General features: G+C 70.7%; 44 protein-coding genes (2 of these 44 cut by a window edge). 21 read left to right on the plus strand and 23 right to left on the minus strand.

The features are described from left to right. A protein-coding gene (locus OG753_RS34445; protein ID WP_327265567.1) for a GNAT family N-acetyltransferase crosses the window boundary here: on the minus strand, positions 1-449 show its 5' portion. It extends 1 nt beyond the left edge of the window; 449 of the gene's 450 nt are visible here — the first part of the coding sequence; it begins with the start codon at positions 447-449; only part of the stop codon is in view: it crosses the left edge, with 2 bases visible at positions 1-2. Positions 450-1,061: 612 nt separating this feature from the next. Here OG753_RS34445 and OG753_RS34450 point away from each other — a divergent pair. Then, positions 1,062-3,128, plus strand: a complete 2,067-nt coding sequence (locus OG753_RS34450) for a SpoIIE family protein phosphatase (protein WP_405791330.1) — start codon at positions 1,062-1,064, stop codon at positions 3,126-3,128. A 7-nt stretch (positions 3,129-3,135) separates the two neighbouring features. On the opposite strand, the gene OG753_RS34455 is transcribed toward OG753_RS34450, so the two are convergent. From OG753_RS34455 to OG753_RS34475, 5 genes are all read right to left on the minus strand, one after another. Then, positions 3,136-3,891 (minus strand): DUF4118 domain-containing protein, encoded by a 756-nt coding sequence (locus OG753_RS34455; RefSeq protein ID WP_327265569.1) that lies wholly within the window; start codon positions 3,889-3,891, stop codon positions 3,136-3,138. Between the two features lie 169 nt (positions 3,892-4,060). Further along, positions 4,061-5,209: a mechanosensitive ion channel family protein gene (locus tag OG753_RS34460; protein WP_327265570.1), complete on the minus strand. Its 1,149-nt coding sequence runs from the start codon at positions 5,207-5,209 to the stop codon at positions 4,061-4,063. Positions 5,210-5,402: 193 nt separating this feature from the next. Continuing rightward, positions 5,403-6,680 carry a pyroglutamyl peptidase gene (locus OG753_RS34465; protein WP_405791331.1) on the minus strand — a complete coding sequence of 426 codons (1,278 nt, stop codon included), beginning with the start codon at positions 6,678-6,680 and terminating at the stop codon, positions 5,403-5,405. Positions 6,681-6,826: 146 nt separating this feature from the next. Then, positions 6,827-8,224, minus strand: a complete 1,398-nt coding sequence (locus OG753_RS34470; protein ID WP_327265572.1) for an amidase — start codon at positions 8,222-8,224, stop codon at positions 6,827-6,829. Continuing rightward, complete coding sequence (locus tag OG753_RS34475) at positions 8,211-8,420, minus strand: hypothetical protein (RefSeq protein ID WP_405791332.1); 210 nt, start codon at positions 8,418-8,420, stop codon at positions 8,211-8,213. Before OG753_RS34475 ends, OG753_RS34470 begins: the two co-directional genes overlap by 14 nt. Before the next feature lie 158 nt (positions 8,421-8,578). On the opposite strand from OG753_RS34475, the gene OG753_RS34480 reads away from it, so the two are divergent. Beyond that, the gene (locus OG753_RS34480; RefSeq protein WP_405791333.1) at positions 8,579-9,493 is read left to right on the plus strand and encodes an MBL fold metallo-hydrolase; all 915 of its coding nucleotides are present in this window, start codon (positions 8,579-8,581) and stop codon (positions 9,491-9,493) included. Between the two features lie 54 nt (positions 9,494-9,547). On the opposite strand, the gene OG753_RS34485 is transcribed toward OG753_RS34480, so the two are convergent. Together OG753_RS34485 and OG753_RS34490 are read right to left on the minus strand one after the other, a co-directional pair. After that, positions 9,548-10,120, minus strand: a complete 573-nt coding sequence (locus OG753_RS34485) for a TetR/AcrR family transcriptional regulator (protein WP_327265575.1) — start codon at positions 10,118-10,120, stop codon at positions 9,548-9,550. Positions 10,121-10,194: 74 nt separating this feature from the next. After that, complete coding sequence (locus tag OG753_RS34490) at positions 10,195-11,028, minus strand: alpha/beta fold hydrolase (RefSeq protein WP_405791334.1); 834 nt, start codon at positions 11,026-11,028, stop codon at positions 10,195-10,197. Between the two features lie 157 nt (positions 11,029-11,185). Between OG753_RS34490 and OG753_RS34495 the strand changes: the two genes are divergently transcribed. Next, on the plus strand, positions 11,186-11,794 hold the full coding sequence (locus tag OG753_RS34495; protein WP_327265577.1) for a response regulator transcription factor: 609 nt from the start codon (positions 11,186-11,188) through the stop codon (positions 11,792-11,794). A gap of 17 nt (positions 11,795-11,811) precedes the next feature. Here the strand turns inward: OG753_RS34495 and OG753_RS34500 are convergent, their stop codons facing one another. Then, positions 11,812-13,620, minus strand: a complete 1,809-nt coding sequence (locus tag OG753_RS34500) for a sensor histidine kinase (protein ID WP_405791335.1) — start codon at positions 13,618-13,620, stop codon at positions 11,812-11,814. Between the two features lie 201 nt (positions 13,621-13,821). Between OG753_RS34500 and OG753_RS34505 the strand changes: the two genes are divergently transcribed. Both OG753_RS34505 and OG753_RS34510 read left to right on the plus strand, forming a co-directional pair. Further along, complete coding sequence (locus OG753_RS34505; RefSeq protein ID WP_405791336.1) at positions 13,822-15,771, plus strand: serine hydrolase domain-containing protein; 1,950 nt, start codon at positions 13,822-13,824, stop codon at positions 15,769-15,771. Positions 15,772-15,834: 63 nt separating this feature from the next. After that, complete coding sequence (locus tag OG753_RS34510) at positions 15,835-16,734, plus strand: twin-arginine translocation signal domain-containing protein (protein WP_405791337.1); 900 nt, start codon at positions 15,835-15,837, stop codon at positions 16,732-16,734. Positions 16,735-16,791: 57 nt separating this feature from the next. Here the strand turns inward: OG753_RS34510 and OG753_RS34515 are convergent, their stop codons facing one another. The 3 genes from OG753_RS34515 to OG753_RS34525 form a co-directional block, all read right to left on the minus strand. Next, positions 16,792-17,340: a hypothetical protein gene (locus OG753_RS34515; RefSeq protein ID WP_327265581.1), complete on the minus strand. Its 549-nt coding sequence runs from the start codon at positions 17,338-17,340 to the stop codon at positions 16,792-16,794. Positions 17,341-17,460: 120 nt separating this feature from the next. Then, positions 17,461-18,606, minus strand: a complete 1,146-nt coding sequence (locus tag OG753_RS34520) for an ABC transporter substrate-binding protein (protein WP_405791338.1) — start codon at positions 18,604-18,606, stop codon at positions 17,461-17,463. A gap of 122 nt (positions 18,607-18,728) precedes the next feature. Continuing rightward, on the minus strand, positions 18,729-21,386 hold the full coding sequence (locus OG753_RS34525) for a SpoIIE family protein phosphatase (RefSeq protein ID WP_405791339.1): 2,658 nt from the start codon (positions 21,384-21,386) through the stop codon (positions 18,729-18,731). 910 nt (positions 21,387-22,296) lie between these two features. On the opposite strand from OG753_RS34525, the gene OG753_RS34530 reads away from it, so the two are divergent. The 13 genes from OG753_RS34530 (at position 22,297) to OG753_RS34590 (ending at position 36,557) form a co-directional block, all read left to right on the plus strand. After that, complete coding sequence (locus OG753_RS34530) at positions 22,297-23,847, plus strand: AMP-binding protein (RefSeq protein WP_327267000.1); 1,551 nt, start codon at positions 22,297-22,299, stop codon at positions 23,845-23,847. 9 nt (positions 23,848-23,856) lie between these two features. Then, a complete protein-coding gene (locus OG753_RS34535; RefSeq protein ID WP_327265583.1) occupies positions 23,857-24,657 on the plus strand; it encodes a class I SAM-dependent methyltransferase in 801 nt (266 codons plus the stop codon). A 530-nt stretch (positions 24,658-25,187) separates the two neighbouring features. Beyond that, on the plus strand, positions 25,188-26,417 hold the full coding sequence (gene metK, locus OG753_RS34540; protein WP_405791340.1) for a methionine adenosyltransferase: 1,230 nt from the start codon (positions 25,188-25,190) through the stop codon (positions 26,415-26,417). Positions 26,418-26,660: 243 nt separating this feature from the next. After that, positions 26,661-27,872: a pyridoxal phosphate-dependent aminotransferase gene (locus OG753_RS34545; RefSeq protein WP_327267001.1), complete on the plus strand. Its 1,212-nt coding sequence runs from the start codon at positions 26,661-26,663 to the stop codon at positions 27,870-27,872. A 184-nt stretch (positions 27,873-28,056) separates the two neighbouring features. Further along, entirely contained in the window at positions 28,057-28,806 is a 750-nt protein-coding gene (locus OG753_RS34550) for a YqcI/YcgG family protein (RefSeq protein WP_327265585.1), read from the plus strand. Positions 28,807-28,901: 95 nt separating this feature from the next. Then, positions 28,902-29,753: an arginase family protein gene (locus tag OG753_RS34555; RefSeq protein ID WP_327265586.1), complete on the plus strand. Its 852-nt coding sequence runs from the start codon at positions 28,902-28,904 to the stop codon at positions 29,751-29,753. A 5-nt stretch (positions 29,754-29,758) separates the two neighbouring features. Beyond that, positions 29,759-30,613 (plus strand): diaminopimelate epimerase, encoded by an 855-nt coding sequence (gene dapF, locus OG753_RS34560; protein ID WP_327265587.1) that lies wholly within the window; start codon positions 29,759-29,761, stop codon positions 30,611-30,613. Continuing rightward, complete coding sequence (cysK, locus tag OG753_RS34565; RefSeq protein WP_327265588.1) at positions 30,600-31,574, plus strand: cysteine synthase A; 975 nt, start codon at positions 30,600-30,602, stop codon at positions 31,572-31,574. Before dapF ends, cysK begins: the two co-directional genes overlap by 14 nt. Positions 31,575-31,592: 18 nt before the next feature. After that, a complete protein-coding gene (locus OG753_RS34570) occupies positions 31,593-32,711 on the plus strand; it encodes a homoserine O-acetyltransferase (RefSeq protein WP_327265589.1) in 1,119 nt (372 codons plus the stop codon). A gap of 57 nt (positions 32,712-32,768) precedes the next feature. Further along, positions 32,769-33,515: an SDR family oxidoreductase gene (locus OG753_RS34575; protein WP_405791341.1), complete on the plus strand. Its 747-nt coding sequence runs from the start codon at positions 32,769-32,771 to the stop codon at positions 33,513-33,515. A gap of 64 nt (positions 33,516-33,579) precedes the next feature. Further along, a complete protein-coding gene (locus tag OG753_RS34580) occupies positions 33,580-34,476 on the plus strand; it encodes a hypothetical protein (RefSeq protein WP_327265591.1) in 897 nt (298 codons plus the stop codon). 80 nt (positions 34,477-34,556) lie between these two features. Next, positions 34,557-35,612 (plus strand): D-alanine--D-alanine ligase, encoded by a 1,056-nt coding sequence (locus OG753_RS34585; protein WP_327265592.1) that lies wholly within the window; start codon positions 34,557-34,559, stop codon positions 35,610-35,612. Positions 35,613-35,654: 42 nt separating this feature from the next. Further along, complete coding sequence (locus OG753_RS34590) at positions 35,655-36,557, plus strand: DMT family transporter (protein WP_405791342.1); 903 nt, start codon at positions 35,655-35,657, stop codon at positions 36,555-36,557. 65 nt (positions 36,558-36,622) lie between these two features. Here OG753_RS34590 and OG753_RS34595 read toward each other — a convergent pair whose 3' ends face one another. From OG753_RS34595 to OG753_RS34620, 6 genes are all read right to left on the minus strand, one after another. After that, the gene (locus OG753_RS34595; RefSeq protein WP_327267002.1) at positions 36,623-37,756 is read right to left on the minus strand and encodes a M4 family metallopeptidase; all 1,134 of its coding nucleotides are present in this window, start codon (positions 37,754-37,756) and stop codon (positions 36,623-36,625) included. 240 nt (positions 37,757-37,996) lie between these two features. Then, positions 37,997-39,070, minus strand: a complete 1,074-nt coding sequence (locus tag OG753_RS34600) for a serine protease (protein ID WP_327265594.1) — start codon at positions 39,068-39,070, stop codon at positions 37,997-37,999. A gap of 30 nt (positions 39,071-39,100) precedes the next feature. After that, the gene (locus OG753_RS34605) at positions 39,101-40,231 is read right to left on the minus strand and encodes a trypsin-like peptidase domain-containing protein (RefSeq protein ID WP_327265595.1); all 1,131 of its coding nucleotides are present in this window, start codon (positions 40,229-40,231) and stop codon (positions 39,101-39,103) included. A 6-nt stretch (positions 40,232-40,237) separates the two neighbouring features. Beyond that, positions 40,238-44,215: an AAA family ATPase gene (locus OG753_RS34610; protein ID WP_405791343.1), complete on the minus strand. Its 3,978-nt coding sequence runs from the start codon at positions 44,213-44,215 to the stop codon at positions 40,238-40,240. 201 nt (positions 44,216-44,416) lie between these two features. Beyond that, positions 44,417-45,364, minus strand: coding sequence for a hypothetical protein (locus OG753_RS34615; RefSeq protein ID WP_405791344.1), 948 nt, complete (start codon positions 45,362-45,364; stop codon positions 44,417-44,419). A 1-nt stretch (position 45,365) separates the two neighbouring features. Then, positions 45,366-46,256 carry a DNA/RNA non-specific endonuclease gene (locus OG753_RS34620; protein ID WP_405791345.1) on the minus strand — a complete coding sequence of 297 codons (891 nt, stop codon included), beginning with the start codon at positions 46,254-46,256 and terminating at the stop codon, positions 45,366-45,368. A 178-nt stretch (positions 46,257-46,434) separates the two neighbouring features. On the opposite strand from OG753_RS34620, the gene OG753_RS34625 reads away from it, so the two are divergent. Beyond that, complete coding sequence (locus OG753_RS34625; protein ID WP_405791346.1) at positions 46,435-47,286, plus strand: caspase domain-containing protein; 852 nt, start codon at positions 46,435-46,437, stop codon at positions 47,284-47,286. Positions 47,287-47,404: 118 nt separating this feature from the next. Here the strand turns inward: OG753_RS34625 and OG753_RS34630 are convergent, their stop codons facing one another. Then, a complete protein-coding gene (locus OG753_RS34630) occupies positions 47,405-50,266 on the minus strand; it encodes a peroxidase family protein (RefSeq protein ID WP_405791347.1) in 2,862 nt (953 codons plus the stop codon). A gap of 521 nt (positions 50,267-50,787) precedes the next feature. On the opposite strand from OG753_RS34630, the gene OG753_RS34635 reads away from it, so the two are divergent. Both OG753_RS34635 and OG753_RS34640 read left to right on the plus strand, forming a co-directional pair. Further along, positions 50,788-52,494: a thiamine pyrophosphate-binding protein gene (locus tag OG753_RS34635; protein ID WP_405791348.1), complete on the plus strand. Its 1,707-nt coding sequence runs from the start codon at positions 50,788-50,790 to the stop codon at positions 52,492-52,494. Positions 52,495-52,630: 136 nt separating this feature from the next. Then, positions 52,631-54,019: a hypothetical protein gene (locus tag OG753_RS34640; protein WP_405791349.1), complete on the plus strand. Its 1,389-nt coding sequence runs from the start codon at positions 52,631-52,633 to the stop codon at positions 54,017-54,019. A gap of 132 nt (positions 54,020-54,151) precedes the next feature. On the opposite strand, the gene OG753_RS34645 is transcribed toward OG753_RS34640, so the two are convergent. From OG753_RS34645 to OG753_RS34660, 4 genes are all read right to left on the minus strand, one after another. Further along, entirely contained in the window at positions 54,152-54,628 is a 477-nt protein-coding gene (locus tag OG753_RS34645; RefSeq protein ID WP_405791350.1) for a hypothetical protein, read from the minus strand. Between the two features lie 391 nt (positions 54,629-55,019). After that, complete coding sequence (locus OG753_RS34650) at positions 55,020-55,901, minus strand: DUF5995 family protein (protein ID WP_405791351.1); 882 nt, start codon at positions 55,899-55,901, stop codon at positions 55,020-55,022. Continuing rightward, on the minus strand, positions 55,898-56,464 hold the full coding sequence (locus OG753_RS34655) for a hypothetical protein (RefSeq protein ID WP_327265605.1): 567 nt from the start codon (positions 56,462-56,464) through the stop codon (positions 55,898-55,900). Before OG753_RS34655 ends, OG753_RS34650 begins: the two co-directional genes overlap by 4 nt. Positions 56,465-56,607: 143 nt before the next feature. Continuing rightward, positions 56,608-57,671, minus strand: partial view of a hypothetical protein gene (locus OG753_RS34660; RefSeq protein WP_405791352.1) — the 3' end only. 1,978 nt of this gene lie beyond the right edge of the window; 1,064 of the gene's 3,042 nt are visible here — the last part of the coding sequence; the start codon falls outside the window, past its right edge; it ends in the stop codon at positions 56,608-56,610.

A 57,671-nucleotide genomic window follows, 5' to 3' on the forward strand; every position in this document is an offset into this window, starting at 1 on the left:
CAGGGGGCCATGTCGTAGGTGACCCACATGGTCCGGGTGGCCACCTGGTCGTACTTGGAACGCGCACGGTGGTTGTCGTCGGCCGTGATCCACCGGACCACGCTCCAGCCCCGCTCTGCCGCGAGCTCGCGCAGCGCACCGAGCAGCAGGTCGGCGGCGCCCGAGCCGCGGTGCTCCGGTGCCACGAACAGGTCGTCGAGGAAGCAGCCCACCGTCGCGGAGAGCGGGCGCGCGAACGGCCGGTAGTGCGCAAGGCCCAGGAGCCGGCCCCCGGCGTCCTCGGCCACCAGCGCGCCGACCTCGTGGGCGGGGTCGGTCACCCACGACCACACCGTGGCGGCGGCCTCCTCGGTCTGCTCCACCTTGTAGAAGTCGGCGTAGCCGCGGTACAGGGCGCGCCACTGGGCGAAGTCCCCGTCCCGAACGGAACGCACGCTGATGTCGGACATGGGTCGGACTCCCGTGATCGAAGGAAGTGCGGCGGGGGCCGCGGCGCGTGCGCCTGCGCCGGGGTGCGGTGCGGTGCACAGGATCGATCATGCTGGAGCCCGGCGGGCACGGCAGGTGCCGGTGTGTCGAAACGCGGGCCGTCCCGGCTCCACGATGTACGGGTGCGCCGGCGTACGGATGCCCCGACAGGCCGGACCGCCTTCTGTCGGCGGAGCCCCTGCGCGCCGAACACCGCGATCGGCACGCAGGGGCTTCCTGCACCAGGCCGTTCCGGACCGCGAGAGCCGCCAAGCGGTCCGGAGGGTGGTGGCCACGGCCAGTCAACAGGAGCCGGCCCGGGACGGCTCCTGGTTCCGGGCACGGAATCGCGCTGGTCCGGCCCGTCCTGGCACGGTGAATCGTCCGAGAGGAGAAAGAGTACTTCAGGCGCGAATTTGCAAGGAAGAACGTGTACTGCATCTTGCAGATGCCGGACCACTCGATGGTCAGGTCGTGGGGATGTCCCCGGCGGGCGGGCCGGGGCGCGGCGCCTGCCGCGCGACACCCGGCGCGTCCGCATACCGTGTCCGCATAATGATGTGCAAGGAACGGCGTGCGGAAGGGGACGTCTCGTGCCATCGGCCCAGCCGGGGGGCGAGGAGATCCACGGCCCGATCTGGTCCGAGCCGGGGGCGCTGCTGGAGCGCGTGCCCGTGGCCGTCCTCGGCATCGATGACAACGACCTCGTCTGCTACTGGGGGCCCGGCGCGGGCGCCCTCTTCGGGTACGACCCGCCCGCCGTCCTCGGGCGGCCCGGCGCCGTTCTCTTCGCCGACGGCTCCGGGGGCGAATCCGCGTCCTGCGCCCGGTTGACGGAACAGGGCCGTACCCGCGGCTACTGGCGGGGGAGGCTGACGGTCCGTCATCAGGACGGCACGGCCTTCGACTGCGGCTTCCGCTCCTTCTCCGTGACCGGAACCGGCGGCCCCTCGGTGGTGATGGTCCTGGCGAGCCGCAGCGACGCACTCGACCGGGTGAAGACCAATCTCGCCTTCCTCGACGCACTCTTCGAGACCTGCCCGATCGGCCTGGTCATGCTCGACCCGGACCTGCGCTACATCCACCTCAACCAGGCGCTCGCCGACATGGACGGCCTGCCGATCGAGGCCCACCTCGGGCGGCGCATGGACGAGGTCATGATCATGTCCGACGGTGGTGAGTACGAGCGCATGCTCCGCGCCGTCGCCCTCGGCGGAGCGCCCGTCGTCGGCACCCTGGTCGGCGTGCGCCCCCGGGGACACCCCGACCGCGACCAGGTCCGCTCCGTGAGCTTCTTCCCGCTGAGCCAGGCAGTCGGCTCGAACCCCGGCGTGGGCGGGCTGATGGTGGACGTGACCGACCGGGAACGAGCCCTCCTGGAAGCCACCGCCAGCCGTCGCCGGCTGGCGCTCCTCGACGGGGCCTCCACCCGGATCGGGACCACCCTGGACGTGAACCTCACCGCCCAGGAACTGGTCGACGCGTCGATGCCGGACTTCTGCGACGGCGCCGTGGTCGAGGTCGTCGAGTGGATGGACGAGACGGAGGACTTTGATCCGGAGCGACCCCTGTTCACCCGCCGGATCGCCTCCGGGACGCTCCTCGCCGAGCCGGCCGTGGAACTCGTGAGCGGGGTGGAGAAGGTCCGCTACCCGCCGGGCTCCGTCATCCACGACATGCTGCGCACCGGCCGCGCCGTCTCGGCCATGGTGGACGAGGAGTTCCTGGCCCGGACCGTCGTCACCGAGTCACGCACGAAGATCATGGGCGAGAGCGGCGTGGCCTGCATCCTCGTCGCCCCGCTGATCGCCCGGGGCACCGTGCAGGGCATCGCCATGTTCGGCCGGTCCGCCGCCCGTCCGCCCTTCTCCGAGGAGGACGTCAGCCTGGCCGGTGAACTCGCCTCGCGCGCCGCGATCTGCCTGGACAACGCCCGTCTCTACAGCCGCGTCCAGGACATCGCGCTCACCCTGCAGCGGGCCCTGCTCCCCACCACGCTCGCCGCCAGCCCGTACGTGGACGTGGCCCACCGGTACGTGCCGGGCAGCAGGATCACCGAGGTCGGCGGCGACTGGTACGACGTGATCAACCTGCCCGACGGCCGGGTCGCCCTCGTCGTGGGCGACGTGATGGGACACGGGGTGTCGGCGGCGGCCGCCATGGGTCACCTCCGCATCACCACCAAGGCGCTGGCCCGGCACGGCAGCGAGCCTGCCGACCTGCTCACCGAACTCGACGCGTGCGCCCAGGAGGCCGGCATCGAGCTCGCGACCTGCCTGTACATCGTCTACGACCCCCGGACCGGTCGAGCCCGCATCGCCAGCGCCGGCCACCCTCCGCCCCTGGTGCTCCGGCCGGACGGCACGGTGGAGACGGTCGATGCGGTCCTGGGCGTCCCGCTGGGCGTCGGCGGCTCCCCGTTCCGGATGACCGAGATCGAACTGCCCGAGCACTCGACCCTCGCCCTCTACACCGACGGCCTCATCGAGGCGCGGGACCGGGACATCGAAGTGGGCCTGGACGCGCTGCGCGCCGAACTGGGCAGGGACGGAGCGCCGTTGGAGGAGATGGCGGACCGCATGCTCGCGAGCCTGCTGCCCGACCCGCCGACCGACGACACGGTCCTCGTCCTGGCCCGCGTCCACCGCGGCAGGCCGTGAGCGGCGCTCAGCCCCGGTGGGACACACCGGCCGTGTCCAGGGCGGCGCCCGCCAGGGCGGCCAGCGCGAGCGCCACCGCGCGCGCGTCCTCGGCGGGCAGGGCGTGGCCGGGGAACGGGTCGAGGAGGAACCGGCCGTAGTAGTGCCCGCCCCCGACCACCCGCAGCTCGGTCTCGCCGTCCGGCCAGGCGGCGTACTCGGTGACCTCGCTGCCGCGGCGCAGCCACAGACCGCCGTCGTGCTCCAGCCGCGGCCGGCGCCCGATCAGGGTTCCGTACTCGAAGCGGCAGCCGCGCAGTCCCAGCAGGGCGACGAGCTCCCCGCGGACGAACTCGACCACGGCGTCCGGCGATCCGCCCCGCTCGGTCAGCAGGGCGGTGCCGCGGAGGCTGGACAGGTGCGCGGCCCCGGTCGCGACGTCCGCGTGCAGTCTGCGGGCACGGACGGCCGGCTGCGAGACGATCAGTGCGACGACGAGCAGGAGTGCGGCGGTCTGGAGCTCGTCCCGGTCGGCGAAGGTGAACCGCTCGTACGGCCTGGCCAGGAGGAGGAGGGCGAACCACGCCGCCGCGGAGAGCGCGGCCAGGGCCGCGGCCGCCCGGGTGCCCGAGGCGGCGATCGCGACGACGGCCACGACCAGGATCAGTGCCTCGTTGGTCGGGGAAAGACGCGTACGGAACGGAACGAGCGCGAGTGCCACGAGGAGGGGCACCACGAGGGCCCCGAACAGCGCGGCGCGGTCGTGCAGTCGGTACCCGGGCATGCGATGCCTTCCGTCCGGACGTGACGATCCCGGATCGGAACCTGCCCAACGGTGAGCGGAGAGCCACCCTCCATGGTGAGGTCTTGACGCACTGCGGACGGATTTTGTACCCGGACGCCGGGAACGTGTGCGGAGCGTGACGTTCCAGGCGTCCGGGCGTGGCGCAGACCTACCGGCCGCTGTCCGCGAGCATCGACGCCGACGCGGACGCCGACGCCGAGGGGGACGACTCGCGCTGGTGCGGGACGGGCGCGTGCGCCGAGGACGGCGGCGACGGCGACACCTGGACGTCCTCCTGGTGGAGCGCGACCGTACGCGTCGGGGCGGGGATCGAGATGCCCTCGGCCCGGAACCGCTGGTGCAGACGCTTGATGAACTCGTGCTTGATCCGGTACTGGTCGCTGAACTCGCCGACGCCCAGGATCACCGTGAAGTTGATCCGGGAGTCCGCGAACGTGTGGAAACGGACGGCCCCTTCGTGCTCCGGGTTTGCGCCGTTCACCTCCGTCATCACGGCGTCGACCACGTCGAGGGTGACGCGCTCGACGTGCTCCAGGTCGCTCTCGTACCCCACGCCCACCTGCACCAGGATCGAGAACTGCGCCTCCGGCTGGGTGAAGTTGGTCATGTTCGTCCGCGCGAGGCGGCCGTTGGGGATGATGACCAGGTTGTTCGACAGGTTGCGCACCACGGTGTTGCGCCAGTTGATGTCGACGACGTAGCCCTCCTCGCCGCTGGTGAGCCGGATGTAGTCACCGGGCTGCACGGTCTTCGATGCGAGGATGTGCACGCCGGCGAAGAGGTTGGCGAGGGTGTCCTGGAGCGCCAGGGCCACCGCCAGACCGCCCACGCCGAGGGCGGTGACCAGGGGCGCGATGGACACGCCCAGGGTCTCCAGGGCGACGAGCACGCCCATCACGAGGACCACGATCCGGGTGATGTTGACGAAGATGCTCGCCGACCCGGCCACTCCGGTGCGGGCCCCCGCCACGGACTGGACGAGCCCGGCGACGACCCGCGCCGCGCTGAGCGTGGCGATGAGGACGAGCAGTGCGGTCAGCGACTGGTTGACGAACCCCGAGAGCCGCGCGGTGAGCGGCAGGGTCGTCGCCGCCACCGCGGCGCCGGCGATGAGGGCGGCGCCGGGGGCGATGGTGCGCAGCGCGTCGACGATGATGTCGTCGCCCCGCCAGCGGGTCCGCTCGGCGTGCCGCCCCAGCCACCGCAGGAGGGCGCGCAGCAGCAGCCCGGCCGCGGCGCCCGCCGCCAGTGCGATGCCGGCGACCAGCCAGTCGTGCAGGACGAGATCCCGGTTCAACGGACGCCCTCCGTTCCGCGGCGCCGGCCCCGGGCCGTGGTGGCGGACGCTGCCGGCCGTCGTATGAGGTGTGTCGTCACCTTGTCACCTGTCAGTTTGTCGTGCATGAAGCCTCGTTCGGGCATGTGTACGCATCCGGAACGGGCTGCCATCCTGCCCCATGGCAGGTGCACGCACCGCAGGCGGGGCGCTGCTACGGACGCCGCACCGCGGCGTGTTCGAGGACCGCGCGGACCTCGGCGGTGATCGCGGTCTCGTTGCGTTCGAACTCGGCGCCGGTCAGCTGCTGGGGGTCGGCCGGCAGGCCGGTGAGGACCGGCGTGTGGAGATGGCCGCCGGGCAGGTGCGGGGCGAGTTCGGAGCGCAGCCGGTTGGAGCGGTAGGCCACCTCGTTGGACAGGTAGCCGCCCCCGCCGCCCGCCACGGCGCGCGAGCCCGGCGTCGGGCCGTCGGTCCGGTCGACGGGAGCCGCGGCGCCCGCCGGAATCTCGGTCACGTCGGTGTTGAGGAGGACCGGGTACGGGCTCTGCACGGCGCCGGTGACCGCGTCGGCGGGGAGCGTGGTGCGGATGAACTCCGGGCCCGGGCCGAGGCCGGGGGCGGTCACCGGACGTTCGCGGGTGCCGCCGGAGAGGGCGCGCACGTTGTCGGGGTACGGGTCGGCGGACCGGGCCCGGCCCGCCCAGGCCTCCAGCGTGAAGATGCCTGGGTAGCCCTGGCTGACGGTGGTGATGATGTCCGCCGAGGAGGGGCCGCCGGCCATGCGCGGGGCGAACGCCCGCTCCACCATGCCCGCGTCGAAGTCGGCGTAGCGCACGGGGAGGACGACGGCTCGGATCTCGGCGACGCTGCCGTCGGCGAGCGTCACGCGCCGGCCGTTGAGCTGGAGGGCTGCCGATCCGGACGGGTTGGCCCGGCGTATCTCGGCGTCGAGCCCGAAGGGGTCGAACCCGCTGATGAAGACGCGTCGCACGCCGGGCGCAGTCCGGAAGGCGTTGTTCGTCAGCCCGCGGGAGGTGTCCTCGAATCGCGCGCGCAGTGCGGCCCGGTCGACGGTGAACTCCGGCTGCCAGCGGGCGAGTACGGCGGTCATGCCGAGCCGCGCCCAGTACAGCGGCCGGTCGTCGCCGGGGGCGAGGTCGCCACCGGGCCGCTGTCCCTGGGCCCGCCGCACGGAGGCCTGCCAGAGCGCCTCGCCCCAGGAGTCGACCAGCCGGCCGGCCTCGGCGGGGCTGCGGGTCGCGCACAGCGCGGCGGGAAAGCGCCGTACGAAGTCCCCGAGGCCGCCGCGCTCGACGAGCGCCGTGGTGCGCGCGTCCGCGAGGCGCGCCTGCTCGGCGTCGAGCGGTACGGACGCGGAGGTGCGGCAGGAGGAGGCGCCGTCGGCGGCGTGCGCGGGGGAGGAGACTGCCAGGGGAAGGACGGTGGCGAGAAGGGCTGCGGCCGACGCCGCACGCCGTAAGAGCATCATGCGATGTGACATTACATAGCCATGGTCACCCTCACCAGACGCGCCGGCCCCGGCCGCCGTGACTGGCTCAACTACGCTGCCGGCACGGCTGGTTCGGCGCACGGGCGCGACCCGCACGCCGAATCCGGTGCGCCGCGCGCCGGTGTCTACGGGACCGGGACCGGAGCCAGGCCGAGGGCCGTGCCGGTCCGCTCGTAGGCGTGTCCCGCACGCAGCACCGCGGCTTCGCCGAACGGCCTCCCCATGAGCTGCATGCCGATGGGCAGCCCGGCCGGGTCCAGGCCCACGGGCAGGCTCAGTGCGGGAACGCCGGTGAGGTTGGCCGGGGCCGACAGTCGTACGTACGCGTCGGAGACGCTCTCCACGCTGCCGTCACCCCAGGTCACGCTGGTCCGGCCGGTCTCGACGGCGGTGAGCGGTACGGTCGGTGCGGCGATCACGTCGACCGCCTCCAGCATGTCCTGCCAGGCCTGCCGCATGAGGGTGCGGGCTCGCTGGGCCCGCAGGTAGTCCCCTGCGGTCATGAGCTCGCCGGCTTCCAGGAGGACCCGGACGTCGGCCCCGTACAGGTCGGGCACCGCCCGCAGCGTCCGCTCGTGGTACGCGGAGGCCTCGGGCACCATCAGGCCCCACTGGGTGGCCCGGACGTAGCGTGTCATCGGGATCTCCACGTCGACGAGCCGGGCGCCGAGCTCCTCCAGCCGCCCGATCGCCCGGCGGACCGCGGCCTCCACCTCGGGGTCCACCCGGTCGAAGTAGTAGTTGCCCGGCACCCCCACCCGAAGACCCGTGAGATCCGTGCCGGGGCCGGGCCGGTGGTCCACGGCCGGTGCCGCGACGGACGCGGGGTCGCGCGGGTCGTGCCCGACCAGGGCGGCCAGGACCAGCGCCGCGTCCTCCACGGTGCGGGTGAGCGGGCCGACGTGGTCGAGCGACCAGGCCAGCGAGGTCACGCCGTGGCGCGGCACCAGCCCGTACGTCGGCTTCAGCCCGACGACCCCGTTCAGGGCCGCGGGCACCCGGATCGACCCGCCGGTGTCGGTGCCCAGGGCGAAGGGGGCCGCCCCCGCGGCCACGGCGACGGCGGATCCGCCGCTGGAACCGCCCGCCACCCGGGCCGGGTTGCGGGCGTTGACCGTCTGAGGGGTGATCAGGCCGTAGGCGAACTCGTGCGTGTGCGTCTTGCCGACGAGCGCGGCCCCGGCCGAGGCGAGCCGCGCGGCGACGGTGCTGTCGCTCTCCGCGCGGTGCCCCGCCCGTACCCGGGAGCTGGCGCTGGTCGCCAGCCCGGCGACGTCGATGAGGTCCTTGAGGGCGGCCGGTATCCCGTGCAGGGGCCCGCGGTGCGCGTCACCGGCGACCTCGGTCTCCGCGCGGCGCGCCGCAGCGCGCGCACGGTCCGCCGTCACGATGGTGAAGGCCCGCAGGTGCGGTTCGACCTGCGCGATGCGCTCCAGCGTCGATTCGACCAGTTCGACCGGCGAGACCTGCCCGGTGCGTACGGCCTCGGCCGCTTCGGCCACGGTCAGCTCATACGGCTGCATCCTGCTGCTCCCCTCCCGCGCGGTACGCCGCGGCGGGCGGCGTCTCGCCGAAGTCCAGTTCCCGCAGGAGCGATACGACGGAATGGATGTGGCCGGCGGTGGCCTCCACTTCCGTGCGGCGGTCATGGGACGGCGTCGGGCCGGACCGTTCGGTCCGGCGGACGGCTTCGGGAGGGGTGGGGTCTGAGGCGGACATGCACGGCCTTCCTTCAGAGGGAGCGGCGGAACGCGGAACCATCACGCCGCCTTAAAGCTAACTTCTTGCGTTAGTCCACGGTAGGGCCTACGGTCACTTAAAGCGAATGAATCGCTTTTGCTGGTTGCCGGACCTCCGCAGACGAAGGAAGCACGCGCATGCGCACCGCACAGTTCACCGAGCCGTCCCCGCCGTCCGGAACCGCCGCCCACTGGTCCGTCGGGGAGATCACGGTCCACCGCGTCGACGAAGTGCCCCTGCCGCCCGCGACCGGACCGTGGCTGCTGCCGGCCGCCACCCCGGACGTGGTCGCCGGACACCCGTGGCTGCGGCCCGACTTCGCCGGCCCGGACGGCGTCCTGCGCCTCCACAGCCACAGCTTCGCGCTGGTCGTGGACGGCCTGCGCGTCCTCGTCGACACCGGGATCGGCAACGGCAAGACGAGGGCCAACCCGGCGTGGCACGACCTGCGCACCGACTACCTCGCCCGCCTCGCGGACATCGGCTTCACTCCCGGGAACGTCGACCTGGTGATCCTCACCCACCTGCACACCGACCACGTCGGATGGAACACCCGGAAGGTCGACGGCGCCTGGGCGCCGACCTTCCCCGCCGCCCGGTACCTCACGGCGCGGACGGAGTACGAGTTCTGGGCCGCCCACGACATGGACGAGGCGCGGCGCGCCATGTTCCGCGACTCCGTCCTGCCGGTCGGGGAGGCGGGGCTGCTCGACCTGGTCGACGTACCGGCCGGGGGGACCGACGTGGCCGACGGGTTGCGCCTGCTGCCCGCCCCGGGGCACACTCCCGGCCAGATCGCCGTACAGGTGAGCAGCGCGGGCGCCTCGGCCCTCATCACCGGGGACGCCGTCCACCACCCCGTGCAGCTGGCGCATCCGGAGATCGGCGCCTGTGTCGACATCGACCCCGCGCAGGCCGAGGCCACCCGCCGAGCGCTGCTCGCCCGGCTCGCCGACACCGGCGCCCTGGTCCTCGGTACGCACTTCCCCGCGCCGACCGCCGGGCGCGTGGTCGCGGAGGGGGACGGCTACCGCCTCGAACCGGCCACCTGATGCCCGGCGGGCCAGTGACGGGTGACGGCTGTTCGGTTCCCCGCGGACGGCAGGTCAGCCGCTGGTGGCGAAGCCCTCGACGGCCCCTCGCGCGAGGCGGTGTGCGTAGGTGCCGGTGAGGTCGCCGGGGCGGAACAGGATCCGGTACATCATCGGTGCCACGACCCGGTCGAGCACCGTCTCGACGTCCGGGGCGTCCTCGCCGCGCTCCACGGCCCGGGCGAGCACGATGCCGACCTGCTCCGCCGCGTAGGCCGAGCACCGCCCCGCGTTGTCACCGCCGGGATCCCCCAGCAGCGCGTCGCGGATGTACGCACGCCCCGTGGGCGAGGACATCTCCTCCATGAACTGCTCGGCCCAGCTGCTCAGGTCCTTCAGCAGGTCGCCGTGGTCCTCCGGCGGTTCCTCCGGGCGCAGATGCTCGACGGCGACGTCCGAGAGCAGCTCCTGCAGGTCGCCCCAGCGGCGGTAGATCGTCGAGGGAGTGACGCCGGCCCGCGCCGCGACCAGCGGAACGGTCAGGTCGGTACGCCCCACCTCGGTCTGGAGCTCCCGCACGGCGGCGTGGACCGCCTGCTGGACCCGCGCGCTGCGGCCTCCGGGGCGGACCATCGCTTTTCGGCTCATGCGGCCAGCTTAAAGCAAATTTCTTGCATCAGTCTGCCCGCAGGCGGGCACACCGCGCGCGGGAACGGCCGTTGTCACTTCTTCAGGAAGGCCAGGAGGGCGCTGTTGACCTCTTCGGCGTGCGTCCAGAGGAGACCGTGCGGAGCGCCCTCGACGACGACGTAGTCGGCGTGGGGGAGGGCCTTGTGGAAGGGCTCGGCGGTGGCCTCGATGGGGAGGATGCGGTCCGCGGTGCCGTGGAGGATCAGCGCGGGGACGTCGATCCCGGGGATGTCCGCCCGGAAATCGGTGGTCCAGGTGAGGACGGCCGCGCGGGAGGCGTACGGGGAGCCGCCGGCGGCCGTGGCCCAGCAGGCCCGGACGGCCTCTTCGCTGATGCGCGAGCCGAGGTTCTCGTCGAGGTTGTAGAAGGACTGGTAGAAGTCGGTGAAGTAGGCGTAGCGGTCGCTCGTGACGGCGGCCAGGATGCCCTCGAAGACGCTGCCGTCGACACCCGTGGGGTTGTCGTCGGTCTTGAGGAGAAAGGGCTCGAGGCCGGCGAGGAACACGGCCTTGGCGACGCGAGAGGATCCGTGGGTGCCGAGGTAGCGGCCCACTTCGCCGGTGCCCATGGAGAAGCCGACGAGGACGGTGTCGGTGAGGTCCAGGGTCTCCATCAGGGTGTGGAGGTCGGCGGTGAAGGTGTCGTAGTCGTAGCCGGTGGTGGGCCGGCTCGACCGGCCGAAGCCGCGCCGGTCGTAGGTGATGACGCGGTGGCCGGCGTCGAGGAGGACGGGGAGCTGCTTCTCCCAGGACTGTCCGTCCAGGGGGTAGCCGTGGATGAGGACGACGGGCTGACCGGCGCCGTGGTCCTCGTAGTAGAGGTCGATGTCGGTGGTGTTCTCCCGGCCGACGGTGATGAACGGCATGGTGGGGCTCCTCTGCATCATGGGAATCACTGCCTGGTGATGCCTTGGTACCGGTGACTCGTCGGCGAGGTCCGGTGACACGCCGCACCGCGCCCGCGGAGGCCGGTGAGCTCGCCCCGGCCTGCCGGCCGGCCCTTAGGATCCTCTGGGAGGGACCGTGATCCGCATTCTGCTGGCCGAGGACATGCACATGCTCCGTGGGGCGCTGGCCGCCCTGCTGAACCTGGAGGCCGACCTGGAGGTCGTCGCCGAAGTGGCCCGCGGGGACGCCGTCCTCCCCGCCGCGCTCGCCCACCAGCCCACCGTCGCCGTGCTCGACCTGGACATGCCCGGCGCCGACGGACTCTCCGCCGCCCGCGACCTCGCGGCCGCGCTGCCCGACTGCCGGGTCCTGATCCTCACCGCGCTCGGCCGCCCCGAGGCACTGCGGTCGGCACTCGCCGCCCGGGTGGGAGGGTTCATGCTCAAGGACGCCCAGCCGGATCAACTGGCCGCCGCGATCCGCAGCGTGGCCGCGGGGGAGCACGTCATCGACCCGAAACTGGCCGCAGCGGCTCTCACCGCCAGGACGAGCCCGCTCACTCCTCGCGAGAGCGACGTGCTGCGGCTCGCCGCCGGCGGCGCCGAGATCGAGGAGATGGCCGACGCGTTGCACCTCTCCCAGGGCACCGTGCGCAACTACCTCGGCGCGGCCGTGACCAAGCTCGATGCCCGCAACCGGCTCGACGCGGTGCGGATCGCCCGGGAGCAGGGCTGGTTGGCGTGACCTCGGCGTGAGGCGGGTCAACCGGTGAGGGGAACGGGAGCGGACTCCAGACGGACCGTCAGGACGTAGCCGCGGGCCCCGCCCGGGCCTGTGCCGTGCGGGGCCGGTCCCGCTTCCAGGACCCCGCCGAGGGCGGCCGCGCGCTCACGCAGGTTCCGCAGCCCGTTGCCGCCGGCCCCCGGTCCGGCTCCTTCCCGCCGCTGGGGTGCGGGGAGCGCCCGGCCGTCGTCCGCCACCCGCAGCAGCCCCGGGCCGAGATCCACCTCGCACCGCCCGGCTCCGGCCGCGTGCCGCAGTACGTTCGTCACCGCCTCCCGGAGCACCGTGGCGAACAGCGCCTGCGACACCCCGTCCACCGAGTGCGCGGCTCCCTGTACCCGCACGGCGATCCCCGCGGCGGCCAGCACCCTCCGGGCGGAGGCCAGTTCCTCCTCCAGTGTCAGCTCCGCGCCCTCCCCCGGGATCGCCCGGAGGTCCGCCAACGCCCGCTCCGCCAGCGCCGCGGCGTCGGCGAGATGCCGGCCGGCCCGCTCCCGGTCGGGGTCGCGGACCGCCAGCTCGCCCTTCAGGACGATCGCCGACAGCCCGTAGCCCAGCAGGTCGTGGACGTCCCGCGCGATGCGCCGGCGTTCTCGCGCCACGACCAGCGAGGCGAGCGCCTCGCGGGCCTCCCGCACCTGCTGGACGAGGCGGGTGAGCAGGGCGAGGCCGTAGAAGACCAGAGCGATCACCACGATGTCCAGCAGGAGGAGAGCGGTGCCGCGCGCCCCGGGCCCGTCCGTCCGCGCCAGCAGCGCGAGCGCCGCGACGGCCGTCAGCGCCCCGGCCGCCGGCCAGCCGGTGCGCGCGGGACGGACGATGAGCACCGAGGCGGCCGCGAACCCCACCAGCTGGGGGTACGGGCCGTCCGGTGCGGCCAGCACGACCAGGACCAGGGCGAGTTGGAGGCCCAGCGTCCATGCGGCGTACGGGGGACGCACGCCCGGCGGGCGGGGCAGGGAGTGGTAGGCCTGAAGCCCGACCACCGCCACCAGCACGGCCGCGTACCCGGCGATCCGCCCGCCGGGCACCCCGTCACCGAGCAGGAAGGCCATGCCCACGATCAGGTACTCCAGGTGGGTGGCGACCACGATGGGCCACGCCGGCCCGGGCGTCATGGCACGGGCGGTGACGTCCGCCCCGTCGTCCGCCTCCGCCTCCGACTCCGCCGACTGCACGGTCGGCGCGGCGCGCACGCGCTCCGAAGCCGCCCGCGCGACCACCACCATGTCCCGCGCCGCCCGCGTGCCCTGCCCGGCGAGCCGGGCGATCTCCGCCAGGGCCGCTCCCAGCACCGCGTCCAGGTCCCGCCCGGCGCGTTCCCGCTCGGCCGTGACCCGGGCCTGCCCCAACGCGCCGAGAGTGGCGCGCAGTTCGGCGTAGAGATCGGTGAGCCTGGTCAGCGCGTAGATGATCAGCCCGTGGGCAAGGGCGTTGCCCATGCCGTTCAGGACGGAATGGACACTGCCGTCACCGGGTGCGAGCGGCCCGGCGGCCAGCACGATGACGCCGAACAGGGCCCACCGCAGGCGCCGTTCGACGACCAGCAGCACGGAGGCGCCGAGGAAGCCGGGCAGGCCCGACCAGGGCGCGAGCAGGAACTGGGCCGCCAGGGTCCAGGCACCGCGCAGCCGCCGCGTCGACGGCAGGCAGGTGGCCAGCTGGAGCAGCACCATCGGTACCGCCGCGGGGCGCGGCAGGACGACAGCCGGCTCGAAGGAGAATCCGAGAACGACGACGAGGAGGATCACCGAGAGGACCGCCGGCGCGGGACCGGCATCGTCCACGCTGCTCGGACCGGCGTTCTCGGGCCCGGTGCCCCCGGGCCCGGATCCGATGACCCTCCTGCGCCGAAATGCCCTGCCCCACCCGTTCATGAGGTCACGTTAGACGCCCGTGCACGGCACCCGGCCCACCCATGTGAAATACACATCGGTCGGTGTACCTCGCACTGCCGCCGGCCCGGCCCGGGACGGGATCGTCGTCCCATGCGTACGACGTCGATACGGACCCTCACCACCCTGGCCGCCACGATCACGATCACCTCCGCCGCGCTGCTCGCCGTCGCGGCGCCCGCACCCGCGGCCACAGCCCCCCGTCCCGACGCCCTCAGCTCCTCCCACTCCCTCGGCTCCCTCGTCGACACCGCCGTCGCCGGGTACCTGGAGGACGACCGCATCCCCGGCGCGGCCGTCACGGTCGTGGCCGGCGGCCGCACCGTCCTGGCCAAGGGCTACGGAGTCGCCGACGTCCGCACCCGCACCCCGGTCGACCCGGAGCGCACCACCTTCTTCCTCGGCTCGCTCGCCAAACTGTTCACGGCGCAGGCCGCCTCCCGGCTCGTCGCCGGGGGTGAAGTCGACCCGAAGGCCGACGTCAACGACTACCTCCGCGCGGTCACCGTCCCGGACACCTACCCCGGCCGCCCCGTCACCCTGGACCGGCTCCTCACGCACACCGCGGGCTTCGACAGCGACCTCATCGGCCGCAACCGGGCCACCGCGAACGACGTCGAACCGCTCGCCGAAAGCCTCGTGACGCGCCGGCCACCCCGGGTCCGCGCACCGGGCACGATCGCCGCCTACGACAACTACGGCTACGCGCTCGCGGGCCAGCTCGTCGCCGACGTCTCCGGCCGTTCCTTTCCCGAGTACGTCGACGAGCACATCCTCCAGCCCCTGGGCATGACCCGTTCCACCTTCGCCCAGCCGCAGCCCGCCCCGATCGCAGCCGGCCTCGCCCGCGGCTACCGCCCCGGCGGCGCGTCCGGCTGGACCCAGGACAAGGGCCAGTACGGTGCCTGGAGCCCCGCCGGGCCCGGCGCCGTCAGCACCGCCGCCGACATGGGCCGCTGGATGAGCGCACAGCTCACCGACGACACCCCGGCGAACCGCCTCATGCAGCAGGTGCACCACCGGCAGGATCCCCGTATGCCCGGACTCGGCTACGGCTTCGAGGAGTGGCGGCGCGGCGGGCGGACCGGCTGGTTCAAGGACGGCGACCTCCCCGGATTCCACGCCGGGTTGCTGCTCGTCCCCGGCCACGACGTGGGCGTGTTCGTCGTCTTCAACGGCGACGGCACCGACGGCCGCGCCCCGTGGGACGGCAGGGACCTCATCGACCGGATCGTCGACGCCCTCCTCCCGGCGGGGGCAGCCGCGTCGGCCGCCCCGAGCCCCCCGAGCACCGTAGGCGCCCCCGCCCTCGACTCCTTCACCGGCAGCTACCGCGCCGCCCGGGTCAGCCGCAGCAGTCTCATGGCGATCGAAGGCCTGGTCGCGGGAGTCACGGTCGAGAAGGACGGCGAGAACGGACTGCGCACCACCGGCCTCTCCCTCGACCCCGGCCGGCCCGAACAGGTCTGGCTGGCCCTCGGTGACGGCCTGTTCCAGGAGCGCGGCGGAACCGGTGCGACGCTCGCCTTCCCCGGGGACGGGCTGCTCGTATCGTCCGCGGTGCCGTCCACGGCATACGAGAAGCTGCCGTGGCACCGGTCTCCGGCCCTGCACCTGGGGCTGCTCGCGAGCGGCATCGGGGTGCTGGTACTCGCCGCGCTCGTCCTTCCCGCGACCGCCCTGGTACGGCGGATGCGGGGGAGTGCCCCGCACCCGCCCGCGGCACGGGCCGCGCGGGCGGCGGCCGCTCTGACCGGGTTGATCGCCGCCGCGTTCACGGTCGTGCTCGCGGCGGTCGTCTCGGACGGCAACGCGATGATGGAAAGCGTGCCCCTGGGCTCGCCGCTGCTGTCCACCGCGACGACGCTGGCCACGGCGCTCGTGCCCTGCGCCCTGGTGGTGCTGGCGGGTGCGGTCGCGGCCTGGCTCCGCGGCTGGTGGAACGTCACCGGCCGCATCCTGTTCACCCTCACGGCGGCGGGCGCGACCGCCACGGCGAGCCTGCTGCTCCAGTACCACCTGGTGGCCGGCCCGTTCGCCTGAACCTTCTGAAACCCCCATGAGGCACACGGTCGTCCGCGGCCGCGGAAAGCAGAGGAGCAGATCATGAACAAGTGGACCAGGCGCGGTCTCATGACCGCCGGCGCGGCGGCCGGAGCCGCCGCGCTCATCGGCGCCGGACCGCCGTCCCGGCGGCCGGAGCCGCTCGACATCGTCACCGGCCTGGACGGGTTCGGCGCACCGTCGACCGCGGCCGCCGGAGCGGTGACCTTCCGGTTACGGACGACCAGCACGAAGACCGGCATCGTCGGCATCGCCCGGCTCCGTCCCGGCGTCGGCGAGGCCACCTTCCGCAGGCACTTGCGCGACGTATTCGAGAAGGAGACCCCGCGGGACGTCATCCGGGCGTCCAAGGACCTGATGGCCGCCGCCGAGCTGCTCGGCGGCGCCATGGCGGTGCCCGGCTCGCAGCCGGCCTTCACCGTCCGGCTGCGCCCCGGCCGCCACCTCGTCCTGGAGTACAAGGACTTCGAGGGGCCGCACGTCGGACGCGACCCGCTCCCCGGCGAGGAGTACGTCCGCCCGCTCCTCGTCCGGGCCACCGGCGACGCCGGAGCCGCGTGCACACCCCCGTCCGCCACCGTCACGGCCGTCGACACCGCGGAAGGCCCGCGCTTCGTCCTGGAGGGCGGCATCCGCCGCGGGCGGCCCGTGCGGTACGTCAACGCGATGCGGGGACAGGCCGACGAGCTCGCGGTGTACCCGCTCGAGGACGGCTCCGTCACCGAGGCGGACATCCAGGCGTTCTTCCTGGACACCGGAACGCCCGCGCCCTTCGACCTGCGCGCGCAGCTGGGTACGCCGCCGCTCTCCCCGGGGCGGAGCGCGGTCGTCGAGATGCCCCTCGACCGGGGCCGGTACGCCCTCACCAGCTGGGTCGCGGGGATGAAGGACGCGCAGCACCTGTCCGCCCACGGCCAGGTCCTCATCGTCACGGTCCCGTGACCCGGTCCGGGGTGAACGGGCGCCCGGCCCGACCGGGCGCGGGGCGACGCCGGACGGTCAGGTCCGCTTCAGCAGGCTGGCGTAGGCCCGCTCCATGCCCTGCGCATGTCCGGCGCCCAGCTCGACGTAGACGTGCCCACTGGCCGTGCACGCCTCGCGCAGGGCTGCGCTCCGGTCCCTGACCCACGCCGCGATCTCGCGGTAGGTGGCGTCATCGGCTCCTTCGAGCCAGTCCGGGGTGCCACGCAGCTGTTCGGGGGTCAGCTGCGTGTTACCGAGGAAGACGGAGGCCAGCGGTATTCCGAGACCGCCGGCCTCCGTTGCCGCCGCCGGTGTGACGATGTCGCCCTCGACCACATAGCCGTCCTCGGGATCGGTGGCGTCGAGGGCCTCGGCGGCCGCCCGGACGAACTCGACGAGGAACGGCTGGGCCAGCTCTGCCTTGTCCGCATGCGTACCGTGCCGCACGCCGTGCTCGGGGGCGGCGCGCTGGAGCATCGACACCAGGGCGTCGGTCGGGCATCCGGGGAGGCCCGCCCTCTCCAGCAGCATCCACGCGAGGGTGCTCTTGCCCACCCGGGGCGGCCCTCCGATCAGATAGATCACACGAAGAACGTACCCCGGGCGCCGGCTTGGGCGACCCGCCCTGGCCGGATCCCGGTCACCGCCTCCGGTCGGCACCCGGCCGCCGGGAGCGCCCGCGGCCCTCCGAAGTGCCCGGAGCCGTCAGCCCGAGACGGCCTTGGACCAGTTGCGGTTGACGGTCTCCCGCGCCTTCTCCCGCTCCGCCTCCGTCGGAAACGTCGGCGTGCCCTCGACCGTCGGCAGATTCTCCGCGGCGGCCTCGTCGAGGGTGCCGTCCTCCTTCATGGCCTCCATGAGGACAGGACGTGCGTAGGCGCCGAGCCGCAGGTTCTGGCCCTCCGGGCTGAAGACGTACTCCTGCCACAGGCGGGCCGCCGCGGGGTGCGGGGCGTCCTTGTTCACGCCGTTCGCGTAGTACTCGGCGAAGCTTCCGTCGAAGGGGATGGCGGTGCGCCAGTCGACGTCCAGGCCCTTCTCCCGGAACTGGTCGGCGTACCCGAGGTTGAGGAAGTCCCAGTCGATGCTGATCGGAGTCTGGCCCTTCGCGATCGTGTCCGGCGAGGATTCGACCGGGATGAAGTTGCCGCTCTTCTTCAGCTCGGCGAAGAAGTCGATACCGGGCTGGATGTTGTCGAAGGACCCCCCGTTCGCCAGGGCCGCCGCGTACACGCCGGCGAAGGCGGAGCCGGACTTGGTCGGGTCGCCGTTGAGCGAGACCTGGCCCTTGTACTCGGGCTTGCGCAGATCGGCGAAGGTCGAGGGGCAGGTCTTCACGCGCGTGGCGTCACAGCCGATCGAGACGTAGCCGCCGTAGTTGTTGTACCAGCGGGCGCGCCTGTCCTTCTGCTCCTCGGGGATCCGGTCGAAATCCGCGACCTCGTACGGAGCGAGCAGGCCCTGCCGGGCCGCCGACTGCGCGAACGAGCCGCCCACGTCGATCACGTCGGGGGCGCGGCCGTCGCGCCTGTGCTCCTTCAGGGCGTTGATCTCGTCCTGGCTGGTGCCGTCCGGGTTCTCCACCGAGACCTTGATCCCGTACTTCTTCTCGAAGCCGTCGATCAGTGCGCCGTAGTTCGCCCAGTCCCGCGGGAGCGCGATCGTGTTGAGCGCGCCCTCCTTCTTGGCCGCCGCGGTCAGCGCCGCCATACCGCCGGCGTCCGCGGCGGAGGTGGCCTCCGCGGGCGCCCTGGGCGGGGCGACGGGCTTCTCTCCGCACGCGCCGAGGGGCGCCGCCGCGAGGGCCAGGAAGGCGGCGACGAAGGCTGTCCGGAGACGGGGTGCGGGCACAAAGACTCCATAACGGGCGGTCGCGTACCGTTCGAGGCCAGGGTACGTTCGGCAGCCTCGGCGGCGCAGTCCCGCACGGTGGTGTCCGCCGTCTTCCCTGCGGCTGCCGTAGCGGCGCCCGCTCAGAGCCCCTCGTCGTCCCACCCGGCCAGGAGCGCCTCCCCGAGATCCATGGAGGCCGGCTCGTCCCCGGCGTGCAGTGCCTGCTCGCTCCAGATGATCTTGCCGCGGGCGGTGTAGCGGGTGCCCCAGCGCTCGGCGAACTGGGCGACGAGGAACAGGCCGCGGCCGCCCTCGTCGGTGTCCGCGGCCCGGCGCAGGTGCGGGGAGGTGCTGGATCCGTCGGAGACCTCGCAGACCAGGCAGCGGTCGTACAGCAGCCTCACCCGGATGGGCTCGGTGCCGTAGCGGATGGCGTTGGTCATCAGCTCGCTGAGGATGAGTTCCGTGGTGAACGAGATGTCCTCCAGGCCCCACTCCGCCAGCCGGCGGGCGCAGGCGTTGCGCACGGGGGACACCGCCGCGGGGTCGGGGGCCACGTCCCACTCGGCGATCCGGGCCGGGTCCAGCAGGCGGGTGCGGGCCACCAGCAGCGCGACGTCGTCGCTGGGCCTGGTGGGCAGCATCGCGTCGATCACCGCGGTGCAGGTCTCCTCCGGGGTGCGGGCGGGCCCGGACAGGGCGGCGCGCAGCGCTGCCATTCCGGCGTCCGGATCATGGTTGCGGCTCTCGATCAGCCCGTCGGTGAAGAGCGCCAGCCGGGAGCCCTCGGGAAGGGTGAGCGTCATGGTGTCCATCGGCAGGCCCGCGCCCAGGCCCAGCGGCGGGGAGACCGGCACGTCGGGGAAGGACACGGTCCCGTCGGGGTCGATCAGGGCGGGGCCCGGGTGGCCGGCGGTGGCGGCGGTCACCTGCCCCGAGACGGGATCGTAGATGGCGCACAGGCAGGTGGCTCCGGTGATCCCCTGCCACTCCTGCTCGTCGGCGTCGATGTGGGTGACCAGCTCGTCCAGGTGGCTCAGGAGCTCGTCCGGCGGCAGGTCGAGCGTGGAGAAGTTGTACACGGCGGTGCGCAGCCGGCCCATGGTGGCGGCCGCGTAGAGACCGTGGCCGACGACGTCGCCGACCACCAGGGCCACCCGGGTGCCGGGCAGCGGGATGACGTCGAACCAGTCACCGCCCACCCCGGCCCGGGCGGCCAGGTAGCGGTGCGCGACCTCGACGGCGGACTGTTCCGGTACCCCCCGGGGCAGCAGGCTGCGCTGCAGGGTCACGGCCATGTTGTGCTCGCGGGTGTAGCGGCGGGCGTTGTCGACGGACAGGGCCGCCCGGGCGGTCAGCTCCTCGACGAAGGACACGTCCTCCTCGTCGAACGGCGGGGAGTCCTGCCCCCGCCAGTAGCCGGCCATGCCCAGCACCACGCCCCGGGCCCGCAGGGGCACCACGATCAGGGAGTGGATGCCGCGGTCCAGGATCTGCAGGGCGTTGGCCTGGTGCTGGGCCCGCCAGCGGTGGGTGACGCGCAGGTCCGCCTCCAGGACCGCCCGGCCGCCGGCCAGCCCGGCGGCCATGGGGCCGCTGGGACCGAACCGGATCAGCTGGCCGACGGGGGAGAGCGGGTGGTCGCCGTCCAGGCCGACGACGGCGGTGCGGCGCATCTCGGTGATCGCTTCGGGCGGCTCCTCGCCGCGCAGCACCGGGTCCAGCAGGTCGACGGTGACCACGTCCGCGAACCGCGGGACGGCCACCTCCGCCAGTTCCTCCGCGGTGCGCTCCACGTGCAGCGTCGTGCCCACCTGCACCCCCGCGTCGTACAGCAGCTTCAGCCGCTCGCGGGCCACCTCGGCCCGTCCGGCGAGTGCCCGCAGCTCGGTGGTGTCCCGCAGCGTGACGACGGTCCCGGCCTTCCCGTAGGGGGCGGTGGGCCGGATGTTCACCGCCAGCAGCCGGTCGGCCGCCATGTGCAGCTCGTCGCTCGCGGAACGGCCCGACGTGATCGGATCGGCGATCCCCTCCTCCAGGCCCAGGTCGGCCACGGGCAGCCCTTCCGCGTCCGCCGGCAGGTCCAGCAGCCGCCGGGCCTCGTCATTGGCCAGCAGCAGCCGTCCGCCGCCGCCGACGATCAGTACGCCCTCCCGTACGGCGTGCAGCACCGCGTCGTGGTGCTCGTACATGCTCGTCATCTCGGCCGGTCCCAGTCCATGGGTCCGGCGCAGCAGCCGGCGGCTCACCAGAGCCGTCCCGCCCGCGGACAGGGCGAGCACCGCGGCCGCGGTGCCGAGCACGACCGGCAGCTGTCCGTTCACCATGCTCTGGACGTTCTGGACCGTGACGGGGGAGGAGACCACGGCGATGACCTTGCCGGCGTCGTCCTTGACGGGGACCACCGAGACCACGGACTGACCCAGGGACCCGGCGAACGTCTCGGTGAAGGACGTGCCGGCCGCCGCCTTGGAGAAGGGGCCGACGACGCGTTTGCCGATCTGCCGCAGGTCGCTGTGGGCGAGGGTGACCCCGTCGAGCGTGTACACGTTGATGCCGTCGACCCCGGCGATCTTCGCGGCCGCCTGGGCGCTCGGCTGGAGCACCGCGCTGGGGTGGGCACTGCGCACGGCGGCGACGATCCCCGGAGACTCCGCGAACGTTCCGGCGGCGGCGAGGGTACGGTGCCGGGCGTCCAGCATGGCGGAGCTCCGGGCCTGCACCACCAGCGCCACGACGGCGGCGGCGACGAGAAGGACCACGACGGCCAGCTGGAGGAGGAACACCTCGCCGGCCACGCTCCGCGCGCTCAGGAGCGAGGTCAGACGCTGCGGCGGCCGTGCCTTTCCCCCGGAGCGCCTGGAGGACCCGGCGGGCCCGCCCGGCTCGGCGGGCTTGGGGGTGCCCGGGGGCCGGGCGCCCTCCTGCTGCTCCTGGGGGTGTCCTGAGCGGGGGCGTCGGGGGGGAGGGGAAGAGCTCGTGGTCGAGCCGAGCAGCCGACGCCGGAAATGTCCAAGGACATTGCTCATACTTCAGTTTCCAACCTCTGCGGGCGGTCGGCAGCGGGGAGCGACGCCCGCCGGGCGAACGGCGATCCGGCGCCGTCGCTGACCTGGGAAGTGCGGGCGGAGCGGTCCCGGACGGCGGGGGGTTCCCGGCGGTGTCCCGCCGCAGCTGCGCGGGCGCGTCGCGCAGTGCGGTGGGGATCCGGGCCGGCGTGGCGGACGCGGCCCGAGTGGCTTGCGGATGCACCCCGTTTTCGGCCAGCCATGTGACCGAAAAAGGGGCCTCATTCTCGCGGCGCAGGAAGGTGTCTTCTGAATCCAAGGAGCCCGTGCCTGCGGGCTTGGTGTTCGAAGGGGTGCGGTCCGGCGCGCCATTGAATCGAGACCTGGATGGGAGGCGTCTCACGCCTCGGCATTCCAAGTTGAGTCCTGCCGTCTTGAATAATGCTGTGTTAACGTCGGAATTGTTGATCACCGCGGGCCGAAAAGCCCAGGGATCACATCAAGGGATGTCGCCGTCATCAACCCTGACCGCTTCCCGGTTTCCCACTCGGTCCGCCATCTCCGGAATCGAGTGTTCCGCCTATACCGCCCCTCTGTGCTCATGCATGGGGGGTGAAGAGTTGTGCGATGAGCTGCGTCACCACCTTTCTGTGTGGAGAGCGGCGTTCGGGGGAATTTAGTTGAACATTGGATGGGTAGGATGCTGAATCCGTTGGTCCAGGCTCTTCTGAGCCGATGCGACGATCCGGAGGACCGGGGGGTTCTCACGGATTGCGCTTCCGGTCGTACGGTATCGGCGCAGCAGTTCTGGAATGATTCTCAGCAGGTGGCCCGGCTGCTTGCGCAGCACGGTGTGGTCCGGGGGGACCACGTGGCCGTCACCATGCCGGCGGGCGAGGTCTTCGCGCACATCATCTACGCATGTTTCGTCATCGGGGCCGTTCCTGCATTTGTCGATGCGGGAACGAGCAAGGAGATCCTCACCAAGTGCATCGAGGAACTGGAGCCGAAACTCTGGGTGAGTGCGAGTCCGGTTCCCGGTCAGGAAACGCGGTATCCGGAACACTTCGACGTCCGTCAGCAGCCGCCCTCTGCGGCCGAGGCCGTCCAGCCCGTTGAGGTATCCGGTGATGACGCCGCGCTCCTGCTCTACACGAGCGGCACCACGGGCCTCCCCAAGGGCGTGCCGTGGACCTGCGCGCACCTCGCCTCGTACGTACGGATTCAGCGCGACTCGTACGAACCGTTCGGCGTGAAGTCGGAGTTCGCCTTCTTCGCGCACCTCGGGATCAAGGCGATCGCCATGGGCCGCCGCGCTGTTATACCCGCGCTGGACGAGACGCAGCCGGCCCTGTTGTCCCTTCCGGATGCCGTCCGGCAGATGGCCGCCCACGGATGCGACTACGTCTTCGCGTCGCCGGTCTTCTGGCAGCGCCTTTCGGACGCGTGCCTGGGCGGGACGGTCGAGGCGCCGCCGGTGAAGGTGGCCGCCACTGCGGGGGCGGCGGTCAATCCCGGGATGCTGGCCACGCTCGCCGAGGTCATGCCGGGCACCCGCATCTACGTGCCCTACGCCAGCACCGAAGCGCTCATGCCCATCACGCTGATCGAGGCGGGGACGATGGCTGCGCTGAGCGAGACGGGCACGCGGCTGGGCCACGGCGTCCCGCTGGGGCGGGCGGCGGAGGACACCCGCGTCGCGGTCATCGACCCCCGTGCCTCCGAGCTGCGCGAGATCACCGACGCCGATCTCCTGGGGCCGGGACAGATCGGTGAGCTGATCGTCAGCGGTCCCAGGGTCACCACCGAGTACTTCAAGCGCCCCGAGCTGACCGACTACGCCAAGTTGCGGCACACCGGTGACGGGTCCCTCTGGCACCGCATGGGCGATGTGGGGTACCTCGACGCGGAGGCCATGGTGTGGTTCATGTGCCGCAAGAAGCACGTCGTCGACACCGCGGTCGGGCGCGTCTATCCCGATCAGCAGGAACAGGTCTACAACCACCACCTGGGCATATACGACTCCGCGGTGGTGGCGGCTCCGGGCGCGGACCGGGTCCGGCTGGTCCTCTCGGACGTGTTCCGGGGGCGGGTTTCACCCCAGGACGTTCAGGCCGTGGCCGAGCAATTCAATCTCCCCGTGCCCCGACTCGTCTTCTACCCGGGCCGGCTTCCTTCGGACAGGCGTCACAACAGCAAGATCGACCGCGAGGCGATCCTGGACTGGTGTCTGCATCGGAAAACTAACTGAGAGGCGCACGTGAGATTCGCCGAGTTGATGGATTTTTACCTTGAGGCATGTTCGGACCGGAAGCAGGTGACCGATCACCTCGAAGACCTGCTCTCCAGCTTCCCGGAAAAGTCGATCATCGACTGCTCCGTAGGTACGGGGTTCATCACGCTGGACCTGATCAGCCAGGGATACGGCATCGTATGCACCGACGGCAGTGCGGGAATGCTGGAACAGTTCGAGCGGAACGCGGCGGAACTGGGGCTCGAAGCCAACCCCGTTCTCCTCGACTGGGCCGATCTGTCGGGCACCTTCCCCGACATGTTCGACCTGCTGATCTGCCGCGGCAATTCGCTGGTGTACGCGAACGTGTGGGACGACAACACCGCGGCGGCCGGCGCGAGCTCGATCGCCGGCCATCTCAAGAGCATGTACGGAGCCCTCAAGCCGGGTGGATTCATCTACGTCGACATCCCCGCCGCGCCGAGCGAGGAGCGTTCCTCCGGACGCATCTCCCACGTTCCCTGCGAGATACGGGGCAGGCAGGTGACGGTGACCGAATCGATCGCGGACATTCCTGAATCAGAAATCCGGCGGTGGGACGTGCGCATGGAGATCGATGACGAGGTCTTCGAGTTCACGCGGCACTCCCACATGTACGGCGAGAGCCGCCTTCGGGAGGCCCTGGAGCAGGCCGGATTCGTCGAGATAATGCCCCTGGAGGGCAACACGCTCCGTGAGCACTACCAGGTGTTCACCGCCAGGAAGCCGCTCGGCAACGTGATGCAGAGGTTTGCCCAGCCCGCAGGCGCTTCGTCGGCCCGTTTCTGACAACGGCGGGTCCGGGCCCGGCCGCTCGGGGGTGTGGCGAATCCCGTCACGCTGTCGAGAAGGCGCGACGCGGCAGGAACGAGCCGGCCCGGGCGGCCGGTCCGCGGACCTCACGTTCTCCGGCGCTCGTCGCGGCGGTCCGGGCGGTCCCGGCCCGAGGGCGAGAGGGCCGGTGCTCCGGGAGCCGAAGCCCTGTCCGTACTCGCCGTCCCCGGCGGCCGTACCCGCGTGATGCGACCGGGCGGCGAGGTGCCGTCCCGGGCCGCGCGGGCCCCACGGGCGAGCCGGGCCGCGGCCCCTGGGCGCCGGGTGGCGGCAGCAGCGGCCCGAGAGCCACGGCGGCGCCGGCCCGCCCGGGCCGCACCCGCCCTCCGAGCACCGGGCCCGCCCGGACCGGCCGCCCGCATCCCCGCCCTCACGTGCCCGGACGGCACCGCGCTTCCCGGGGCCTGCACCGAGGACGCCCCGGTCCTGGCGGAAGCCCTGCGCGTGCCTTCCCCGGCCTCACCATCCACAGCATCAGGAGTGTCATGTCCCGTCGTCTGTTCACCTCGGAGTCCGTCACCGAGGGCCATCCCGACAAGATCGCTGACCAGATCAGCGACACGGTCCTCGACGCGCTCCTCAGCGAGGACCCGACCTCGCGCGTCGCCGTCGAGACCCTCATCACCACGGGTCTCGTGCACATCGCGGGAGAGGTGACGACGAAGGCCTACGCGCCGATCGCGCAGCTCGTCCGGGAGAAGATCCTCGAAATCGGCTACGACTCCTCCAGGAAGGGCTTCGACGGCGCCTCGTGCGGCGTGTCGGTGTCCATCGGTGCGCAGTCCCCGGACATCGCGCAGGGCGTCGACACCGCCTACGAGAAGCGGGTCGTGGGTGCCGCCACAGGTGAGGAGGGAGACGAGCTCGACAAGCAGGGTGCCGGCGACCAGGGCCTGATGTTCGGCTACGCCTGCGACGAGACTCCCGAGCTCATGCCGCTGCCGATCCACATCGCGCACAAGCTCTCGCGCCGTCTGTCCGAGGTCCGCAAGAACGGGACCATCCCGTACCTGCGCCCCGACGGCAAGACCCAGGTCACCATCGAGTACGACGGCGACGAGGCCGTCCGTCTCGACACGGTCGTGGTCTCCTCGCAGCACGCCTCGGACATCGACCTGGACTCGCTGCTCGCCCCGGACATCCGTGAGTTCGTCGTCGAGCACGTGCTCGCGCAGCTCGTCGAGGACGGCATCAAGCTCGACACCGAGGGCTACCGTCTGCTGGTCAACCCGACCGGCCGCTTCGAGATCGGCGGCCCGATGGGCGACGCCGGCCTCACCGGCCGCAAGATCATCATCGACACCTACGGCGGCATGGCCCGTCACGGTGGCGGCGCCTTCTCGGGCAAGGACCCCTCCAAGGTCGACCGCTCCGCCGCGTACACCATGCGCTGGGTCGCCAAGAACGTGGTCGCCGCCGGCCTCGCCTCGCGCTGCGAGGTCCAGGTCGCCTACGCCATCGGCAAGGCCGAGCCCGTCGGCCTCTTCGTCGAGACCTTCGGCACCGCCAAGGTCGAGACGCAGAAGATCGAGGACGCCATCGCCGAGGTCTTCGACCTCCGCCCGGCCGCCATCATCCGCGACCTCGACCTGCTGCGCCCGATCTACGCCCAGACCGCCGCCTACGGCCACTTCGGCCGCGAACTCCCCGACTTCACCTGGGAGCGCACCGACCGCGTCGACGCCCTGCGCGCCGCCGCCGGCCTCCAGGACTAGGCGGTCTCTCCCGGACCTTGCCGGGCCCTGCGAGGCACCGCACCGGACGGCCCCGGCCCACCCGACAAGATCTGAAAGAGAAGGCCAGGCCGCGTGTTTTCCAGAATGGCCCTTGGCTCGCAGTTCACTGCCCACGGCGCCCTGCTGCGCTCGGCCGGATCGGACTCGCCGCACCAAGGAACGCATCAGAACCACCCACTCGATCCGCCCGCCGAGGCGGACCCCCGGCCGGAGGCGAACCCGTTGGAGTTTCGGCAGTCGAGCAAACTCGACGATGTCCTGTACGAGATCCGCGGCCCGGTGGTGGCGCAAGCCAACGCCCTGGAGGAATCCGGGCACAGCGTGCTGCGGCTCAACACCGGAAATCCCGCACTGTTCGGCTTCGAAGCGCCGGAAGAAGTCGTGCAGGACATGATCCGGACGCTGCCGATCGCCCACGGATACAGCGATGCCCGTGGCATCCTGCCCGCACGGCGAGCCGTGGCCCAGCACTACCAGAGCAAGGGGTTCACGGACGTCGACGTGGACGACGTCTTTCTGGGGAACGGTGTTTCCGAACTCGTCTCACTGGCCGTTCAGGCTCTTCTGGACGATGGCGACGAGGTGCTCATTCCCGCACCGGACTTCCCTCTCTGGACGGCGGTCACCACCCTTGCCGGCGGACGGGCCGTGCACTACACCTGCGACGAGTCCGCCGACTGGTTCCCCGACCTCGACGACATGGCTGCGAAAATCACCGCACGCACCAAAGCAGTGGTGATCATCAACCCGAACAACCCCACGGGTGCGGTCTATCCGAAGGAGATCCTCGAAGGTATTCTGGATCTTGCCCGGCGCCACCACCTCATGGTGTTCGCCGACGAGATCTACGACAAGATCCTTTACGACGGCGGGCAGCACGCACATGCGGCCCTGCTGGCACAGGACGTCGTCTGCCTCACGTTCAGCGGCCTCTCCAAGGCCTACCGCATCGCAGGGTTCCGCTCGGGCTGGCTCGTCGTCTCCGGCCCCAAGGAACGTGCGCGCGGCTATCTCGAAGGGCTCCTCACCCTCGCCTCCATGAGGCTGTGCCCCAACGTTCCCGGGCAGCACGCCATTCAGGCCTGCCTCGGTGGGCGTCAGAGCATCGAGGACCTCGTGCTGCCGGGCGGCAGGCTCCACGAACAGCGCAACATGGCGTGGGCGAAACTCAACGAGATTCCCGGAGTCTCCTGCGTCAAACCGAAGGGCGCGCTGTATGCGTTTCCGCGCCTCGATCTCGATATGTACAAGATCCACGACGACGAGAGGTTCGTCCTCGACCTCCTCAGGACCGAGAAGATCCAGGTCGTCCAGGGAACCGGATTCAATCTCAAGCGACCGGACCACTTCCGGATCCTGACACTCCCTCACGTCGATGTTCTCGAAACGGCGATCGGCCGCATCGGACGCTTCCTCGAGGGATATCACCAATAGCGCTTTCTCTGTGAAGTTGCAGGTCATGGGCGAGGCGGGTCCGGTCGTGCGACCGGCATGCCCGGGCCGACGGGACGCGCGATCGCGAGCACACGACGCTGCGGCCCGTGCCCCGGCGGAAGCGATCGGGTTCGGACCTGCGTTCCCTGACCTGCGACTTCGGCATGAAGAAGGGATTTGTCAGTTGAACGGATCGGGCGAGACCACTGCATTAGTCACTCAGGCGCACGTCGACGCAAGTGCGGTCGGCTGGCATCGCGACGCTTTCGACGACGTCGCGTCCCGCCTCACGGACCCAGGATTTCCCTGCGTGTTCTCCAGGAACGCCTTTCGGAAGAAGCTGCTGAAGTTCATCTTCGTGGAGGACTTCGAGAGGGGCGACATCGAGCACCTGGGGGAGGGGATCAAGGAATATGTCGAGCTGTCGAGGGACTGGGACGGCGCGCTGGACACGGCTTATCCGCTCGTCGCCGTATTTTCACCGGATGCCGTGACCGCGAACTCCGTCCAGGAATATCATGCATTCGGCTGGAAGGTCCTCCAGGACCTGCACGCGATGGACCCGGAGCCGTGGCCGGACGGAGTCGACAAGGACCCGGACTCCGAATCATGGTCCATGTGCTTCAACGGAATGCCCCTGTTCGTCAACATGAGCAGCCCGGGGCACCGAGTACGTCAAAGCCGGAACCTGGGCCGGCACTTCATCCTTGTCGTCAACCCGCGCGAACGGTTCGACATATTCGCCGGCGACACGCCGAGCGGCCGCAGGGTCCGCTCCAACATCCGCGAGCGCATCGGCCGCTACGACGGTGTCCGGCATGCCGCGCAACTGGGTTCCTACGGCAGCGGTGCACTCGAATGGACCCAGTACGGCCTCGTGGAAGAGAACAGGGAGAGGGCCGACAAGTGCCCTTTCACCTTCCGGGGAGCCTGAGCGCGCGGCCGCGGACCGCATTTCCGTTCCTGGTCCGGACCTCCGCACCCGAACCGGCAGACGCCGTACACCCGCATGAGAGAAGGACGTGAAAGATGTTTGATCTGATCGTTTCCCAGGGCCGCGTGGCCGACAGGGCGGCATGGATGATCGAGGGCGCGGCACGCACCGCGCGGGCCCTGGAAGACCGCTACGGGCTGAAGGGCCAGTACATCGGAAAGCCGGCCCCGCCCGCCGACGACGACTGGACCGTCAGTCTTCCCCAGGCCCGGGAAACCCTGACGGGGCTGGGCGAAGCCGTCACCGCGAGCCTCAAGGGCGACAACCTCCCCGTCGTGATCACCAATACCTGCCCGGCCAGCCTCGCCACGCTGCCGGTGGTGGCGCGTGAGCACCCGGAAGCCGTGGTGCTCTACATCGACGGACACGGAGACTTCCACACACCGGACACCACCGAATCGGGATACCTCGGCGGCATGGTCCTCTCCGGCGCGTGCGGGCTGTGGGACAGCGGCCACGGCAGCGGACTCCGTCCCGAACAGGCCGTCCTCGTCGGCTCGCGCGACATGGAGGAGGCCGAAAGGGAACTCATCCGGGCGGCCGGTGTCCGCGTCATCCCGCCGAAGGAGGCCACGGCGGAAGCCGTCCTCGACGCGGTCGGCGGAGCGCCCGTATGGATCCACATCGACTGGGACGTGCTCGAACCGGGATCCGTACCGGCCGACTACACGGTTCCGGACGGCATGCTGCCGGCGCAGATCCGGGCCATATTCGAGGCGATTCCCGCAGAGCAGCTCATCGGTGTCGAACTCGCGGAGTTCAACGCGCCGACGGACAGCGAAGACAGCGAGAGGGCGGTCTCCATCATCCTCGACATGGTCGCCCCCGTCTTCGAGGCCGGTCGGGCGAAAGCCACGTCCCCCGAGCGATCGCCGGGCAGGGGCTGATACCGGTGAGCACGCCGTCCACACTCCCCTTCAGCAAGATGCACGGCGCCGGAAACGACTTCGTGGTGCTCGACCTGCGCGACGCGGAGGATCCCTCGCCGGAGCTGTGCCGCGCGCTGGCCGACCGCCACACGGGCGTCGGCTGCGACCTGATCCTCGGCATCAAAGGACCGCGCAGTGCGGAGGCCGTCGCCTCCTTCGACATCTGGACCGCTGACGGCTCGCGTTCACAGCAGTGCGGCAACGGCGCACGGTGCGTCGCCGCCTGGGTCGTCCGCGCAGGTCTGACGAAGGGCCCCCGCTTCACCCTCGACAGCCCGAGCGGCAGCCACGCGGTCGACGTGATGGACGCACATTCCTACCGGATCGCGCTCGCGGTACCGCAGTTCACGCCCGAGAGCATTCCGCTGTTCGGTTTCGACGGCGCACAGGACCTGTACGAGGCCGACCTGGGCGGCGGGGTGCACGCGCGGTTCGCCGCCGTCTCCATGGGCAATCCGCATGCGGTGATCGAGGTCGAGGACACGGCCACGGCCCCCGTCGCCCGGACGGGACGGGCCGTCCAGGAATCGGGCCTCTTCCTGCCCACGGTCAACGTGGGCTTCGCCGAAGTGGAATCCCGCGACCGCATACGCCTGCGCGTCCACGAGTACGGCGCGGGCGAGACCCTCGCCTGCGGAAGCGGCGCGTGTGCCGCAGCGGCGGTGCTGATGCGGCGAGGCCGCGTCGACCGCAGCGTCGCGGTCGTCCTCCCCGGCGGCGAGCTCCACATCAGCTGGCCGGACGACACGGCGGAAATCCTCATGACCGGCCCCGCCACATTCGCGTACGAAGGAAATTTCCCCCATGCCTCTGTATGACAGCATCCTCGACACCATCGGCCGCACGCCCATCGTCAAGCTGCACCGGATGGCTCCGGAGCACACCAGCGTCTACGTGAAGGTGGAGTCCTTCAACCCGGGTGGCTCGGTCAAGGACCGCCTCGCGCTCTCGGCCATCCTGGACGCCGAGGCGAAGGGGCTGCTGAAGCCCGGCGACACGATCGCCGAATGCACCTCCGGAAACGTCGGCATCGCCCTGGCGATGGTGGCCGCGGCCCGCGGCTACCGGTTCGTGGCCGTCATGGGCGACACCTATTCCGTCGAGCGGCGCAAGCTGATCCGCGCCTACGGCGGAAAGGTGATCCTCTTCCCGGGCTCCGAGGGCAGCGAGGGAGGCAACCGGAGAGCGGACGAACTGGCGGAGAAGCACGGCTGGTTCCGTGCCCGGCAGTTCGACAACCCGGCGAACCCCGCATACCACCGGGAGACGACGGCCTCGGAGATCCTCGGTGACTTCGCCGGAAGGCGCCTGGACTACTTCGTCACCGGATTCGGTACCACGGGCACCCTGACCGGCGTCGGCCAGATGCTGAAGGTCGCCCGCCCCGACGTGCGCGTCGTCGCTCTCGAACCGAGCAACGCGGCCGTACTCGCCGGAAAGGAATGGAGCACGCACCAGATCCAGGGCCTGGCCCCCAACTTCGTGCCCAGCGTGCTCGACCGGAGCGTCATCGACGACCTGGTGACCGTGGACGAGGTCGTGGCGCGCGACACCGCCCGCCGCCTCGCCGCCGAGGAGGGCATATTCGCGGGAATCTCCGCCGGCGCCACACTGGCGACGGCGCTCCGCGTCGCCCAGGACGCACCCGAGGGCACGGTCCTGCTCGCCATGCTGCCGGACACCGGCGAGCGTTACCTGTCGACCTTCCTGTTCGACGGCGTGAACGAAGGATCGGACGACGCATGGCTGGCCTCCCTCGACGCCGGTTCCGCCAACTAGCACGACGGGAGCAGGCGCATGAGGGAATTCATCCCACCGGCCTCCCGCTACGTCGACCTGCCTGCCGGCTTCTCGATGAAACGCGGCGGCACGCTGCAAGGGGCACGCATCGCCTACGAGACGTTCGGCCGGCTCAACGCGGCGCGCGACAACGGCATCCTCCTTCTCACGGGCCTCTCACCCGACGCTCACGCGGCCTCGCACGCGGAGGATCCCACCCCCGGCTGGTGGGAGGCCATGGTGGGCCCCGGACTGCCCGTCGACACTGATCTCTGGCACGTGATCTGCGTCAATTCCCTGGGCAGCTGCAAGGGTTCCACCGGCCCGGCCTCGATCGATCCGCGCACCGGCGAGCCCTACCGCCTCGCCTTTCCGGAGCTCTCGATCGAGGACATCGCCGACGCCGCGGCGCACACCGTACGTGCGCTCGGCATCACCCGCCTGGCCTGCGTGGTGGGCGCATCCATGGGCGGTATGAGTGCGCTCGCCCTGCTCTCCCGGCACCCCGGGCTGGCGCGCACCCACATCAGTCTCTCCGGAGCGGTGCACTCGCTGCCGTTCTCGATCGCGGTCCGCTCGCTGCAGCGCGAGGCGATCCGGTCCGATCCGCAGTGGCGGCGAGGACGCTACGACGAGGAGAACTACCCCCGGCGGGGCATGCTCACCGCCCGCAAGCTGGGCATGATGACCTATCGCTCGGCCCAGGAATGGGAGAGCAGATTCGGCCGGACCCGAGTGAGCGCGCAGCGCCGGGCACAGGAGGGAGCCTTCGGCCTGGAATTCGAGGTCGAGAGCTACCTGGAATTCCACGCCCAGCGCTTCTCGGACTGCTTCGATCCCAACAGCTACCTCTACCTCAGCCACTCCATGGACCAGTTCGATCTCGGTGACTCCCACGGAGGAACCGCCGACGAGGCGCTGTCGCGGATGCGCATCGAGAAGGCACTGGTGATGGGCTCGCAGACCGACCTCCTGTTCCCGGTGCAGCAGCAGCTGGAGATCGCCGAGGGGCTCGCTTCCGGCGGTGCCGATGTCGAGTTCCTCGCGGTGGAGTCCCCGGCCGGCCACGACGCCTTCCTCGTCGACCTCGACCGCTTCGGTCCGCCGGTGGCCAAGTTCCTGGCGATCGTTTCCTGACACGGACCCCTGCGCGGGTCCGTAATCTTCCGTACTTCCTGAGATGGAGAGTCCGACTTGTCCGGGCAGTCCCCCAAAATCGCCCTCGTCACCGGTGCGAATCGTGGCATCGGCCTTGAAATTGCACGTCAGCTCGCCGAGAAGGGCGTCCGGGTGGTCCTCAGCGGACGCAAGCCCGACGCGGTCGTCGAAGCGGCGACCGCCTTGCGGAGCGCCGGCCTGAACGTCGAACCCCTGGCGCTGGACATCACCAGCACGGGCAGCATCGCCGGCGCAGCTGCCGAGCTGGAGGCCAGGCTCGGCCACCTCGACATTCTGGTCAACAACGCGGGAATCCGTATCGAGGAGTACGGCAGGCAGCCGTCCGAGCAGCCGCTGCGCCAGTGGCGCGAGACGTTCGACACCAATCTGTTCGGTGTCGTCGAGGCGACCACCGCCTTCCTGCCACTGATACGGAAGTCGGCAGCGGGCCGCATCGTCAACGTCTCCAGCCTGCTCGCCTCCCTCACCACGCACAGCGACCCCGGATCGTACGCCTACAGCCCCATGTTCAAGTCGCTGCCGGCGTACAGCGCGTCCAAGAGCGCGCTGAACTCCTGGACCGTCCACCTCGCCTACGAACTGCGTGAGACGACGATCAAGGTGAACGCCGTTCATCCCGGATACACCAGGACGGACATGAACGAAGGCGCCGGCGACCTGGAAATCCCCGAGGGTGCGGCAACGAGCGTCGGTATGGCTCTCCTCGATGACGACGGCCCCACCGGCAGCTACGTGCACATGGGGAACACCGTCCCCTGGTAGGCGCGCAGCCCCGCCCCCTCCGACAGCCGACGAAACCCACCTTCCCCAGTATTGGACGAGCCTCATGGGCACCCTTGCCTTGGTCACCGACGTCGTCAGCCTTCCCATCGACTACGACATGCCCCCCTTGCTGGAGGCCTGCGAAACGGTCGGCATCACCACCGAGGTGTGCTCCTGGGAGGACGAGACCGTCGACTGGTCGCGTTTCGAAGCCGTCGTGTTCCGCTCCCCCTGGACGTGGGCGGAACGGAAGGCCGAATTCCTTGCCTTCTGCGAGCGCATATCGGGCGTGACACGACTCATCACTCCCATGCCGCTGGTGCGCTGGGCCCTCGACAAGCGCTACCTGGCAGATCTCGCCGCGCACGGGGTACCGGTCATTGCGACCACGATCGTCGAGCCGGGCGCAGCAGCCCTGCCGGCGGTGCGCAACTTCCTCGCCGCCCACCCGCAGGCCGGTGAATTCGTCATCAAGCCGACCGACGGCTGCTACTCGAAGGACGTCCAGCGCTACGCCAGGTCGCTGGAGGACGAGGCCGCCCGCCACATCGTCCGGCTGCACGCCAACGGCAGCCACGTCATCCTCCAGCCCTATGTGGAGTCCGTGGACCGGCACGGCGAAACCGACCTGACGTTCTTCGACGGCGTCTACAGCCATGCCATCCACAAGGGCGCCATGCTCATGCAGGACGGCACGGTGCACGTGCCGACGCTCGACTTCCGCCAGGCGCGTGCCGCCGACCAGGACGAACGCGCGGTTGCCGCAGCCGCACTGGCCGCCTCGGTGGCGCACCTGGGCCTCGACCGCCCCCTGGTCTGCGGCCGGGTCGACCTCGTCCGCGCGGCGGACGGCACTCCCATGGTGCTGGAAATGGAACTGTGCGAGCCCTCTCTCAACCTCACCTTCAGCGAAGGCGGCGCGCTGCGCTTCGCACAGGCCCTGGCCGAGCGGCTCAAGTGAAGGCCGAACACAACAATCCCTCTGAATTGCACGTGACCGACCGGGCTGCGGCCCGGTGGCGTGGACGAAAGGCTGCAGGAGTGGCGCACAAGCCGGGCATGCGGATCGTGATCCTGTGTGGTGGAGAGAGCTCGGAACGAGACGTCTCGCTCGCCTCGGGAGGCGCCGTCGCGCGGGCTCTGCTGGAGCGCGGCCACGAGGTGGTGCTGGTCGACCCGGCCGCCGAGACGCCGGTCCTGGCAGGGCCGCTGCACTTCGGTGACGTGGTGGACGAGTTCGCGGTCGGAAAGGAGCCGCCCTCGGGCCTCGGCAGGCTGCTGCTGCAGCAGCGCATGGAAGGCGCTCTGACCGCAGGACCGGTCCTCGGCCTCCTGCGTGACGCCGATCTCGTGTTCCTCGCCCTGCACGGCGGTTGGGGCGAGGACGGGCTCCTGCAGGAACGTCTCCGTGAGGAAGGCATCCGCTTCACCGGCGCCGACAGCACGGCGTGCACGGCGGCCTGGCACAAGGGCCGGGGGCAGGCGGCGCTGGGCGCCGCGGGGCTGCCCGTGGCCGAGCGCGCCCAGTGGCAGCCCGGCATCGAAGGGGTACCGCAGGCCGTGCGGCGGCTTCTGGCTGCCGGCCCGGTGGTGACCAAGCCCGTCGCGGACGGGTCGAGCGTGTCGGTACACCGGGTCGACTCCCTCGCGGAACTGGAGCGGGTTGCCGCCGAGACCGGCTCCGGCGGGGTCGAGCTCCTGGTGGAGCCGTACCTGCCGGGCCGGGAGTTCACCGTTGCGGTGGTAGGGGACCGGGCGCTCCCCGTCGTCGAGATCGAGCTGAGTTCGCCGCTGTTCGACTACACGGCCAAGTACCAGACCGAAGGGGTGAGCGAGGTGTGCCCGGCCCGGATCCCGGCGGACTTCGCTGCGCGGCTGCAGGAGCTGGCCCTGCGAGCGCACGAGGCCCTGGGCTTCGGCGCCCACGCCTACTCGCGCACCGACTTCCGCTGCGATGCCGCGGGTGAGCCGATGTGCCTGGAGGTCAACGCACTCCCGGGCCTGACGGCAACGAGCCTGCTGCCGCTCGCGGCATCCGGAGCCGGATGGACGTACGGCGAGCTGATCGAGCGCATCGTGGACCTCGCCATGAGCTGAGCGACATCAATCCGTCCGGTCATTCGAACTGATATTGGAACAATGGATGCACAGCGCAGTGCGATCGCGTTACCGCGCGTTTCGCCACTCTCGAACGGAACGCTGCTCGCCGCACTCGGCGTCGCGAGCTTCTCCTTCAGCTTCCCGGGAACGGTCTGGGCGCTCGACGGGTTCGGCCCCTGGAGCGCCACGGGAGTCCGCGGGGTCATAGCCGCCGTCATCGCGGCGGCGGCTCTCCTGTGGACGCGGGCGCCGGTCCCCGCACGAGCCGACCGGCCCGCACTCGTCATCGTCGCCGGCGGATGCGGGGTCGGGTTTCCGCTGCTCACCACACTCGCCCTGCAGACGTCGTCCACGGCTCATTCGGCGATCGTCATCGGCGTGCTGCCGATGGCGACGGCGACGATCTCCGCGCTCCGCACAGGACGTCGCCCCTCGAGGACGTTCTGGGCCGCGGCCGGGACCGGTGCGCTCGCCGTCATCGCCTTCACGCTGTCCCGGAACCAAGGGCGGCCGACGATCGCGGACCTCTTCCTCTTCGGAGCCCTCCTCGTCTGCGCGGCGGGCTATGCCGAAGGGGGACGGCTGTCGGCGCACATGCCGGGATGGCGCGTCATCGCCTGGGGCGTCGTGCTCGCCGCACCCGTCAATCTGGCCGTGTCCGCCTGGGCGTTCCCGCATGAGCCGGTGCACCTCACGGCGAAGGCCGTGCTCGGCATGGCGTACATCGCCGGTGTCTCGCAGTTCGGTGCCTTCGTCCTCTGGTACCAGGGCATGGGCCGGATCGGGGTACCGCGAGCGAGTCAGCTCCAGCTGGCCCAGCCGCTGCTGACGCTCGTCTGGGCCGTGCTCCTGCTCGGCGAGCCCCTCGGCCCGGCCGCCCCCGTCACCGCCGCCGTCATCCTCGCGTGCATCGTGGTCACCCAGCGGGCCAGAGCGTCATGACGCACGCACGACCGCGGTCCCGTCCACGGCGTCCGCTGCAGAGAGCGGACGCCGTACGGGATGCGTCAGGGCCGCGGGCGCGCCAGATCGGAGTCATGGCCGGTCAGCGCGTTCACATCCTTGGCAAGCCTTGTCATTTTGGCGTTCAGTTCCCCGATTTGCCTGGTCAGGGCTGCCAGGTCGTCCTGTCGTCCCGCGCCGCCGTGCCCGTTGGACGCAGTGCTCCGTGCCCGGACGAGTCCGGTCGGGACGCCCGGGACAGGGACTTCCACCTCCTGCCACGCCGCCAGCACGGCCGACTGTTCGGCGCTTCCGACGCCGAACAGTTCCCCGGCCTTGTGGAATGTGGTGCGGGCGAAATCCTGGAACTGGGCCTCGACGCCGGATGCCTTGAGCGATTCGTACCAGATGAGCCCGGCAGCCTCCCATGAGAATCCGCCGATGCCGACAGCCGTCAGGAAGAACGCCTTGTTCGGAATGCCGGAGTTGATGTGCACTCCGCCGTTGTCGCCCTGCTCCGTGTCAGGCAGGTGCATGAACTTGCTCATACGGTCGGGCTGGGGGTCCCTGCCGAACAGCGCATTGTTGTATGCGTGACCCGGAGCCTTCATCGATCGCAGGGCGTCGGCATCGATTCCCGGGGTCCACACATCAGCCCCGATGAGCCAGTCCGCCTCCTCGGCCGACTGCTTGAGCGACCACTGCTTGACCAGCGACCCGAAGACATCCGAGACCGACTCGTTCAGCGCCCCGGACTGATTGTGGTATTCGAATCCCGAGGTGTGCTCGGTCACTCCGTGCGTCAGCTCGTGGGCGATCACGTCGAGGGATCCGGTGAGGTTGCCGAACAGCTTTCCGTCCCCGTCGCCGAAGACCATCTGCCGCCCGTCCCAGAACGCGTTGTTGTACTTCCTGCCGAAGTGAACGTACCCGTCCAGGCGCATCCCCCGGCCGTCGATCGAATTGCGCTGGAACACTTCCCTGTAGAAATCGCGCGTCAGACCGAGTCCGTCGAACGCCTGGTTGACGGGCTCGTCCACGGACGCCGGTCCGTCTTCCGGCCTGGCCAGGACGGCGGCGCGGAGCAGGCTCCCCTGCTCGCAGTCGAAGACGGTACGCCGGCCGTTGTCGGGGGCAGCCGCACCGGTGAAGGACGACCGGACCGCTCGCTCACCCCGCAGACGCGCAGTGGTCAGCATGGTGTCCAAGGCGGCTCGGCGCACCTCACTGTCCTCGCTCTCCAAGAGCTTCTCGAGAAGGTACGGGGGGATGATGCAGTCGAGTCGTGAGGTCCTGCTCATGGTGCACCTCCTGAATAAAGGGACCAACGGTTGAGCCGGTGCAGCGATGATGCGACCGGGGCCCGGAGGGGCTTCCGGCCGGCCTTCGGCAAAGGCACCGCGGGCCGGGCCGAGGTGGGCGGTCGGACTCCGGACGCCCTACACCCAGTTGACTTCCGCACGCTCCAGCAGTGGGTCGTCCGTCAGCTGGAACAGCGGCACGGCGAAGTTGCCCGACCTGAACCGGCCGCCGAAGTGCAGGCCGAGCACCCGGTGGTCGGCCAGGTCGAAGACCGGGGATCCGCTGTTGCCGCCGAGCGTGGAACAGTCGTGCGTCATCGTGAACCCGGGCCCGTCCGGGACCAGCGCCGTCGCCGTGCCCGGCTGGAGCCGCTTCACGTTGTAGATGTCCATGAAGATGCGTTTCATGGCCTCCGGCTCGTTGCGGCGGCCGTCCGCCGCCGGATAGCCGACCACGTACACGGGCCGGCCCGGCAGGTCCGGCGGAGCGTCGGCCGCGACCGGCAGCGGCGCCGGCAGCGGCCCGCCGCCGTCGGCCCGCGGGGACACTCTGAGCAGTGCCATGTCGACGTCGCGGTGGATGCCGATGATCTCGGTGACCTCGAACTCGAACGATCCGTCTGTGGCGGGCGTGCCGAGTTCCTCAGCGGTGTCGATGCGCGCACCCATGCCCTGGCGGAAGGTGAACCCGCCGTTGCCGTCCGCCCGGCTGAACTCGGCCGCGACGTGGCGGTTGGTCATCACGGCGAAAGGCGAGACCAGGAAGCCCGTGCCCAGCCAGTCCAGTTCCGCGTGCCCGGAGACCTCCACCCGGCCGACCCGCTCGATCGACTTCCGGATGCTCGGCCGCTGTCCGTCCAGCAGGGCCCAGTCGCCCGGCTGGGAGACGAAGTCCTGACCCTGGACCAGGATCGCCGGGCGGCCTTCGAGCAGGACGATCGCCTCCACCCCGAAGTACTCGTCCTCATCGACATCGCCGGCGCGGCCCGCGGCGAGCTTCTCCAGCCCGCGCACCCCGGCCTCCAGCACCCTGGCCCGCTCCTCCAGGGCGGCGCGGCCGATCTGCGCGGCAGCCTCCTCCTCGCGCGGAAGGTCCTCGGCGGACTCGAGGATCTCAGCGTCCAGCCCCTTGCGCACGCGTGCGGCCACTTCCAGCAGGTCCTCCTGGAAGACCTGCTCGGGCCCGGTCGCCACCGGTGATCCAGCGCGCATCTCACACCTCCCGTGGTCGTGGCCGTGGCGTCAGCGTGACTGGGCCGCAGCGATCTCGTCGTGGATCTTGGGGCTGTGCTCCCGCAGGTGCTGCATGATGGCGCTCAGTTGCGTTCCGACGTTCACGAACGCCGTGCTCTTGCCCTGGAAACTGACGTCCGTGACGCGGCGCGTGCCTCGGTGCAGGGCAACCACCGTCCAGTCGTCCGTCAGCACCGGCGAGCCGGAGGAGCCGCCCCGGGTGTCGGTGAAGTAGCGCACGTCCCGCTCGTCTGCTTCGAAGGCGAGGTTGTTGCGCAGCGCGATCCGCTTCGGCTCTCCACCCGGGTGCTGAATGATGTTGAGCGCCACCGGCATGTCCTTGGCCACGGTCAGCGGAGCGGTGGCGACACGGAGGAAGGGCCTGACCGGCGCCCCGGCCAGGCGCAGTACGGCGTAGTCGAGCTCTTCGTCCCAGGCCACGAGCTCGCTCGCCTGCTGCTCCTCGACGTCCGCGTCGTCCTCGCTCAGGTAGTCGAACCGGGAACGTGATCCCTGGGCCTGGAGCTGCAGGTCCGCCGGGTCCACCACCTGCTGCTGGCCGTTGGTGCGCTTGCGGGCGTTGACCACGTGGTGGTTGGTGACGAGCAGGTCGCCGGTGATGAGCCAGCCCGTGCCGTTGTGGGGCAGCGCCACCGGCTGGAGCAGGGCGCCTCCCTGGTAGGGCAGCACCTTGATACGGGCGACCGAGGACCCCGCCAGCGCTCCGCCGCTCAGGAAGTCGAAGGGCACCGTGTCGTCCTGGAAGACGATCTCTTCCTTGGTCTCCCCGGTGGGGACGTCCGGTGCCACATCGGGCTCACCGGCCGCGTCGCGCGTCACTCGGTCGAGTGCCTTGAGGAACACGTCGCGGGCGGCGGCGTCGGTGAGTTGGTCAGTGGCGTTGCGGAGCCAGATGGCCAGGGGCACGGTGCCGTCGATCAGCCGCTCCACCCGGTTCATCTCGTTGAGGTCCGAGTGGATCTGCTGGCCGGGCGCGGCGAGGACCGGCAGCGAGCCGCGGTACTTCGGGAGGATGCCCGCGAACAGCAGACTCCGCCGTCCCGGGTCCGCGAGCTCTGTCTCCACCGCTGTGTCCCGCAGCAGTCTCACGTCGTCCTGGGAGAGATACGTGTCGCTCATGGTCGGTCAGGCCGCTCTGTGGCCGTTCCCTTCGGCTGGGCCCTCTGCTGAGGGGTCCGCCTCGCCCGGCTCCGACGCGACCGGCCGCGGGCCTGTCGGTACGGCCCGGCCGGGGGCGACGGCACCGGCGCCCATCACGGCCGCCACGCCCGCGACGAGCTCGCCGCTCCGGTCGTCGAGAGACAGGAGGCGCCTGGCGAGCAGGTTGAGCGTCCCGAGCCGGCGCGCCTTGCGCAGCAGGCCCTGCACTCCCTGGTGGGTGGGCCCGGTCGTGGACCTCGGGTCGGGCGGGCCGGCGGAGTCCTGCAGAAGGCGGCACAGCGAGGTCCGCAGCTCGGGCCGCACGGCCACCACGCGGGCGATCGATTCGCCGAGCACGTCCAGGACCCCGTCCTCGGTCTCGGGCAGGCCCAGGACGTCCAACGCGTGCTCCAGGATCCCCGGGTGGTCGCGTGAGACCTCGGCGACCGCGGCACGCACCAGGGCGGGCTGCCGTACGAGCTCCGCGTCGGGCAGCTGCCGCAGTCGTTCGGCGAGCCTGCTCCCGACCTCCTGATCGTTGTCCTCGGTGCCCGGCGCCAGCTGTGCACGGGTCAGCAGGGCGCCCAGTGCCTCGAAGTCCTTGCCCAGGCCCGTCGCGGCCTCCTCGGCCTCGGCGAGGTCGTCGTAGGCCTCGGTGAGGTCGCCCTCCGCCTCGGCCAGCCGCGCCGAGAGGAGCAGCAGCTCCAGCTGCAGTCCGGGGAAGCCGTCCTCCTCGGCGCGGGCCACGGCCGCGTCGGCGGCTGCCCGGGCTTCGGTACGACGGCCGAGCCGGTCCAGGGTCTCGACCCACAGCGGGTGCAACGGGCTGCCCGAGGTCCACGGGCGCCGCTCCTCGAGCCGGGCCGCGGCCGCGTCGGTGTACCCCTGCGAGAGCAGGTCCTCCACCTCGCGGGCGGCGATGCGCTCCCAGTCCTCCTGGTCCGCCCTCGCCATCACCTCGTCGGGGGTGTGGCCGCCGACGCGCCCGGCGAGGTACGCGGCGGACCGTCCCGCCATGTCCTGGTCGGCCCCGGCGAGGAACCGCTCGACACCGGGCAGCCAGCGCAGCTCCACCTCGCGCGGGCTCTCGTTCAACCGCAGCCGGTGGTAGATCTCCTCCGCCCGCGATTCCAGACCTTCGCGTGCCGCGTAGTACAGGACGGCCCGCTGCCCGACCGTCCGCATCATGTCCGGACGGGCGCGGTCGGCCAGCCGCAGCATGATGGCCCGCAGATCGGCCCGGTGCCGCACACTCCCCGGACCCGCGGATTCCACCTGGTACAGCCGGGAGTACAGCCCGAAGAGGCGCTCCGCCTCCGGGTCGGAGTCGACCGTCAGTCCGCACGGCTCCGCGAGGACCTCCCGGATCAGTCCGGGGGTGATGGTCCGCAGAGCCATTCCGGCCTGGGCCAGGGTGCGCACGTCCTCCTCACCGATGCGGCTCAGGATCCGCTCGTACAGGATCCCCTGGACGAGCATCTGGTCGACCTTGTGGAAGAAGTGCCGGCGGCGCCGGGGCAGGCTCTCGATCAGTTCGTTCAGCGACTCGGCCCGGTCGCCCTCCTGGCCGGCCGCCCGAGCCGCCAGTCTCAGGCTCAGGGGATTCCCGCCCACGCGTTCGGCGAGCTTCTCCGCGAGCCGTTCGTCGCTCACCCCGCAGGAGGCCAGCAGGGCCCTGGAGGCTTCCGGGTCGAGGTCGGTCAGCTCGATGGGCAGGGGCTCCACCAGCCGGGCCGGATGCTGCTTCAGCAGCCGCCCGGCGACGACGGTCCGCAGCCGAGGGTGCACCTTCTGGAGTGCCGACCAGATGCCCCACATGCGGCCGAGCTCCGGGGAGCCGCGGTACATGGCCTCCTCGAAGGAGTCGATCACGAGCACGAGGGGTGGCTGCTCGGCCGCGGGTACTCCCACCGCCTGGACGACGAGCGTCGCGAGCCGGGCCGCCAGCATGCCCTCGCGCGCGGCGGACAGGGCGTGCACGCCCGACTGGGAGAGCCGCGCCATCGTCGCCCGGGTGGTGGCGAGTTCGTAGAGCTCGTCGACCGTGTCCTCTTCGGCCCGGTGGAGGCCGACGGTCTCCTCGCACGCACGCGCCAGGGTATCGAAATCGGCGTGGTGGTCGGGGAACTGGACGCTGAGCTGCCGGGCCATCTCCGCGATCAGGGTGGCCGGTTCGTGGACCGAGAGGGTGGGCCGTGCGAAGTCGACGTAGGCGAAGGGGAACGGGGTCGGGAAGTCGCGCAGGCTGTCCCGGAGGAACGTCGTGAGCAGCGTGCTCTTGCCGACGCCGCTCATCCCGTGGATCAGCACCGGCCGTTTCGTGCCACTGCCGACCGCCCGGGTGAACTCGTCCTGCAACGGCGTGGGCAGTCCGATGTAGGCGCGCAGCCGGGAGAGTTCCTGGGCGCGCCCGTGGAAGGCGCTGCGTGCGAGTCGTTCGATGGGCTGCATCAGCCGCGCCCGGTCCAGTAGCTGCTGGACCTCTCCACTCGGGGGGATACCGGTGATGCCCGGAATCTGCGCGAGCCACAACACCGCCTGCAGCGTGTGCGGCAGCTCGTCCAGGCTCTGGTGGGCGAGGTCCGGGGGCGTGCCGTCGAGGTAGGCCAGCGCGATGTGTTCCGGGCCCGGGCCGGGAGGGAACTGCTCCAGATTGGCCAGCAGAGCGAGGCGGGCCGCATCCGGACCGGCGAAGCCGTGCAGCGCCGTGTCGCGAGCCCCCGGCTTGAGCACCCAGGTGAAGGTGTCGCGCGTGCCGACGGCCCGGCAGTCGCGCAGCAGCTCCACGCCGGCCGCCCCGGAGGGCTTCTTCTCGCCGGGCAGCTTCAGCCGCGCCGGGTCGAAGCGGCTCAGCAGGGACGCCGCCTCCCGGTAGGCCCTGTGCAGGTCCGAGAGGTCTGCGAGGCCGGGGGCGGCCACCGCGGCGAGCAGCCGCTCGCTCAGGCGCGCACCGAAGTCCTCGCCGGGCGCGAGCCCGCCGTAGAGGCGGACCGACTCCGCCGCCGCCGTGCAGACCCTGCGCATGTAGCTGTCCGGTCCGGAGGCCTCACCCGCCTGGAGGACGGCGGGGACGGTCGTCTCCACGAGGCCGGCGATCCGCTGCGTGTCCGGCAGCTTCGAGGACTCCGTGAAGAACTGCCGGAAAAACTCCCGCAGATCGTCGGGGCCGAACATCCGGGCGGTGTCCCGGACCTCGTTCTTGCGGATCTCGTACGGGAGCTGGCGCATCGTCGGCGAGTACCCGAGCAGAACCAGCCGGGGCGGTACGTCCGGCGGCTCCGGCCTCTGGTTGTAGATGGTCAGGGCCAGCTTTCCGATGCAGTCCCAGACATCCGAATTGACGTCGAGCTTGTCGCAGTCGTCCAGCACCAGCCAGTACGGCCCGGACGCGGTCGTGGCCTGCCTGACGACGCGGTGCACCGCCGCATCGATCTCGGGTAGTGGATCGTTCAATTGTGTCGAATTCAACGGTGAGAGAACCGTGTTCGAGAGGGCCGGTGGGTTCGCCTGCGGGTCCGCGACGGACTCGGTGAGCCGCTGGACGACCTGCTCGGCGGTGGACGTCCGGTTCAGCGTCACCCGCACCGGGCGGAAATTGCAGTGCTCGCCTATGTGCCGGATCAGTTTGTAGCTGTAGGAGCGCCCGCTGTCCGGCTCTCCGTCCACCACCAGAACCGTCTTGTCGGGATTCTCGAAGAATTCGCGGAGCCGCTTCCTGAAGTCCACCCGGTCGATGAACATGTCAGCGCCGTTGCCGAGAACACTGCTGAGGAAGAAGTCCTGGGTCGAGAGGTGCAGCCGCGCGGCCTCCTCCAGCTCGCGCTTCAGTCGCATGGCCTCATTCCCGACCGGGAGGGAGCTGAGCCTGCCGTCCTGAGCGAGCATGCTGAGCAGCAGGAGTTGGACTTCGATGCCGCTGTTCCGCACTGCCTCGACCAGGGCGACCGAATTGTCGTTGCTCACGTAATTGAATGGGATTCTGCTCACGAACTCGGGCGAGAACCCGTGCTGGACCAGCTTGGGTCGCGGTTCGCCGGTATCGAAGACGTAGTCTCGCACCATTTCGGTGACGAGTCCCCATTCGGTGTCCTTGGGAGACATACCGCACCTGCACAGGCCGCCGGAGCGGCGTGGGAGACGGACTGCCTGATACCTGCAATGGTTTCACTCGGCCCGGTCCGTCGCAACGCGGTCGAACAGCGCGCCCACCTCCTTCCGGACGGGCGCACTGCGCAGGTACGGGGCGATGCCGTGATGGTTGTCGCTGTCGTTCGTGACCAGATGGTCCGTGACGAGGCCGGGTGGTCCGTACTCGGGCCGCAGCCAGTGGTCGAGGGCGACCAGGTCCCGCAGGTCGGAGACATTGCACCAGGCCGCCACACCCGCCGGGACCTCCGTCGGGAGCGCGAGCAGGTCCTGGACCTCGGTGATGCCGAGAGGAGCTCCCGCGCTGACGAGCAGGCTGACGTCCCGTCGCTCCTCGCGGAGCACTTCGTAGGCGATGACCGTGCCGAGGCTGTGCCCCAGCACGACGAGCGGCCCGTCGCCGACACCGGCCAGCTCGCCGCGGACCACCTCGCGCATCGCCTCGCCGACTCCGCCGAAGAAGTACGCGTACACGTCCTCGAAGGTGGCCTTCACGAGCCGCTCGAAGAGGCGCGTGCGCAGGAACTGGGGGAGAGGAAGTGCCTTGGCGGGGTCCGACGAGGCCGGTGCGGGCACCGCGTCCTCGGCCCGGCCGAGGGTCTCCGCCGAGTACGTCATCTTCGCCAGCCAGTGCGCCAGTTTTTCGTCCCCGGCCCGGGCCGACGGTCTCCCGGGCCCGGGACCTGCCTTCCGGCGCGCCTCGCGGAGCGTGTGCTCGATGAACTCCTCCGGGGTCCGTGGCACCCGCCCGTCCGGGAACTCCCGGACGGGCGGCGGGCCGTCGGACAGGGGGTCCGGCCCGTCGTCGGGCAGGGGGGCGGCGTACCGGACCGGCGCCCAGTAGGCCATCCGCGACGCCGCGCCCATGTCCGTGCCGAACAGCGCCTCGTCCCACTGGGACTTGAGCAGTTCCTTGCGGACCTTGTTCCCGTTGCCGTGGATGTAGACGACGGTGGCGTCGCCCATCTCAGTCGCCCAGGACCACGTCTTCGAAGCTCTCCAGACGCTTCCAGCGGTCCGCGGGTGCGCGGGTGACGGGCATGAGGTCGGCGGCCGGCAGCGGGCCGAAGCCGAGGCCGGTGAGCTCGACGATGTCGGCGACCGGCACCTGGAACGTGCGGAACGGGCCGAGCGGCGGCGGATCGCCGGGCCCGGCCCCCGCCATCGCCCGCTCGCGGTCCCGGCTGAGGTCCGGGCTCTGGTCGAGGATGTACCCGGTCGAGGCCAGCCGGCCGCCCTGGACGAAGGCGGCCACCTTCCAGAACCGCAGCGGCACCTGGATGCCCCGGTAGGGCGGGTCGGATTCGTGCAGGACGGGACCGGTGAAGACGGACAGCTTGCGGTCGAACCGGGCCGCGTGGTCCAGCAGATGGTTCTCCAGCCCCTGCCACAGCTCCTTGCCCTGGTTGAAGACGTCCTGCTGCGGGGCCGCGTTGGTGAAGTGGAAGGTGTCCGCGTTCGCGCGGTGGGCCTCGCCCGCGACACCCCAGACCGGGTCCAGGCGGCGGACCAGGTGCCCCCGGTCGAGGGAGTTGTCGCGGTAGATGTCGTTGCCGGCCTGCTGGGCCTCCGGTACGCGGGGGTCGAACACCCAGGCGTCGTCACGGGGCACGTCCTCCATGAGCCGCTCGCCGTCGATGCAGACGGCGGTGGAGGCGGCCAGCCTGCGATCGGGGCGCAGGACGACGGTGAAGTGGGTGTACGGCAGGACCACGGTCTTGATCCCGGCCGCGGTCGGGAGGGGGAGCGGGACGACGGCGCCGAGGAAGGACTCGTCGTAGCCGGTGCGATCGGCGAGGGAGCCCTGCGGTGCTTCGGCGCCCGCAGCCCGGTCCGGCGGTGTGTCGATTGCGTTCATATCGTAGCAATACCGTGCGCAAGTGATCGTTTACGGTCCGATGTCACGGGTCACCCGAAAGCGGCTCCCCCCGGCAGGCCCGATCGGGCGGCGTCCCCCACACCCCGGTTCAGGCGGCGTCCTCCGCGGAACCCATGCTGTCGACCCCACCTGCCCGCCACGCCCCCGAGGAGTACCCGTGCCCACTGGCCTGTCCCTCCACATCGGTCTGAACAAGGTCGATCCCGCCGCGTATGACGGCTGGGACGGCAAGCTCCTGGCCTGCGAGAACGACGCCCGCGACATGGCGGCGGTGGCCCGCGCCGGCGGGTTCGACGACACCGTGATCCTGACCGACGACGGCACGGTGGAGAACATCACCGGGGAACTGCGCAAGGCGGCCGGACGGCTCAAGAACGGGGACATCCTGCTCTTCACCTACTCGGGCCACGGCGGCCAGATGGACAACGTCGGATCGGACGACGAGCCCGACCGGCTGGACGAAACGCTGGTGTTCTTCGACCGCCAGTTCATCGACGACGAGTTGTACAGGGAGTTCCGGCGGTTCGAGGAGGGAGTCAGGATCTTCGCCCTGCTCGACTGCTGCCACAGCGGCAGCGCCATCGAGTCCCTCCAGGGGCTGCTCACCCCGGAGGCACTGGAGTCGCAGTTCCAGACCCGCGACCCGGGCCAGGTGGAGGCGGCGTCCCGGCTGATGCCGCTGCTCAAGCAGCAGGAGATCTTCGCCCGGGACCGGGCGTTCTACGAGGGCCTCCAACGCGAGCTCAAGAACGAAGACGGCCACAGCACGGCGCCCGGCGCCGTGCTCATCGGCGCCTGCCAGGACAACCAGGTGGCGTCCGACGGAGACGTGAACGGACTGTTCACCGCGAACCTTCTCAAGGTGTGGGGGAAGGGCGCCTTCCAGGGCGACTACCGCACCTTCCACCGCGACATCCAAAAGCGCATGCCCGCCATCCAGAGCCCGAACTTCTACACGACGGGCAGCCCGGCGGACGGCTTCCTCAGGCAGAAGCCGTTCACGATCTGACACCGGCTGCGGCACGGCCGCCCGGGAGCCGACGGACCCGCCGGTGGAAGCCGGCGGGTCCGTCGGTGTGCTCGGCGAGCCACTGCCGATGGCTCTGCGGCGGGAGGACGAGCAGTCCTCAACCGCGACCGCCCTCACCCTTCTTCGCCGTAGCCGGGCGCCAGGGCGCGAACGGGGTGGCCGTGCGCGGCAGGAGGGCCGCCAGTTCGGGGCAGTGCCGCACCACCACGCCGGCCATGCCGTTGCGCTCGATCCAGTCGATGCCCAAGGGGGTGTACACCTCGGGCCTGAAGTCGATCGTGAGGAAGCGGTCGCTCTGCAAACGGCGGGTCGCCATCAGGATGAAGATGCGGAAGGCGGTGTCGCTGAAGCCGAAGCCCTGCGGCGGGTTCTCGGCGAAAAGGCCCACCATGGTGTCGATCCGATCGACATCGCGGTAGACCTCCTTCAGGCGTGCGACCGTCTCCGCGTCGCTGGACACGTCCTCGAACCGCCGCACGCGCGGCTTGTGCAGACCGGCCCGGAAGTCGTTGTAGCGCGGCACACCGCGGCGCCGGGTGCGTGCCAGGTCGACCACGGACAGATCGATGATCTCCCCGTCCCGCTCGAACGCCCGCAGGGCGTGGGGATAGTTGTGCAGGGTGATCGCGCCGGGATGAGCGATGCCGAGTGAGTACAGGGAATTGGCCAGCCCGGTGGAGCGGATGAGCGCCTCCGCGGCCGGGCCCTGCACGTCGTTGAAGCCGAGGGTGTCCAGCCTCCCGCCGAGCCGGTGGTCCATGATCTCGAAGTCGTCGGGGAGCAGCGGGTGCATGCGGTAGACGGTGACGAAGTCCTCGGTGAGCGAGTACGGAGCGGCATGGTGGTCCGGCAGGGTCTCGGGGATGCCGGTCAGTGAATGCGCCTCGAAGAGCCACAGTCCCAGCTGCTCGAGCCACTTGTTCGGCGGACCCTGCCAGTTGGTCTTCAGACCGACGTCGATCACTTCGGTGGCGAGGATCGCGGGGGTCCACTCCACGGTGTGGATCTTCGCGATGAGAGCCGAGACGATCAGTCGCGCCGTGTGGTAGACGCGGTCCTCGGTCAGCTTCGGGTACTCCTGCCGCAGCGCCTCGCACACGGCGTTGTGCTCGCGGGCGAAGAGGGTCTGCAAGGCGCTGAGGCCGTACCACCAGCTCTCCGCGAACCCGGTGAGCGGGAGGCCGCCCGGCCCGGCCGGCAGGTGGCCGTCCTCCAGACGCAGCGCCGCACCGCCGCCCGGCTCGCGCAGCGACCTTCCGGTGTCCTCGTCGCCACCGTAGATTTCGGAGCCGTCCCACCAGTGGGACGCCGCGTTGGCGAACAGCGTCGGCGGCCCGTTGCCGTCGGCCGGGTGCAGCCCCTCGTTCTCGGCGAAGCGCATGACGCCCTCGGGACGTCCGCCCGGCGTGTTCTTCCACGTGACACCGGGAGGGAGCGGCACCTCGACGCTCTTCGTGCCGGTGGGGTAGCGCTTGTGGTTGACCCAGTCGTGCACCTGGAACTGGATCCAGGCGGCGGCCAGGACGTTGAGGGAGCGTGCGGGGATGAAGACGTCGCGGTGCAGCAGCTCCCGGCTGACGGTGACCGGGTTCGGTACGTCGAACAGCTCCGGCTGGTAGACCGGCGCGAGGTTGCGGCCGAAGGCGGACCCGACAGCGCCCATCCTCGGTGCGGACAGGTCGTTGTAGGTGCCGTCGTAGCTCCGCGCGAGCCGCATGTCTTCGTCGATGGGATCGGGTACGGGCTGGGTCCGGGGCGGAGCCTCGCGGATCTCGGTGTCGACCAGGTTGTCCTGGCGCAGCTTCTGCCGAAAGGCCAGGAGGTTCAGCAGACCGAGGCTCGTGGGCAGCCGGTGCCAGGGGACGAACCGGTTGAGGCCGCGGAAGGCGGCGCGCAACGGCACGCCCAGTACGGTGTTGCGCCGGGGCTCGACGGCGGCGAACCGGAGGCCCAGGCGGTGGGCGCTGCTCGCTTCGTAGGCGACCTTGCGCGCACGGTTGAGGTTTCCGAGGGGCCGGAACTCCTCCGTCGTGTTCCACGGGTTGAAGGCGAGCTCGTCAACCCGTGCAGCTGCGGCGCGAGCCTCGGCGGAGCCGATGTCATGGCGCGGGACGGTCAGCGTTGCCACCCGCACCAGAGGCGTGTCCTCCACCTTCCACTCGGCCGCGCCGTCTTCGACGGGCGTCCGGCGGGCATCCACGTAGCGCTGCACGTACAGCTCGAAGACGACGTCCGCCTCCTTCAGCCGACGAGCGAGTTCGTGCTGCAGGAAATCGGGGTCGGTGCCGGAGGGGGCGGGGGCCGGCGGAGCGCCGTCCGCGGGGCCCAGCTGATAGCGCACCGGACCGGCGTCACCCCACAGGATGGCGCCGCGGCTCCAGTACGTCTCCAGCGCCAGGCTGCGCACCGTACGGCTCGTACCCGCACGCACGTTGCGCCGCATGCGCGCGGCCGTGGACCATCCCACCGCGAGCGGCAGGGTGACGAACAGCGCGAGGGCCTTGCGCGGTGTCGAGTCGGCGCCCGCCATGGCTTTCGCGAATTCGACGAACTCGCGTGCGTTGCGCGCGTGCGAGACCGGATGGCTCGTCATCAGCAGGTCGTGTGCCTCGTCGGCTCCTGCCGCGATGCGCAGGGCGGCTCCCCGCAGATCGGGGGCGTGGTCGGGCTGGCGGGCGCCGTTCGCATTGGAGAGCCGCACGGTGACGGGGTACCGGGCACCGGGTTGGGCGAAGCCGGTCCGCAGGTCGGGGGGCAGGTCGCGGGCGAAGGTCAGACGGGCGTTCTCGACGCCCAGAACGGCCTTGGCGTGGAACGTACGCGCGAGGTCGGCGGCGCCACTGCGCTTCCTGGACTTGAGCTGGACCCGCATGAGCTCACGGGCGAGCCGCTCGAAGACGAGTCGTTCCGCCTCCGGGTTGCCGCCCACGTAGTGCTCGTACTGCCTGATCTCGGCCATGTGTGCCTCTTCGCCTGGGCGCGCCCCGCTGTCCGGATGCGTTGCCGGCGGACGACGCGGTGACGCTGCACGGCTGCCCGGGACCGGGTCCGCGGGCACCTGGGTTACACACGGCAACCCTGACCCACAGGCGTGGCCTCGGCACGCGGAACAACGCAGACGGGTGGCGTCCGCTTCGAGCCCGGGCAGGGAACAGCCGCACCGGTCCTGCGGGCGCCGTGAGCGGTGACGCCCGCCCCGCCACTCCTACGGCCCACCGCACGTGCGGGAGCGCGATGTGTCGAGTACTGGCAAACTGGTTCCGGAAGCCCGCACGGCAGAGTTGTCCGGCGCGTGCGAAGGCTTCTTCCCGCCACAGTGGGCCACACCGACCACAGCTCCTCGCCCGAGGCGTCATTCCCGGCATCCGGGGACGCTCGAGGCGCTCCGTCATGGGTGACTGCGCCGACACGGCCGCACCACGTGCCGCGTCGATACCGCAGTCCGACAACAAATGCGGGGGAGCGGACGAGGGAACGGCGATGAGGGTTTACGAGGCCATGGTCAAGGGCCTGGAAGACATCGGAGTACGGGCCGCTTTCGGCGGTGCCGGAGAGAACGCCGCCGGCCTGATGCTCGCGCTCAAGCACTCTCAGCAGATCAGGCCGGTCATCACACGGCATGAACAGGCCGCGTCCTTCATGGCGTGCGGCCACGCGATGTACACGAACGAACTGGGATTCTGCTTCGCGACGGCCGGGCCGGGCGCGTTCAACCTGTTCTCCGGTCTGGCCGTGGCGATGTCCGACTCCTACCCCGTCCTCGCGGTCTCGGGATACGCCTCCAGGGCATGGCAGGGCTGGGGCTCCCTCAACGAGACCTCGGGCCTGAACGGGACGCCCGACTCCCGGGCCATGTTCGCCGCCACGACGAAGAAGTCCTTCTTGCTCACCGATGCCGCCGACACGTGTGACGTGCTCGAGGAAGCCGTCAACATCGCCTTCGAGGGAAGGCCCGGGCCGGTGCACATCCACGTGCCCGAGGACCTCACCCACCGCGGTGTCGAGGTGACGGACTTCCGGCACATCCGGCTCCAAGTGGCCCCGGTCGTCCCGGATCCGGCCCGTGTGGAGGAGATCGCCTCGATGCTGGCCGACGCCCTCGCACGGCGCAAGCGCATCGTGGCGCTCGTCGGGTTCGGCGCGATCCGCAGCGGAGCGGGAGCGGAGGTCCGCCGCTTCATCGAACGGTTCCAGATCCCCCTGCTCACCACACTGGACGGCAAGGGCATCGTCTCCGAGGGGCACCCGCTCTCGGTGGGCGTCTTCGCGGACAGCGGCCACGCCAGCGCGTGGAAGGCGTTCCGCGAGGCCGACGTCGTGCTGTGCGTCGGCAACTCCCTCAATCAGCACGCCACCTTCAACTACCGCGAAGACCTCTTCGAGAACAAGGTGCTCGTCCATGTGAACATCTCGGAGACCGAGTTCCGCAAGGCCTACCGGCCCGACTACGCGCTGCTCTCCGACGCCCGCCTCGGGGTGGCCGCCCTCCACGAGGCACTCGACGGACGGGTCGGCGACGTCCCGGCGGCCGAGGTCGACGGCCGGGACTACGAAGCCCGTCACATCACGCACCTGACCGGAAAGATCCACCCGGGTGAGCTGGCCCAGACGATCGGCAGGATGCTGCCCCCAGGAGGTGTTCTGCTCGCCGACGCGGGAGCACATCTCGCCTGGCTGAGCTACTACGTCGAGCTGGAGGAGGGGCAGAACTTCCGCAAGGTCGGTTCCTTCGGCCCGATGGCCGGCCATGTCAACGGCGCCATCGGCATGAAGCTCGCACATCCGGAGCGGACCGTCGTCGTCGGGTGCGGTGACGGGTGCTACTCGTTGTCCGGTTTCGAGCTGATGACCGCCGTCGAGAACGACATCCCCGTCATCTGGATCATCTTCGACGACCAGGAATTCAAGCTGATCAAACTGTTCCAGCTCGTCACCTACGGGGAGACGGGGCTCGTCGAGTTCCAGAACCCCGACTTCGCCGCGTACGCGCAGGCATGCGGCGCCGAGGGCCACCGAGTCGAGACGCTGGAGGAGTTCGAGAAGGCGTTCCGTGAAGCGCTCGCCTCCGGCAGGCCCTCCCTCATCGACGCCCGGATCACGCGATGGGCCGTCCCCCATTACAGCCCCTCGCCCGACGGCGTCATCGCCGGCCTCGTCGAGACCATCGAGGCACGCTTGCGCGGCTGACGGTGTCAGCGCTCCTGCTCTCCCCCCGGCGAGGCCCGCGCCCCCGGCGAACGGCACGGTGCGGGTACGGTGCGGTCCGTGGCACCGAGGCCGGGGAGGGCCAGCTCGTCCGGTCGCGCCGTGAAGGGACAGCATGATGAACGACCCGCTGAACACCCACAGCCGTGCCGGGTTCGCGGCCCTGGTCAACCGCCCGCTGCTCACGTCGATCTGGCGTCGCCGCACGCACCGGGTCAGCCGGGGCAGCTCGGTCGAGGCCGGTTCGATGAGCTGGGCCTCCACCGCTCCACGAGCCCCGCTCACCGAGCTCGAAGAGGCCATCCTGATCGCCATCACGGGCTGCTCCGGCCTCACCATGCCGGACCGCCCGTTCGCCGACCCTCGCGACGGCAAGCCCATCATGGCCAAGCCGAACCTCAACATGGCCGGACGTACGGCGGGCAGCCCCGACAACGCGCAGGGCACGCACTTCTTCCTGATCAACGACAGCGGCACCTACTTCCTGCGCAACCTTCCCTCTGCACCCGACGGCGGGGCGGCATTCGACGAAGAGACCCTCTGCTCGCGGGCCGCCGAGGCGAAGGTGCGGCTGCTCGACCACCGCATCGACGTACCGGAAGGGAAGCGGGACTTCCCGGCCTACCTCGACTCGAACCGGTTCCTGTCCAACCTCCCGGGCAGCACCCTCCTCTTCCCCGTGGTGGACCTGTCACGGCAGTACATCAACGGGCTGATGTACCTGCTGACCCAGCCCGAGGGGGCACGGCCGGCGATCGTCGACGACCGGAACCTCTACCGCTCGGCGGGCGTGCGCAAGTGGGTGAAGTCGGGGTTCCTGAACGAGGACATCAAGCTGCCCCTGGGCCTCATCTGGGCCATGAGGACACAGATCGAGGCCGACCTGCTGCTCCAGAACCTCATGCTCACCGCCGACGCCATGGGTCTCGGGGCCTGGATCCACGCCTCGATCGCCCCGTCGATCATGCTGGGCGACCCGAAGTTCCGTGCCGCCTACGGTCCGATGCTCGACTTCGACTGGAGCACCCCGCGGTGGAGACCGGCGGACCTCCTGCGCTGGCAGGTGCCGCTCCCGCGCTACGCAGACCTGAGGGCCACCGCTGTCGGCCTGCGGCACAACGGTGAACACCTCATCAAGGCGATGTGTCCGCCCAACTACGCGACCATGGGCGAGGCGGTCGACGCCGTCGTGGCGGGCAAGTTCGGGCCGAAGGGCATCTACTCCGACGAGGGGCTGTTCGCGCGCATCTACCGGGGGGACTTCGGCAGCCGGTACCTGCACGAGGCCGACAGCTACTCGGCCGACGTCATCGCGTGCACGCGGGACATCTGCACCTATATCCACGAGACCCACGGGCGGTTTCCCGCCCACTGCGACACGATCCACGTACCGGGCGTGTGGCTGCAGGCCCATCACCTCGAGAACGCCTACTACGAGCGGTACTTCCGCGACGGTCTGACCGAAGCCCACCGCACGCACGACGAGTACTGGCACGGGGAAGGGTGACACGGCCCCACGGGGCGAAACGACCCTACGAAACGACCCTACGGAACGGATCCGTCCGGGACGGGGGATCCGTCCCGGACGGATCCGGGGAAGGCCTCGCAGGGGCCCCCTCGCGGTGCGGGGCCGTCCATCTCAGTCGATCCGTACGCAAATGGCCACCGGCAGTTTTGGCGACCAGGTATCGGTGCTGTAGTCGTACGCCTGGGCAAAGCCGTTGTTCCCGGGGGCGCAGGGCGCGGAAATGTTCGTCTCCAGGTAGACGGCCCCGCCGGAGACGCCGGAATTCGTCTTCGCGATCACGTTGCCGCTGTATCTGACCTTGCCCGTGTTGTACTTGACGGCCACATAGACCTTGCCGCCGAGGGTGAAGTTGCCTCCGCCGATCTTGAGATGGCTCCGGTAGGTGTACTGGAACAGGTAGAGGCCTTCAGGCGCCTTGTCCGCAGCGGCCGGCGCCGACCGGAGCTGGGTGGGCAGGCCGGCGGGTGCCGCGTCCGCGGGCGCCGTCGCCGCCGGCGGTGCGACTCCGATGCCGACGACGGCCAGCGCTGTTGCGGTCACTGCGAAGCGGCGCGACCAGCGAGATGCCGAGCGTGGGAACGTGTGCATGACTGCTCCTCAGGGCGGTTCGCGGTGGTTCGGTACCGTCAGTCCTGCGGGCGCACATTCAGTGGACCTGCGGAGATCACCGGGTACGGGAAGAGCCGGTCGACGCGCCGCGGTTGCAGGCCTGAATGACGAAGCCGCAGACGGGACTGGGTGGTGAGGGCCGGGGAAGCATCGACCACATCGCCGCACGAGGCGGCCCGGGGACGCTCGTACGGCATCGTTGCGGAAGGAACTCGACGACCCTTGATGTCGGCGGCGTCCGAGCCCTGTTGGCCGGCGGAACGTCCGCACTCCCCGGGGGACAACGGTTCAAGGATATTCCGTACGGCTGGACTTCGCCCGGTGGAGCTGCGTTCCGGAGCTGAACGACGTCCGGATCAGCGCGTCCGGATCAGTCGGGCAGTCCGCCCCTCTCGATGGGCGTCCCCGGCGGCGGCCACTGCCGACGGGAGGGGATCAGTACCCGCAGGACCTGGAGGGCGCGGCGGCGCCTCCAGTCGTCCGGTGAGCGGAACTCGGAGATGAACGCTGCCGTGGACCTGCTGATGGAGCCCATCGCCTCACCGCTCGCACCCGGATCCAGGAGCCGGTCGCAGTTGAACCAGGCCAGGCCCCGGGCGACCCGGATCCCGTAGTTGGTGAAGAGTTCGTCGTCGCGGACGAACACGCGGTCCAGCGAGCTCAGCCGGCGGCAGTAGCGGGCGGCGATCTCGTCCTGGGCCACGTCGACGGAGGAGGCCAGCAGGTCGTTCATGCGGTGGAAGTCGGCGATGCGGTGGTGGATGTCCCCGCGCGCGGCCAGGCCCCGCAGCGCCAGCGGCAGATCGTAGGACATGTGCGCCATCATCGAGAAGAGCAGCTCCTCCAGGACGTAGGAGTGCCGCACGGTCGAGGCGGCGTAGACGTCCCGCCAGGGTCGAGGCACGGTTTCCGGAAGATCTGCGGAGAGGACTTCCCCGCCGGGCCGGGCACCGGGGACGGGGCCCAGCCAGGTGTCGATGGCGTCCATCGCCGTGAAATATTCCGCAGCGAGGGCGACGGACAGGTCGGCGACCCACTCGGGCGCCCTGAACGACAGACTGTTCGCACGCAGAGCGGCGGCGAGGTCGGAGGTGAGCCGGAAGTAGGTGTAGGCGAACACGGCGCGTGGGTCCCGCAGGGCGTCGTACCGCTCGACGCGGGCGGCGAGCTCTGCGACGACCCCGGCGACCTTGCCGGCGGCAGCGGCAGCCGCAGAGGCAGCGGCGGCAGAGGCCGTCGGGTCCCCGGTCATGAGGCCCTGCGAGCATTCTCCGTCGCCTTCGCCCAGTCACAGACGAGTTCCCCCGCCAGGCTCTGCCGGTCGGTTCCCACCTGGTACGTCGCGGTCCACGGGCTTCCCAGCAGCGGCATGTGGTAGGTGGACCCCATACCGGAGGGCTGGATCTCCGCCGGGTAGGTGAACCTCCGCGTCAGGATGCCCGGCACGGGGCTGAACTGCTCGTTCGCCTCTACGGTGACGCCCCTGCCGTCGGGATCGAGCAGGTAGCGCTCCTTCAACAGGTACAGGGTCACACCGAACTTGGACACCCTGACCACGTTGTCGGCCACGCCGAAGGCGCCCGCGGACGGGCTGGCCACGATCGTCGAATCCAGCCGGGACGCGCCCGTCAGCCGCTGTGTGAGGGCCATCGCGACGACGAGCGCCCGGTTCCGCAGCCCGGTGCGGGCGCTGCGGAAGCGTCGCCACGAGGTGACCCGGAAGGTGAACTCCCCCTGCCAGCTTCCGGCCCCCACGTCGAAGTAGTAGATGTGACTGGGGGCGGCTGAGTGGGACGGCGCACTGTTGTTCGTCACTCTGCGTAGGGTAGCGGCGATTGCGCGCACGGAACGTGAGCACCATGCGTGTCTCTCGTCCGGCCGTGGGTCCTGGTCCCTCGGTCGGCCGGCCGGCCGGCCGGACGCAGAAGCCCGGCCGGGGCCGACCGAGGAGATCCCCGCTACCGCTGGGACGGGCGCCCGGACCCGCGGCGCCTGACACCGCACCGCCCCGGGTGAGCCAGAGGTACCTCTGCGGCCTTCGTGCCCAGGTGGTGTCCGAGCGCCCGGTAGGCGTCGAACTGTGCGTGGTCGAACCACTGGTCGAAGGTGGCCTGGCGGGGGAAGGCCTTCTCCCGGAGGGCGTAACTGAGCAGCTCGTACGGCATGTCAGGGGTCAGACCGGCCTTCACGTAGATGATCGTCCCCTTTGTGCCGGCCGGTGCGTCGGGCGAGAACTGGACCGGTTCCGGGTACTCGATCGTGCCGCGCACCACGCAGTTGGCGGAGAACCGCGCGTTCAGAGCGGCCATCGGCGCCTCGGGCGCGAGCGGTTTCGCGCTGCCGGGTACCAGGTCCAGCAGATTCTGCCCCTCTTCGTCGAAGGTGATGGTCACTCCGAGGTCCTCGTAGGCGAGCGTGATCGCCTGCGCGAGGGTGGTCGCCAGCGGAGGTGAGTCCCCCGAAGCGTCGATGACGTAGACGGTCCGGCAGCGGAGCCGGAGCATCTCGACCAGGCCGAGATTGTCGAAGTGCCCGCCGTCGGTGCACAGCAGTAGGGGAGTGGTGTCCGAGTACCGGCCCACCAGCTCCTGAAGCTGGTACCGCAGCCGCCGTACCCGCGGCAGGCGCGGCATCATCCGGTCGGGCCCGTACTTCGCCAGTTCCGCGAGGTACAGGGGGTTGGGCACCCAGGTGCCGAGCCGCACGTTGGACAGCGCGAGCAGCCGCTCCATGAACATCGTCTGTGACCCCATCGCGGAGGCGAAGGCCGCTCCCGACACGGCGACGGCGGACTGCACGGTCAGATCGCGCCCGATCAGCGCAGGGGCCGTCTTCTGCAGCGTGCCGGTGCGGACCCATCCCGTGTCGGGTCCGCCGCAGTAGTCGGAGGCGAAGGTGAAGGGCACGGCGGGCCGGCCGGGCGCGGTGCGGTTGCGCAGCGAGACGGCCGCGGAGGCGGCGAAGATGACCTGAGGAAAGCCCTCCACCCGCTGTGCGTAGGGGTTGAGCGGGGTCGGCTCGT

The organism is Streptomyces sp. NBC_00029, assembly GCF_045160505.1.
Classification (GTDB): Bacteria; Actinomycetota; Actinomycetes; order Streptomycetales; family Streptomycetaceae; genus Streptomyces.

Excerpts from the sequence above, each read along its gene's own strand:
- OG753_RS34505 (WP_405791336.1), top strand. The coding sequence starts at position 13,822 with ATGCGTACGACGTCGATACGGACCCTCACCACCCTGGCCGCCACGATC.
- cysK (WP_327265588.1), top strand. The coding sequence starts at position 30,600 with ATGCCTCTGTATGACAGCATCCTCGACACCATCGGCCGCACGCCCATC.
- OG753_RS34635 (WP_405791348.1), top strand. The coding sequence starts at position 50,788 with ATGAGGGTTTACGAGGCCATGGTCAAGGGCCTGGAAGACATCGGAGTA.
- OG753_RS34475 (WP_405791332.1), bottom strand. The coding sequence starts at position 8,420 with ATGTCCGCCTCAGACCCCACCCCTCCCGAAGCCGTCCGCCGGACCGAA.
- OG753_RS34455 (WP_327265569.1), bottom strand. The coding sequence starts at position 3,891 with ATGCCCGGGTACCGACTGCACGACCGCGCCGCGCTGTTCGGGGCCCTC.
- OG753_RS34510 (WP_405791337.1), top strand. The coding sequence starts at position 15,835 with ATGAACAAGTGGACCAGGCGCGGTCTCATGACCGCCGGCGCGGCGGCC.
- OG753_RS34595 (WP_327267002.1), bottom strand. The coding sequence starts at position 37,756 with ATGCTGACCACTGCGCGTCTGCGGGGTGAGCGAGCGGTCCGGTCGTCC.
- OG753_RS34620 (WP_405791345.1), bottom strand. The coding sequence starts at position 46,256 with ATGAACGCAATCGACACACCGCCGGACCGGGCTGCGGGCGCCGAAGCA.
- OG753_RS34570 (WP_327265589.1), top strand. The coding sequence starts at position 31,593 with ATGAGGGAATTCATCCCACCGGCCTCCCGCTACGTCGACCTGCCTGCC.
- OG753_RS34605 (WP_327265595.1), bottom strand. The coding sequence starts at position 40,231 with ATGAGCGACACGTATCTCTCCCAGGACGACGTGAGACTGCTGCGGGAC.
- OG753_RS34555 (WP_327265586.1), top strand. The coding sequence starts at position 28,902 with ATGTTTGATCTGATCGTTTCCCAGGGCCGCGTGGCCGACAGGGCGGCA.
- OG753_RS34480 (WP_405791333.1), top strand. The coding sequence starts at position 8,579 with ATGCGCACCGCACAGTTCACCGAGCCGTCCCCGCCGTCCGGAACCGCC.
- OG753_RS34530 (WP_327267000.1), top strand. The coding sequence starts at position 22,297 with ATGCTGAATCCGTTGGTCCAGGCTCTTCTGAGCCGATGCGACGATCCG.
- OG753_RS34485 (WP_327265575.1), bottom strand. The coding sequence starts at position 10,120 with ATGAGCCGAAAAGCGATGGTCCGCCCCGGAGGCCGCAGCGCGCGGGTC.
- OG753_RS34630 (WP_405791347.1), bottom strand. The coding sequence starts at position 50,266 with ATGGCCGAGATCAGGCAGTACGAGCACTACGTGGGCGGCAACCCGGAG.
- OG753_RS34590 (WP_405791342.1), top strand. The coding sequence starts at position 35,655 with ATGGATGCACAGCGCAGTGCGATCGCGTTACCGCGCGTTTCGCCACTC.
- OG753_RS34470 (WP_327265572.1), bottom strand. The coding sequence starts at position 8,224 with ATGCAGCCGTATGAGCTGACCGTGGCCGAAGCGGCCGAGGCCGTACGC.
- metK (WP_405791340.1), top strand. The coding sequence starts at position 25,188 with ATGTCCCGTCGTCTGTTCACCTCGGAGTCCGTCACCGAGGGCCATCCC.
- OG753_RS34640 (WP_405791349.1), top strand. The coding sequence starts at position 52,631 with ATGAACGACCCGCTGAACACCCACAGCCGTGCCGGGTTCGCGGCCCTG.
- OG753_RS34600 (WP_327265594.1), bottom strand. The coding sequence starts at position 39,070 with ATGCGCGCTGGATCACCGGTGGCGACCGGGCCCGAGCAGGTCTTCCAG.
- OG753_RS34465 (WP_405791331.1), bottom strand. The coding sequence starts at position 6,680 with ATGATGCTCTTACGGCGTGCGGCGTCGGCCGCAGCCCTTCTCGCCACC.
- OG753_RS34650 (WP_405791351.1), bottom strand. The coding sequence starts at position 55,901 with ATGACCGGGGACCCGACGGCCTCTGCCGCCGCTGCCTCTGCGGCTGCC.
- OG753_RS34490 (WP_405791334.1), bottom strand. The coding sequence starts at position 11,028 with ATGCCGTTCATCACCGTCGGCCGGGAGAACACCACCGACATCGACCTC.
- OG753_RS34645 (WP_405791350.1), bottom strand. The coding sequence starts at position 54,628 with ATGCACACGTTCCCACGCTCGGCATCTCGCTGGTCGCGCCGCTTCGCA.
- OG753_RS34580 (WP_327265591.1), top strand. The coding sequence starts at position 33,580 with ATGGGCACCCTTGCCTTGGTCACCGACGTCGTCAGCCTTCCCATCGAC.
- OG753_RS34615 (WP_405791344.1), bottom strand. The coding sequence starts at position 45,364 with ATGGGCGACGCCACCGTCGTCTACATCCACGGCAACGGGAACAAGGTC.